A 56,865-nucleotide genomic window follows, 5' to 3' on the forward strand; every position below is an offset into this window, starting at 1 on the left:
ATGACGAATCGCTGCCCGCGCTTGGCGAATCGTCGAAGGACACGCTGCGTACCGCGGTGTGCGTCGAGGCGCGCGACCCGAAACGCGCGGCCGGCCCGGAAGCCGAAGCCGATTCGTTCGGCAGCGGCCGTACGCTGCTGCACGTATTCATGCCGCCGCTGACCGATCTCGACGACTATCTCGACCTGCTCGCCGCAGTCGAAGCGACGGCCGCGGAGCTGAAGATGCAGATCGTGCTCGAAGGCTATCCGCCGCCGCGCGATCCGCGTCTGAAAGTGCTGCAGGTGACACCGGACCCCGGCGTGATCGAAGTCAACATTCATCCGGCCGCGAACTGGGACGAGCTCGTCGATCACACCGAGTACCTTTATCAGTCGGCCGCGCACAGCTATCTGAGCAGCGAGAAGTTCATGCTCGACGGGCGCCACACTGGCACCGGCGGCGGCAATCACTTCGTGCTCGGCGGCGCTACGCCGGCCGACAGCCCGTTCCTGCGCCGGCCCGATCTGCTCGCGAGCCTGATCGCGTACTGGCACAACCATCCGTCGCTGTCGTATCTGTTCTCGGGGCTGTTCATCGGACCGACGAGCCAGGCACCGCGCGTCGACGAAGCGCGCAACGATCAGGTCTACGAACTCGAGATCGCGTTCTCCGAACTGCAACGCCAGGTCGATCTGCTCGGCGGCCGCGACAGCGGCAACCTGCCGCCGTGGATGATCGACCGCGCGCTGCGCAACATCCTGATCGACGTGACCGGCAACACGCACCGCGCCGAGTTCTGCATCGACAAGCTGTATTCGCCCGACGGCCCGACCGGCCGCCTCGGCCTGCTGGAGCTGCGCGGCTTCGAGATGCCGCCGCACGCGCGCATGAGTCTCGTGCAGCAACTGCTGCTGCGCGCACTGGTCGCGCGATTCTGGCGCATGCCGTACACGCAGCGGCTCACCCGCTGGGGCACCGAGTTGCACGATCGCTTCCTGCTCGGCACCTTCGTGAAGATGGATTTCGACGACGTGCTCGCCGAGCTCGGCGAAGCCGGCTTCGCCTTCGATAGCGCGTGGTTCGCGCCGCACTTCGAATTCCGCTTCCCGCTCGTCGGCGAGATGACGCTGAGCGGCATCGACCTGACGATCCGCAATGCGCTCGAACCATGGCACGTGATGGGCGAGGAGGGCGCCAGCGGCGGCACGGTGCGCTATGTCGATTCGTCGGTCGAGCGGCTCGAGGTGCGCGCGCTCGGGTTGAACGGCGATCGTCACGTGCTGAGCGTCAACGGCGTGCCGGTGCCTTTGCAGCCGACCGGCCGCGTCAGCGAGTACGTGGCCGGCGTGCGTTTTCGCGCGTGGTCGCAGCCCTCGGCGCTGCATCCGACGATCGGCGTACACGCGCCGCTCACGTTCGACCTCGTCGACACATGGAGCGGCCGCTCGCTCGGCGGATGCCAGTATCATGTCGCTCATCCGGGCGGGCGCACCTATCAGACCTTCCCGGTCAACGCCTACGAGGCGGAAAGCCGGCGACGCTCGCGTTTCTTCGCGTCGGGTCATACGCCGGGGCCGCTCGCCGTGGGCACGCCGCAGCGCAGCCTCGAGTTTCCGTTCACACTCGATCTGCGCCACAGTTGAAAAACACGCATCACTGACATCACACGACCTTGGCCTTTCAATCGACTTTGCCCTTCGAGGCGTCCGCGCTGCCGGCGGACGCTTCGTCCCTGTTGCGATTGCTGCCGGGTCATGACGGACATTGGGACGAGCTGCGTGACGAGTCGGGCGCGCTGCGCGAGCCGTGGCGGCAGTTCTTCGCACTGCTCGACGAAGACGGCGTGGCGCGGCTCGCGGACCATCACGCGTCGATCGCGCAGCAGATCCGCGACAACGACATCAGCTACAACGTCTACGCGGACAACGGCAAGTCACGGCCATGGGCGCTCGACCTCCTGCCGTTCCTGATCAGCGAGGCCGAGTGGGCGCATCTCGAGCGCGGCGTCGCGCAGCGCGCGCATCTGCTCAACGCGATCGTTGCCGACATCTACGGACCGCGGACGCTGCTCGAAGATGGCCGACTGCCGCCCGCGCTGGTGTTCGGCCATCCGGGCTATCTGCGTTCGGTGAAGGGCTTCACGCCGCCCGGCGGTCAGTATCTGCAGGTCGTCGCGCTCGATCTCGCGCGTACGCCGGGCGGCGAGTGGAGCGTGATCGCGCATCGCACCGAGGCGCCGTCCGGCCTCGGCTACGCGCTCGAAAACCGCCTGATCGTCTCGACGCTCCTCGCGGAGCCGTTCCGCTCGCTGCGCGTGAGCCGGCTCGCGCCGCTCTATTCGCAACTGATCGCGACGCTCGTGCAGGCCGCGCAAGCGACGATGCGCAACGAGGAAAGCGCCGACGCGTCACCGCATATCGCGCTGCTCACGCCTGGGCCGTACAGCGAAACCTATTTCGAGCATGTGTTTCTGGCGCGCTATCTCGGCGTCACGCTGGTCGAAGGCAAGGATCTGACCGTGCGCGGCGACCGGCTCTATCTGAAGACCCTGGCCGGCCTCGAACGCGTGCACGTCGTGCTGCGCCGTCTCGACGACGCATTCTGCGACCCGATCGAACTGCGCGCCGATTCGACGATCGGCGTGCCGGGGCTGTTGCAGGTGATGCGCGCGGGCAATGTGATCGTGTCGAACGTGCCGGGCTCGGGGTTCGCCGAGTCGCCGGCGTTGCACGGTTTCATGCCGGGTATCGCCGAAGCGTTGCTCGGCGAAGAGCTGCTGCTGCCCGGCGTGCCGACCTGGTGGTGCGGCGAACGGGCCGCGCGCGAGCATGCGTTCGCGCATCTCGACGACGCGTTCATCGTGCCGACCTGGCCGCTCACGGGGCGCGACGCGCCGCCCGGCATCGAAGGGGGCAGGCAGCCGCTCGCGACATGGCGCGAGCGCATCGACGCGTTGCCCGACGCGTTCACGATCCAGCAGGAGCAGCGCTTTTCCTGCACGCCGCGCTTCGAGGAGGGCACGATCGGCGGAAGGCCGTCGGTGCTGCGCGTCTATGCGATCGCCGACGTCAACGGCGGCTGGCACGTGATGCCGGGCGGTTTCACGCGCATGGCCGCGGAGCGTCAGACCACGGTATCGATGCAGCACGGCGGCAGCAGCGTCGATACCTGGGTGCTGTCGAGCCAGCCAAGCTCGACCTTCACACTGCTGCCTTCGCCGATGCAGCCCGCCGATCTCACGCGCAAGCATCGTACGGTATCGAGCCGTGCCGCGGAGAACCTGTTCTGGGCGGGCCGTTACGGCGAGCGGGCGGAAAACAACGTGCGTCTGCTGCGGCTGATTCTCGGCTCGCTCGAAGGCAACGACGCCGATTCGATGTTCGCGACGCTGGTCGAACTCGCGACATGGTGCGGCCTCGTGCAGCCTGGCGACCTGGCGTCGCCGCACGGGCTGCCGTCGCCGCAGACGTTCGAGCGCGCGCTCGTCGCGAATCTCAGCGAGAGCGCGGGCAGCGTCAGCATCAGCCAGAACCTCAATTGCCAGGCGCGCGCGAACGGCGAGGTGCGCGGGCGTTTGTCGAATGATCATTGGCGCATGATCCTCGCGGCGCGCAACGACTTTCAGGACGCGTTGCAGGTGTTGTCGCCAGCCGTGGGCGCGGGCAACGGCGGCGCGGGTGCCACGAGCAGCGGCAATGCGTTCGATCGCTACGACCGCATGACGCTCGCAAATGCGCTCGAGCATCTGTCGGTGCAGCTCTCGGCGATCAGCGGTGCGCAAGGCGACCGCATGACGCGTGATGAGGCGTGGCGGCTGCTGTTCGTCGGACGTCATATCGAGCGCGTCGCGACGATGGCCGCGTTCATGCGCGGCGTCGCCGTGAACGGCCAACTCGCGACGCCGGCCGGCTTCGATCTGCTGCTGCAAATGTTCGACAGCACGCTCACGTATCGCTCGCTGTATCCGGGACGTTTCGAAGTGCCGGCGCTGCTCGATCTGCTCGTGATCGAACCGCATAATCCGCGCGGCATTTATGGCGTGTACGAACGCCTGCGCAACAAACTCGACGAGATCGCCATCGCGGCGGGCAGCGTGCGGCATCGGCCGTTCGCGGAGCTGCTGCCGCCCGTCGAATCGCTGCCGACGCTCGAATCGCTGTGCGAGGTCGACGAACAGGGCTCGTATGGCAAGCTGATTGCGCTGTGCGATCAGATCGGCAGCTTCGCCAATGCGGCCGCGCATGAGATCAGCGCGCGCTATTTCAGTCACGCGACCACGGTTGCCTCGCAGGTGTGGGCATGAAGAACGCGTCGACGGTGCTGTCTGTTTCGCATCGCACTGTTTACCATTACTCGACGTATGTCGAAACCGCGCAGCATCTGGCGACGATCCGGCCGCTCGCGTGTCCGTGGCAGCGTGTGATCTCACGCAGCGAGCGGATCGAGCCGCAGCCGTCGTATCAGCATAGCCGCATCGACGCATTCGGCAACGACGTGCTGTACTTCGCGCTCGATACACCGCACGAGCGCCTGCAACTCGTCAGCGAAACCACGGTCGCGCTGACGCCGCGCTGGACCAACCTCGACGCCGAGGCCACCCCGCCCTGGGAGACGGTGGCCGAGGCGCTGCGGTTTCGCTTGGGCGGCGCGTTCCGTGCCGAGGCGGAGTACTGCTTCGCTTCGCCGAATATTGCGCTGCGGCCGTCGCTGCGCGCGTATGCGTTGCCGAGCTTCACGCCCGGCCGGTCGCTCGTCGCGGGCGCGATCGATCTGATGCATCGGATTCACGAGGACTTCGCGTACAAGCCGTCGGCGACGCTGTTCGACACGCCGGCCGAACGCGCGTTTGAGCTGAAGAGCGGCGTGTGTCAGGATTTCGCGCAAGTGATGATCGGCTGTCTGCGCTCGCTTGGCTTGCCCGCCCGCTACGTCAGCGGCTATCTGCGCAACGATCCGCCGCCGGGACACCCGCGCCTGATTGGCGCGGATGCTTCGCACGCTTGGGTATCGGTGCATTGTCCGGCCAGCGGCTGGATCGATCTCGATCCGACCAATGACGTGCTCGCCGATCTGGATCATGTGACGCTCGCGATCGGGCGCGATTATAGCGACGTGTCACTGCTTCGCGGGACGATTCTTGGCGGCGGCGCGCATCGGATGGAAGTCGGGGTGACGGTGCTGGAGTTGTGATTGCGGGCGCGGTTCGGGGCCGGTATTGGACCGAGGTCGGCCAACTATTCGCCCCGCAACTCATTGCCGAGCAGAACGCGAATAAAGCCGAATCGCGTTGACTGTCTGTGGCCCGGAACGCTGATCGACCAGCTACGACTATTGGCCCTCTCGCGCAATTCAGGCTCCGCTAGAAGTCCTGCTGTGACTGTCGAGGAAAGACACGAACGCCGCAACCTGCTGGAGTTCATGATCCAGATCGGCGAGAACTACCACGCGACCAATCGCACCGATCAGGAACTGTTCACCGTGCTTGCGCTCGACGCCAAGCGGCTTCCTAACCGCCAACTGACACCGGCGGACGCGGCAGCGCTTCTCGCTGACCCTGCGCAGGGCGCGAACGGGAAACTGGCGGCTATGGACGCTTCATGGGCAAAGCACTGACCGGCGTCGGTCACTTACGGTAAAAGCGGCTCAATGCCGCTTTTTTTGTTGGACGGTGATATTGGAAAACTGCACCTGAAAATGAGATGGCCAGAGCAATTGTGAATATCTGTCAAAACCGGATTATCTCGAATTAAAGTCATTGACGGTGACCCGTTTAAATGGTTTATTCGATAGATGTTTTTCTGGAAAACAGAAGAGGTCTAGTGGGAAAACTGAAACAGGATGGTGCCGTGGGCAAGGAAGAATGCCTGCTTTGCCGTATCACCTATTTAGTCTACTTAAACTTCACGCCAATATCGTCTGCAATGGGTCTGAATGTCGAATCCGGCGAATTTTTCCCGCGGGATAGGCTTCAGTTGTATTCGATCTGAACCATAACGCGGAGGGTAACTGATGGTGCTCTTACGCGTGCTCAATGGTCTGATGGTCTGAGAGCGCGAATTAACCTATGGGAGGGTCCAATGTATGAAAGGATGCGCTCCGCAGAGGCGATCATTGCAGAAATGAAGGCTCGCTTTGCGGATATGTTCGAGGGATCAGATAACCGGGAATGTCTTGATTGCCGTATTACATTCAAGATATACAAAGAGTGGCCTGATATGCCTCGTGCAATGACGACAAATCCTAAATCCGGGGAGCGGATTCCGATTAATGCGATCAGGGCTCCCCCATCCGGTTACGACATGAGGCAGGCGTTAGGGCAAGGCGAGGGGTGCCTCTGTCGCAATCGACCTGCAGGCCCGTTCGATGAACGGTTCACGATTAGGGATTACAACGGCAACCCTGTACCAGATGTGCGATACCGGATTCTCGCCGAAGGCAAAGAAATCTGTAGCGGCAAGACAAACGCAGCCGGGCAGACTTCTCGCGTTACAACGCAGGGTTTCAAGTTTCTTACGATTGAAGTGGAGCGTTAGCAAAGTGAACGACAACACCGAATGGGTAACACTCGATGACACTGCTTTTACAAACACGACTCCTGGTTCAAATAGGGACGTCACGATCAACACGATCTCTATCTGCCCGAACATGACCAACAAGGAGTTTCGCAGACAGGCTATGCGGGCACGCGATATCGGCGTCGAGTTAATCAAAAAACGCATTGAGGGCCTTGCACGTTGGGACACGAAAGAGCAGGACCGGCTGACGAACTTCTTTGCAAGTGCGGACGTACATGCAAAGAGGGTACTTAGCGAAGGGCTTCCGAGATTGCTTGCAGCGATGCAGCAACTTGAGCCAGAAAGGATTGTGCGATGGGACAGTGAAACAAACAGGCACCTGTCGTGTGCGGTCACGCCGGATTCGGGCGTCAATCACGCCGCAGTCTGCAAACCAGATTCGGAAAAACGGGTTATCGCTATTTACTCGAAGTTTTGTGAAAGTCCATTTGCCCAGTTGTGGGGAATATGCAAGGTCAAGACGATAATCCACGAATGTACGCACTTCACAGACACTTTTAATTCGCAAGACCACATGTATCTCGACAGCGAAGCGGGGGCGATGATCTTCGCGAGAAATAAGCCTCATCAGGCGATTGGCAACGCGGACAGCATCGCTGGCTACATAGCGACATTCGATGGAGTAAATATCGCACCATGAGTAGACAACCGATTTTGCGCGGTGGCCTTCTCGCGGCATTGCTTGCCGTGTGGTTTTGCTTGGGACGCCCGGTTATTGCTTGTACTATCGGAGAGGTAGCGGCTATTGAGTTGCCATTCAACACGGTTGAACTTTCAAAGGAAAATCGGCGCGCAATCGCAGAGGCGGTGGAAGAGGCAAAGAAGTGGCCTGACGTGCAGATTCAGGCGATTGTGATGGCCGGAGCATATATTGGCGAGCACGATCTTGACGTTTTGCAGGAGCGCCGCGGGGCAAACGTGCAAGCGTATTTGAGGAAGCTCGGTATCAGAAGTGAGAATATCTATATCGTGCCGAAAACTCTTACGGATGGGTTCGTGGTGAAGCGGGCTGACGGTGAACTCGCTGTCCGCCAGATCGAAGTTGAGTTGCATCCGATCTGTAAAGGTAGCTGCGCATGGATGTGCAACGATCCAAGAGTGACCCCACGCACCAAGGTTATCAACCCGTAAGCACACGAATAGGGCCCGGCCTCGGCGGGGCCTTTTCATTCCAGCGTGAAACAGAATCACAGATCGCGCGCCGAGGCATGCAGCGGCCGGGCACCACCACGACCGAGCATAGGCGATATCACCGATGAACTCGATGCCGGTCAGCACGAAGCCGTTAGGACCCATCCAGCTCAGTTCAACATCGTGCAGCGGCGGCAGCGGTTGCGCATCTGCCGAGCCGGATTGCTGGAAGCTCGCCACCTTGCTGGTGCGCTTGTATTGCGCGGGCTGTTCGTGATTGATGGTTACGTCGCCGATCACCGGCTCGGCAGCTTCGATATCGCGATAGCAGTTGTTGAACAGGACGTGTGTGCGCGCCGTGCGCCCCGCAATGTCCTCAATCGGTGGCGCGAGTTCGCGAAGCTCGTCGTCGCTATCGTCATGGTTGAACCGTTCCGCCGCCGACTCGGCGCCGCTCCATGTCGACGCGTCGCGGCCATGCAGCCGTACGATCGCGAGTTCGGGCGACGTCGCTTCCCAAACTGAGTGCGCGCGCTTCGTCATGCCTTCCGGCGCATCCAGAATCACGTGAACGATCCCGCGTTCACGCTCCATCGCAAGCGTTGACTCGCGGTGCTTCTCGCTGAACCAGCTCTCGTGCCGAAATTCGAACGCGGTCACAAACGGGTGCATGCGCTCGGCGCAGTGCTCGACGTGCCTCATCGCTTTCGGTACTGCGGTTATCCAGTGCGGAAACTGGAATAGCACCGCGCCGAGTTTGCCCCCCACGTGCAGTGGCTGCAGGGCCGCAAAGAAGCGCGCCCACAGTTCCTCGATAACTGGCGGCGGTACATCCTTGTAATAGAGATTCTTCTTGCCGGTGTTCGGCAATTCGGCCTGCAGATCCTTCAGGAAAAACATGGGCTCGGTCTGGTGGCCGGTGGAGAGCCGGAATTCGCAATCGATTCCCCTTCCCGAACACGCACGACTATGCATCCGTCGGCGTATCGGTCGCAGTACGTGTAACAGTCCCGCAGGGTTCGCACACAGAAATCGCACGTCCCATCACGATGATTCAGGGTCGCGCGACGCCGCATCGAAATCTCTCGTCGACACCCTTTGGGATAGGGGCTCTACGTGATCAAAGGCTCGCCCTTGCTGCTCAAGTGCAGACGTGCGACGATCACGCGGATTGTTTCGCCAACTGCCTGAGGGCCGGGCCCGCATGGTCGAAAAACCGGCGAATCCCTGAACAGAGATAGTTCAAGCCAGGTTCACCGTCCGGGCTCCGCACAAAGCGATTCTTCGGACACTCGCCCCAGCACAGATTCAGATACTTGCACTGTCGACAAAACGCAGGGAGAGCATTTCGTTTTGCATAGCCGAAGTTCTGCTGGTCCGCTGAAAAAGCCATCTCACCCAGGTGTCTCTCGCGGATGTTCCCCAGCGAGTAGGCAGGGTAGACGTAGTGGTCGCATGAGTAGACTTCACCGTCGTGCTCGATCGCCAGTGCCTTACCGCAAAACTGGGCGGTCACGCAGGTTTGCGCGGGCTTGCCCAAGGTCTGTACGACGGCCGTCTCGAACAGGTTCACCAGAACACGGCCCGCATCCTTTCTATACCACTCGTCGAAGGTTCGCGAAAGGAAGTAGCCCCAATCGTCGGGATCGACTGACCACTCGGTCACGACAGAGTCTGGTTGCCCCGGCTTTGCCGCTGCGCTTCCCAGCATCGGCATCGACTCTGCTGGCCAATGCTGTGGTGCGACGCTATGGAAATTGTTCGGTTCGACACAGGGAATAAACTGGATGTAGGTCGAATCGATTTCGTTACGTAAAAACCGGTAGACATCCACGGGCCGCTTCGCATTAAGGCGGTTGACGACGGTGAGCGTATTGAATCTTAGACCATGCTTTTTTAGCAGACCGATCCCATGCATCACATTATCGAAAGTCGGCTGTCCTTTCCGGTCCAACCGGAAAGCATCGTGCAATTCACGCGGCCCGTCGATACTCACGCCGACCAGGAAGTTATTCTCCTTGAGGAACTCGCACCATTCGTCGTTGAGCAAGGTCGCGTTGGTCTGAAGGTCATTCGAGATCCGGCGGTTCGCGGGGGTATGCCGCTTCTGAATCTCCACGATGTCATGAAAGAACGCAATGCCGAGCATGGTCGGCTCACCGCCCTGCCATGAAAATATGATCTCGTCGCCGTTCTGCGCTTCGATGTACTGCCGGATATAGCGCTCCAGCATGGACGGTTCCATTCGACGACCACGATGCTGGTTAAGCAGGTGCTCCTTGTGCAGGTAGTAGCAATACGTGCAATCGATATTGCAGGTCGAGCCAATGGGCTTGGCCATCGCATGAAAGCGTCCTTTCTGCTCGGGTACGGCCGGCTCCGCTTCAGACGATCGCGCCGGGTAGAAGATCACTGGCTGTTCAGCGTTCGCGTCATGGCTGTTCTGCATGGGTTGGCTCCAGAGATCAACTTCGGGCAGTGTGTGCGCATCGTGGCCGCAGGCAGTCAGCGGTAAATACAACGCGAATCGGTAAGGTCGGTCATTGCGACGATCGCTGTCCTCGAAGCGGGGCGTACACCGTCTTCCAATCCCGCTTCATACTGACAACAACCCAGCCGCGCGCAACGGCCTGGTCCCACGCCTTGTCGAGCCGTGCCATTGAAGATTGGCGGTCGTAGGCGAACTCGCGCTCGGGGTCGTCATGATGCACCAGCAGTGCAAGCGTTTCGCCGGGCCCGCTCGCTGTGTATTCGAGCATTTCCCGATCGCCATCGGAATTGCCGACTGCGAGGATCGGACGCTTGCCAATCGCGCGAAAAATGCCGACAGGTTTGCCCGGTCCGTCGTCGACAAAATCAAAGCCTGGTTGACGTATCAGCACGGGTTTGCCGTCATGGACTTCATACTTCAGCTTCTCTTCGGTGCCTACCACCTGTTCAGGCGGCACGCCGTACGCTTCGGTCACCCACACGCGCATGAACTCCGCCGTACCGCCCGAAACGATCCAGATATTAAAGCCGTTCGTCCGCAGTAAATCGAGCAGTTCGAGTTGCGGCCCATAGACGAGTTCGGTATAGGAACGGTTCAGCGTCGGGTGTTTCGCACTGGCCAGCCATGTACGGATGGACTGGTCGTATTCGTCAGTCGTCATGCCGCTATTGGCCACACCGATAATCTTCAGGAGTGCATTCCGGTTCTGCGCGAGCGCAGCCGTGTCGTGCACGACAAGTGCCTTGAATGCAGGATTGTTTTGCCACTCGGGGTGTCGTGACGCGGCGGCCTTCACCTGCTCGATCATGAACGACAACTGGAAAGGCATAGGCTGCTCGCTCCAGAGCGTGCCGTCGTTATCAAAGACCGCGATTCGTGCTTCTGGCGCCACGTAGGTTGCCGAACCTTTGCGCGTCACGTCGGCGATGAACTTCAAAATGGCATCCCGAGCAGCGCCGTCCTGCCACGAAGGCAATGCTTTCGTCGATAGCTCTCTTGAAAGCGCCTGCTGCTGTGCGTGCGCCATCGCAGAATCCGCTGACGGCGCTTCGTGGCTGACACACGCGCTCATCGCCGCGCATGCGCATAAGATCAATCCCGCCAGATGACGCGACGCATGCCGTGACCACGTGCGATGTTCGATGATACGCATTGTTATCCTCAGCCAGCTGAAAGTATCACCTCGCGCATTGCCACCCCTGGACAAGCGGAGCGCGCTCCGATCGTCCGGCACATTCAGCTGATCAGTTTCCAGTTGGCAGCGGGATGTTGAAGCCATTCTCTTTCAGTTCGTCCCGAATGTATTTGAACCGTTCGTACTGTGTGAGAGTGATCGGCCCGGAATACCCTTCGCTTTGCAGCTTGCGCGGCGGATACTTGACGTAGGTCTGCATCAGACCTTTGACCGCGGCATTGAAGGTAGGAAGTGTCCAGGTGTGCTCCGTATAGTTGTTCATGAAGATGTCGTAACGCTCCTGAGGGTCCTGATACAGATCGAATACTTGCGGAACGGTGGCGACGTAGCTCTCCGGTCCCTTCCAGCCGAGATTGGTGTCCACCGCCAGACCGCCCGTATCCTTGCCTCCATCTCCGCGCAGGTTGAACACCGCCTTGAACTGTCCGACCCGCACGGCACCCGGCGTCAGTTCGTTTTCGGTGAAGTAGAACCACGCATTACGCTTGCTCTTGCCTGTGCCAAACAGCACGGGCGACATGTCGTAGCTGTCAAACACGATCGGTTTGCCTTCACGATCATTTTTGGGCAAATCTACGCCCGCCAATGCTGCAAAGGTCGCCATGCAGTCGAGACCACCCAGGATGTCGAAGTTTCTCGTGTGCGGTTTGATCTTTCCGGGCCACCACGCGATGGCAGGAACACGTGCCCCACCTTCGCGGTCGGTCCCCTTGGTGCCGCGGAAGGGGGTGTAGCCCGCATCTGGATAAACGTCCTGCCAGGCGCCGTTGTCCGTCGTGAAGAATACGAGCGTATTTTTGTCTAGTCCTTTCTCGCGAAGCTTGTCCATGATGTGACCGACACGCGCGTCCAGTTCAACCAGCGAGTCGGCGTATTTGGACTTCGACAAAGACTTGCCGATGTAGTCGGGATCGGGCATGTTCGGCTGGTGGACCTTCATGAAGTTCACGTTGATGAAGAAAGGCTGTCCACGTTGGACGGCATCGTCGATATCGTCGAGTGCGGCTTTCTCGATGTATCGATCGACAAACGGAATTCCGACAACTCGTTTGTCTGGCTCATTTTGATACTGGCCGTTCAGCTTGAAGTCTTCGTGAGGCTTTTCACCCGCCTTGCCGGAGAGCATGCCCGTAGTCACCTTGATGAACAGGTCGCGGGTCTGCTGATCCATCTCAGGAAACCATTTGGGGTCGGAATATGTGTACGCATTCAGGTGATACAGGCCTACGTACTTCATGTCGTCGTAGCCCTGTGCATTCGGAAGGGCGTAGTCCGCTTCGCCGAGGTGCCATTTACCCGTGAAATACGTGCTGTAGTGCGCGAGTTTCAGCACGGAAGCCAGCGTCCATTCCGCATGAGGCAGGCCGCCGCCTTGCCCCTGAAACGCTACGGTCGTCATGCCACTACGATTCGGGTTGCGGCCAGTCTGAAGGGCCGCCCGGCCTGGCGTGCAGCTCGGCTGGCCATAGAAGTCGAAAAATGTCATGCCCTCATCAGCCAGTCTATCGAGGTTGGAAGTCGGGATACCGCGCCCCTCACCGCCGCCGTAGGCACCAAGATCACCCCACCCCACGTCGTCGCCTACAATCAGCACGATGTTAGGCCGCGTGGGCTGCTGCGAATCCGTTTGTGCCTGGCCGCTTATCGCAACGCTCAACAACGCGGCGGCCACCAAAGCGAAAGGCGCGCGTTTGACCGGCCTAGCTGGCGCCACGAAGCATGTTTCAGGTTTCATCATGTATCCCGGGTATCAATTGACAGGTATCGACATTCCCTCTGCGCGATAGCATGTTCGACACTGCGCATTTTTTGCCCGGAAGGCAGTGCGGTGCTATAGGTACTTGGGGCAAGCCGATTGCCCCTTCGGGCAATACGAGATTCGTGCCTTTTCTTTCACATAGATGGCCACTACATTGATCTGTGCAGTTGCCGGGCGATACGTCATCGGCGTCCCCGGCCGGGACGGTAACTGAAATTCACCTGTTATGACGACGCTCGTCCGCCGCTGGCGGGCTTCCCATCGATAGCCGCCTGTGGAAGAGAGGATCGGATCGTGAGCACGCTGCCCGGCAAAATCAAGCGCGAAATCATGAAGGCGATGCCGCCGACTCTGTTTTTTCTTTTTTATTCTCCATGTTGTGTCGCTGATTCGCAGCCTGATGGTAAAAGGCACCGGCTTGTCGATTCCCACGACGACGTCCGTGCTGGTCGCCTCGCTAATACTAGGGAAATCGGTTCCCGTCGCCGATATGCTACCGTTTATCAACCGTATCCCCGATAAGCCGCTAATCTGGAATGTGTCGTGGAAGACCTTGATGTATGCGATCGTCGCGCTCATCGTCCACTATCTGGAACGACTATATGAGTACTGGAAGGAAGCCCCCAACCTGATCGTCGCAAATCGTGCGCTGATCGCCGATATAAGCTGGGCGCGTTTCTGGGCAATCCAGATTCTGCTTGTGACACTGATTCTTATGTACTGCGCGATCGGCGAACTGGCGCGAGTGATCGGCCACCAGAGGCTCAAGACCATTTTCTTTGGCCCCCTCCCTGCACCCCCTGAATAGCTGGTCGCTAGTGAGTGATGCCTAATAAAGTACCTACCGCAATCTCGCATCGTGGCTGTGACGCGCCGGGCGAGTGGATTCACCGGGAGCAATGCATGCAGCAACTCATCAGACATCCCCTCATTCTGCTGGTCGCTTCCTTCGCACTGATGGCGCTGGCCGCCCAGTTCGGAAACTCGGTCCTACGTAGGAGAATTACGTTCGACGAAGACTCGCTCGACGACTTCAGGATTGTGCAGTCCGCCACGCTGACGCTGCTAGCGCTGGTCGTCGGTTTCAGTCTGTCCATGGCGGTAGGCCGCTACGACCAGCGAAAGAATTACGAAGAGGAAGAAGCCAACGCCATCGGGACGGAATTTATCCGCGCGGATCTTTTGCCGCAGAGTGCAGCCGCAGCAATCCGCGCGGACCTCGCCCAGTATCTCGACTTGCGAATCGAGTACTACCAGACTCGCGACGCGCAGCGCGTCGCGCAGATCGACGCTGCCACTGCGGATCTGCAACGCCGGTTGTGGTCTTCGGCCAGAAGCGGCGCTGTGACGCAGCCCAGCCCGGTGGTTGCCCTCGCGGTGGCGGGCATGAACGACGTGATCAACACGCAAGGTTACACACAGGCGGCATGGCTCAACCGGATTCCCTTGGCCGCCTGGATCATGATGCTGCTGATTGGCGTGTTCGCCAATGTGCTGGTGGGTTACGGAGTGAAGAATTCGACCGGCAAAAACCGCTTCTTGCTGATCATGCCGCTGACCGTGTCGCTCTCGTTCATGCTGATTGCGGACATCGATAGCCCTCGCAACGGCATCATCCGTGTGATCCCGCAAAACCTGATTAGCAGCGCGCAATCTTTGCACAAGCCGTGATGACGTCGGCCACTTCGTCGGACTATATAGCCTATCGCGCGAATGCTGCACTGCGATGTCAACAGCGTATGTGGATTTATGCGGTCTGCGGATAGATGATCTGCTTTGCATATCAAAGAAACAGTAGTCCTTAGCGGACAATCAACTGATTAAAGCTGTTCGGATGGTAAAAGGCTCTGGCATAGTTAGCATGACGCACAAGTCCTGTCAGAGCCATGAAAGAGGAAAGCGCCCCGACGATCGTTGCGGCAGCCCGCGCGCGGCGAGCCTTCGCGCAGGCTCGCATTATGCGTTGGGTGTTTCTGGTCATGCTCGGTTTCTGCACGTGCGCTAATGCGGAACACACCTGGCGGGTGGTCATTCTGCCAGGCGCGGACCCCACCCAGCCGGCGGCCCAGGAGCAGATTCGCGCGATACGCCATTCGATTGCCGCTGCCGCTCCGGGCGGTGTGGAGTTTTACACAGACTCACTTGACGATTTACGATTCGACAACGCCGAATTGATGCCGAGCTTTCTGGCGCTTCTGAAGAGGAAATACGAACATAAACAGGTCGACGTAGTGATCGGGTTAGCAGACTTTGCACTCGACTTTACGAAGCGCTACCACGACGAGATCTGGCCGGGCGTACCGGTCGTGATCTCCAGTGTCGCGGAAAGCCGGAAAAAAGACATTCCTGCGGCCTTCGCCTACGTGCCGACGGATTTCGATGTCGATGGGACTCTCGCGCTAGCGGAGACTCTTCAACCGGGCGCACGGCGTCTCGTCATAGTGTCCGGCTCGGCGAAACTGGACCTCCGGTTCGCGCAGCGCGCTGCCGATACGGCGCGTGCGCGCATGTCACGCCAGTGGACCGTCGATGTGTGGAGCGGCCTGGCCGTCCCCGAACTGCAGCAGCGCCTTGCCGCGCTCGACCGTAACGCGGCCGTCCTCTATACGACGATGTATCGCGATCGCACCGGTCGGACCTTTTTTCCCTACGAGGTCGTCGAGCCGATGGCAAAGGTCTCTGGCGCCCCGATATATGGCTGGTATCCCACCTATATCGGTCACGGGATGATGGCGGGTTCGGTAGTCAGCTTCGATGCCAACGGCCGTAATACCGGTGCGCTCGCCGCATCGATTCTGCTCGGCAAGGCGCCCCGCCAAGGTGCCGTCTCATCGGCCAGCATGTCTCACTGCATTGCGGACCTCGGGATGATCGAGAGATTCGGGCTACACGCGACCGGACTGCCCGATGGTTGTGAGTTGATCAACGTGCGCCCTTCGCTCTGGCGGGAGTACCGGGTAATCGTGCTCGGCGCGGCTGCAGTTGTTTTGCTGCAGGCGCTGACCATTGCGGCTTTGCTCTGGCAGCGCAAGCGCCGCCGCATCGCCGAGGATGAAGCAACGCTGCGATCCGACGAACTGGCTCGCGCGGCACGGCTCGCTTCAGCGGGTGAACTGAGCGCATCTGTCGCACATGAAATCGGCCAGCCGCTTGGCGCGATTCTCAGCAATGCGGACGCGGCCGGCATGATGCTCGAAGACGAGCCCGAGGAGGACGAACTTCACTCTATCCTTGCGGACATACGTCGGGACGCGCTTCGCGCAAACCAGGTGGTGCAGCGACTTCGGGCGCTCCTGCAAAAGCATACACTCGACCTGGTCCCACTCGACCTCAATTCGGCGTTCGACGAAGGGCTGGCCTTGCTTGGTCTCGAAGCGCGACGCAGACGCATCGCCGTCGAGTCGAATCTAGCGGCGCAAGACGCCTGCGTGCTAGGCGACCGCGTGCAACTTCAGCAGGTACTGGTCAATCTCGTCATTAATGCAATGGACGCGATGGAGGAGACGCCCGTCGCGGAGCGCATTGTCTCCATCTCGACCCGGGTGGCGGGAACAGGCTACGAGCTGATCGTCGCCGACCGTGGGCACGGCATTCCGGCAGATGCCACAGAACGGCTCTTTGACTCGCTGTTCACGACCAAACCGCAGGGCATGGGACTTGGACTTTCGATTGTGCGCACTATCGTCTCAACGCACGGTGGACGGGTCTGGGGCGCGCCTCGAGACGGCGGCGGTAGTGTTTTCACCGTGTGGCTGCCGTCCGTCGCGGGACACACGCTCTCGCCGGTTCGGGCAGAGTTCGATACATCCACTGAAAAGGCCGCCTTGAAGGCTCGGCCGATGCCGCAAGGGGGACAACCGTGATTGATCACGCCGCAACGGTCATCCATGTCGTTGACGATGATCCCGCCATGCGCACCGCTTTGACGCGACTGCTGACTCAGGCAGGATATACAGTAAAGGGCTATCCGAGCGCCGGGGAATTTCTCGTCGCAGACTTTGACCCGTCGCGAGGCTGCCTGCTGCTGGACCTGGAGCTGCCCGGCCCGGGCGGCCTCGACTTGCAGCACGCGCTGCAACGGCTGGGCAGGCAGATGCCCATCGTCTTCATCAGCGCGCACCGTGATATTCCCAGAACGGTGATGGCGATCAAGGCAGGTGCATGCGACTTCCTCGTCAAGCCAATCGAGGCGCAGACTCTCTTCGCCGCGATAGACAATGCGCTCGCGGCCGCAGTCGTTGTTCCTTCTCCGGCCGAGCCAGGCAAACTGGCCGACGCACACCATCTGAACGCGCGCGAGCTTGTGGTACTGCGCGGCATTGTCGCTGGTCGCCTTAACAAGCAGATCGCCGCGGAACTGGCTGTGAGCGAACGAACCATCAAATCGTGCCGGGCCGACCTCATGCGCAAGCTGCACGCCAATTCGTTCGCCGATCTGGTGATACTGGCTGAGCCAATTGTTCGCGCACACGCCTCGACCTGAACCCGGCTTGCCCCAAAGGGCAACCGGATTGCCCCATGCCCTGATAGCGCCGGACCTTGGCTCACACGAAACTTGAGGCACGAGACCTTGGCGGGCAATGAACCATACCAGACAGTTGATCGTGATCGTCGAAGACGACGCCGGCATGGGTCGGGCATTGCAGCGCCTGTTGCGCGTTTCGGGCTTCGACATCCTGTTGTTCGGCTGCGCCGAAGCATACTCCCACGCGAACTGCATGCGCGTACCATACTGCCTTGTGCTGGACGTTCAACTGCCCGGTATTTCAGGGCCCCGATTCTACGAGCAGCTCGGTTATCGTCGTCCTCCAGCCGTGTTCATCACCTCGCACGACAATCCGGAAACGCGCAGCGCCGTCGCGTGCGCTGGCGGCCAGGAATTGCTGATCAAGCCGTTTGTAGCCAAAGATCTTCTCGACGCGATTTCGCGGGTGGCACCAGGCGGCGGTCCGGCTCCGTGACATCGCACTCCGGATATGCCGGCTGACCAGCTTTGAGAAATTTGCGCGACGTGACGTTCGATGTGGTATCGCGTCGGGCCGTAGCAAACTTGCAAGCGGACATTCAGGGCTGCCGGGCGATCGTCTCAAATTGGCCGGCCGGCGACATCCGCGTCAGTCTAGCGAATTCGCGCCGGCAATCCGGCCATCACGTTCCTTCGCCGTGGCTCTGCGGTCCAGATAAGCCCTGCGATTGCTGCTCCCACCGGGTGATTACATCAAGGCGGCGAAAACCATAACGCTGTTCGAGTGCGTGCTTCTGTTTTCTTCCGACCACCTGCGCGAGCCCTAGTCGCGCACTCAGGCGGTTCGGTCCATTGTGTAGCTCGTCCGGGTACATCTATTCGGCCACCAGCCCTGGGACGATCGTCGGCGGCGGGCGCACATCGGACGACACTGGGCGTAACGGTGTTGACTTTGCGATGGGGTTCAGTTCGTTGCCGGTATTCAAGTCAGTTCAGCCATAATGTAGAAAACGTCGCCGGAGTTCACCCGCTCATGAAGTCTCGTTGCTTGGCAGCAGTTCTCGTCGTTCTCGCTACCGGCTGCACATCGACTCCGGCGAACAATCAGCCGGCGGTCGATACGAACGCCTACATCCTGCATGTTCCAGACGCCGCACCGTCCGCTGACTCCACGTCAAGACCACCGAGACTCACTGTCGGCACCAGCTATTCCGACACGCAACTTATTCTGCCCTGGTTCCTCAATGACCTGATCGACTTCGTCAACTATCGCTAGTCTGGTGCGCGGGGGCACTCGGGTGCGTTCCTTCCTCTGCGAATCTACGGTTGAGCGTGCGTACAGATGTGTGCAATGCCTGCGCAAGATCCTGTATGGTTACCGGCTGCGCAATATTCTGTTCAAGATAGTCGCGCGTTTTAGCCACGATGGAACCGTGATGAAATGCGCTGAATGTCCAGTCTTCCAGCTCGTGAAAGACGGACTGCGAAGGGATATCGCTGTCCATCGGCTGACAAACTCGAACACGAGCGTGGCAGTGCCGGCGTTCGATCTTGGCTTTTCCGACGCCACCGGTTTCTGCCGCGCATTTAAACATTGGACCGGCAGTAGTCCTTTTGACTATCGCAAGAGCACCCGTCAGGGTGAGTGATGAGAAAGAGTCATGTCTGACTATGTTTTAAACGATTTTGAATGCCCGTGTCGAACGGCTGGAACTGGGGCCGAACTACGCCAATCATCGGGCGCGTGTGCCGGACGACGGTGCATCAGTTGGCCAACGAGGGTAAGGCTTACGAGTACGACGAGACGGTGGCCCATTTGGCACTGTCATCGGACTACCCCGAGTCGATCCCGACGTTGCCCATTGACTGGCAGTTGCCGTGTGATGCTTTCAAGCAAGGCGCCGGCCCGCAGTAAGGCTATGTGCAATGATTCCATCAACCTACGACTCCCGCCCGCGTCCTCACGTGGGCCGGCGGGCGTTTCTTCCTGTGCTTTTCGGTGTGGTTCGGAACGCGGAATTTTCCTCGGTAGGCCCGCGATCCTGTGGTTAGCGTGGCTAGAAACAGCGGGCGGGCGTGACGGCAGTGCTGGCGTGACAGCGCGTATGCCTCAAATCGGCCAGGTGAACTATCATGATAGAAGCTGTATTCATCAGCGCAGGAGCACATCATGACCTCCAATCCATCCGCTGAGCCGACCGGCACCTCTCTCGACCCCGCGAAAACTTCCGCCGGCAAGACTCGCCAGCCCGATCCGAAGGGCCTGAAAAATCCGGCCCCAGACGACCTTCCTAACGCCGACGCGGCAGAGCCCGAGCCTCACGAGCACCTCCCGTCCAGAAGCGACGACAACTGATTCAACACCGCGTGTGCCGACGTCGTCCGCATGACAATCCACGCGGCGGGTTCGCGAGTGGTTCGCGCATGCTTTCGCGCCGACGCCGTGAAGTCGGGGAGCGCTCGCGGTTCACGCAAATGGCTCGATGCATTTCGTCCAACAAAGTCACGGCCCAGTTTGAACCGCACAGGAGCAAATCATGCAGAACGTGCTGGTAGGTTATGACGGGTCGGCGTCCGCGCAATATGCCGTTGCTTTCGCGGTCGATCTCGCGAAGCGTTTCGACGCGCGCTTGCATGTGCTCGTCGTCGCGCGCACGCCGGACTGGGGTGCGATAGAAGTTGAGCGAAAAAATCTGATCGATCTGGAAGTGCGCCATGCCACCGCGATCCTCGACGACATCAAGGCGAAGCTCGCCGCTTCGATCGGGGCCGTGGAGTTCGATCTCGTGGTCGGCCCGCCGGCAAAGGAGATCGTGCTGTACGCGGAGCGGCATGCTATCGACCATCTCGTGGTGGGGCATCGCGGACATACGCCGTTCGATCGCTGGCTGATCGGTTCGGTCGCCCGCCAGGTGCTCGCCTACGCGCCGTGCGCGGTCACCATCGTGCGCGATCCGGCGACGATGAAAAAATCGCGGCATGAGAGCGAAGCACCATCGGCATAAAATCCGCACCTGGCCAATCACGCACACGGCTTGCGCGATTGCGACCACGTAGCGCCGATGGCGTCTTCCGGCCAGCGCTCATCGAGCGCTCACCCGATCTCTCTCCGGTCATTGCCAGCCCGTCAGGGCAACACTGGAGAATCATGAAATTGCAAAAGATCGAAGCTGGGAAACTGCTGCAGATGATGGGCTCAGGACAAACGCGACGCCGTGGCTCGAAGGCTGAACGAGCGTCCAAGGAAGACGTTGGATTACGAAACGCCGGCTGAACGGTTCCATCGAACTATTGCATCGACCGGTTGAATCCGCCCTTCGTCAACTGTCGCCAGGCATCGAGCGCGTCGCGCGGCTCTTGACATGATCGATGAACGCACGCAGCTTCGGCATGATCTGGCGGCGGCTCGGATAGTAGAGAAACACGCCAGGGACCATCGGCGCGTACGCCTTCAGAACGTCCACCAGCTTTCCCGTTCGCAACCCCTCGGCGGCCATCGGCTCGGGTAGCTGGGCAAGGCCAACGCCTTCGATCGCCGCGCCCAGCACGCTCGGAAAATCGCTGGCGATGAAAGGACCGGAGACGGCGATCTCGATCGGCTGGCCGTTATCGTTGAACGACCACAATGCGAGCGCGCCGCTGGAGCGCCGCCAGCGAATGCATGCATGCTCGCGCAGATCGTCCATTTGCTCGGGGCGGCCGCGCGCCGCGAAATAGGCAGGACTTCCCACGACGACAAAACGGAACGGTGCCGTGAGCGGCACCGCGACCATGTCGGCGGCGACGAACTGACCGAGCCGGATGCCGGCGTCGAAGCCTTCCGTCGCGAGATCGATCAGCTCCTTGCTGGCCGCTATTTCCACCTCGACCTCGGGATTGGCCTTGCAGAATGACGCGATTAGCGGCTCCAGCAGGATCGGCACGACTGCACGCGGCACGGAAAGACGCAACAGGCCGGACGGTCGCTCGCCGAGTCCGCGCGCCACCTCGCTGGCGGCGACGAGTTCCTCGAAGGCGGGCTTGGCCCGAGCGAGAAAGCGCTCGCCGGCTTCGGTCAAGCCGACGCTGCGCGTGGTGCGGATGAAGAGCGTCGCACCGAGGCGGACTTCGAGCACACGCACCGCCTGACTGACGGCCGACGGCGTCACGCCCAGTTGCGCGGCGGCCCCGCGAAAACTGCGATGCTCGGCAACGCTGAGGAAGACTTCGACGCCGTCGAGCGCGCCCTGCCTGACTGTGAAGTTCTGCTTCATAGCCTGTCAACATTGTGAGGAATAGTCACCCGCGCGAGACGATGGTACACCTAACACCTGCGCATCCAACACTTGACAAGGAGGCACCATGTCATCGCGGCTTCTGTTCCAGTTGCACCTCGTTTTGGGCTATCTCGCCTGGCTGCTGTGCTTCGGCACCTACGTGTGGCCGAAGCTCAAGTCGATGGCTCCATTCGACGCGCAACGCGCGATCGCCACGTTGCACAGCTTCCGCTTCTTCGGGCTCGCCTTTCTGTTGCCTGGTGTCGTCAGTCCGCAACTGTCCGCGAGCTTCGCCGTGTTCGCCGCCTATGGGGATTTCGCCACGGGGGTGCTGGCGATGCTGGCTTTGCTGACGGCCCGGATACGTCCGCTTTTCTGGTCGTTCGTCGTCGCTTTCAATCTTGTTGGTATGGCCGACCTGATCATCGACTACTACCACGCAACCGCGGCCGATCTGCCCGCGCATGCAGGCGAGCTGGGCGCCTTGTACGCGATTCCGATCATCTATGTGCCGACGCTGGCGATCACGCATGTTGCCGCCTTCTATCTGATGTTGCGCCCTCGGCTGAAGCGGCGTCACGCCCGTCCTTCCGTCGGCCGTGACATCTCCCAGGCGTAGCCTGCTGCACTGGGCGCAGTTCGGCCACGTAACGAGGAATCCGATCAGCATCGAGCGACGTTTTTACGCCTTCCACCTGCGTTATGCTGTCGGTCGTCGAGTCGATGCTCGCGGCCTGAACGAAGCAGGTGCGCAAACCCGGCCTGATGCGGCCGGGTGGTACCCTTCACTGGCACTTCCGGCTTTCGTGCATGCGACCTGATTCTCGCGTCCCTTGGCCCGACGACGCGAGCAAACGCCCGGAACGACCACTGAACTCAGCGAGGTGCCGACGTGAAATACTGCATGCTATTTCTGCCGCTCGTTCTCGCCGCCTGCGCACAGGCACCGGAAGTGACAGCGCCGGCGCCATCGGCAACCACGGCGGCCGCCAACCCGGCGTCGCCGACCGGCACCGATCTGTTGACCCGATACCACTGGCAGCTGAACAACGCGATCGATCGCAATGGCACGCACATCGATGCCCTGTTCGTGCGCCCAGACAGGCCAGTGCAGCTCGACTTCAGTCCGTACCGGATCACCGTCGTCAATAGCTGCAACAGCATGGGAGCGGGTTACACCGTCAGGAAAGGGTATTTGCAGATCGGCCCCATGGTCAGCACGATGATGGCCTGCCACGATGCCGCACTTGCCGCACTCGACGATGCGATCTCGCAGCGTGTGCGCGGCAGCGTCAACGTGACCCTGCTCGCACGGGACAACGCGCCGAGCCTGCAACTGGTCACCGATAGCGGCGACACGCTGAGCTTTACCGGTGTGCCCACGGCCGAGATGCGCTACGGCGGCCCCGGTCAAATAGCGTTCCTTGAAGTGGCGGCGCAGTCCGTGCCGTGCAACCATCCGTTGATGCCGAACGCGCAATGTCTGCTCGTGCGCGATCGCTTCTTCGACGAGCAGGGCCTGGCGACCGGCACGCCTGGTCCGTGGCACCCGTTGAATCAGGATATCGAAGGCTACACGCACACGCCGGGCATCCGTAACGTCGTGCGCGTGAAGCGTTTCACAGTCAGGAACCCGCCTGCCGATGGGCCGTCGGTCGCTTATGTGCTGGACCTGGTCGTCGAATCGGAGAAGGTCGGGCAGTAATGCTTCTTCAAACGTGCCGCCAGGCACATTGGCGGCACGGCTCCCCACCAGCGTGACTTCACCCCTTCTGAATCAGCCGCCCCAGCGGCGCGAGCGGTCCCACCGGCAGGTATTCATACTTCATCAGCCCGTCAGCCACGAGCGGCAACGCGTTGAGTATTGCCTTGGCCTCGTCGACCGACCCGACGTTCATCAGGAAAATCGGTCCGGCCTTGTCGCGGAACCAGAACTGCTCGACCTTGCCGTCGAGATAAAGCTGGAGCGTGGCCGGCACCTCGTGGGGCATGTGCTGCTGGAGCTTGTCCGGGGTGAGGGTCGGTTGTGCGGTTGCGATGGCGAAAACTTTCATCAGTGACCTCCTGGGTCGACGTTGGTTGCGATGTACAACGGGGCTCACTGTAGCCCTCGGCCGGGAAAAGCTGTATCGTCGCAAATGACAACTTTAGGGTCATTTACGCCATGCGCATCGCCGTGCTCGCCTTGCAGGGGCTGTTCGACACCGGTCTCACCGTCATGCTCGACGCGTTCTCGCTCGCCAACCGGTTCGCGGCCGCGAAGTTGGGCGGGCGGCCGCACTTCGAACTGTCGGTCGTCGGCGTGCGCAAGAAGGTTCGCTCAGGGCAGGGGCTGACCATCCCCGTGCAAGCGATCACCGCGGACCTGAAGCCGGACTGGGTGATCATTCCCGCGCTCAGTACCGGTACGCCGGAGCAGCTGGTACCCGCGCTCGAGCGGCCGGACGTGCGCGACGCCAGGGCGCAGATGCTGGCATGGCATGCACAGGGCACGTTGATCGCCGCGTCGTGCATCGGCACGTTCCTCGTCGCGGAAACCGGACTCCTCGATCATCGCGAAGCGACCACGACCTGGTGGCTGGGTCCATTGTTCCGGCAACGCTATCCGGCCGTGTTGCTCGACGAGTCGCGCATGCTGGTGCCATCGGACGTCGGTGTGACTGCGGGCGCGGCGATGGGGCATCTCGATCTCGCGCTGTGGTTGATCCGCCGCGCGAGCCCCGAGCTGGCTACGCTCGTGTCGCGCTACCTGCTCGCCGACCTGCGCTCATCGCAGGCGCCGTACATCATCCCGAACCATCTGGCTCAGGCCGATCCGCTGATTCAGCGTTTCGAGCGATGGGCGCGCGATCATCTGAAGGAAGGGTTCTCGCTGCAGCATGCTGCGGCCGCACTGGCGACGAGCGCGCGTACGCTGCAGCGTCGTTGCCAGGACGTGCTCGGCAAATCGCCATTGGCTTACTTTCAGGATCTGCGTGTCGAGTATGCGCAGTCGCTGCTGCATGGCAGCGGCCTCGGCATCGACGCGATTGCGGCCGAGGTCGGCTATGTCGACGGTGCCACGTTGCGCACGCTGTTGCGCCAACGGCTCGGCAAAGGCGTGCGCGATCTTCGTGCGGATCTGCGTTGAAGGCTATAGCGAGCGCGGCAGCGAAGCCGATTGCAAAGTCGACTCTTACGCGCTTTCCGGATCGCAACCGACGCCTGGCTGCAATGCATGCGTGGCCCGCCGGCGGCTCGCGGCACGCCGCTTGCTATGCACCGCATTGCCGTATACCTTCGCGCCTCACATCCCCCAGCGCAGACACGGCGTGCGAGATGAAGCCGACTCGTGCGACCGCGTCTCTAAACCAAGATGGAGACAGTCATGCCCATGCAGCGCGCCGTTCCGTCATCCTTCTCTTTTGTTCCGGTCATTTCCGTCGCGTCATTGCTCGCGGTTCTATCGTTGAGCGGCTGTGGGGGCAGTGACAACATTCAGTCGACCGCCGCCGCGCCGCTTGGCTGCGCGCAGTTGACCGGCAAGAACGTGCCGGCGTCAGCAATCGGTTTGCCGACCACTGGCGCGACTGTGACTGCGGCGACCGTGATGCCCGCGTCCGGCTCGGGCGCGCAAGCGACCGGCGAGTATTGCCTCGTCAGCGGCGCGATCAGTCCCGTCGATCCCGCGGCGCCGCAAATCAAATTCCAGATCGCGATGCCGACCAACTGGAACAGCAAGATCATGATGTTCGGCGGCGGCGGCTACGACGGCACGATTCCCGCGCCGACAGGCAACGTGCCGGCCGGCCCGACCGCGCAACTGACTCCGCTTGGCCGCGGCTACGCGGTGTTCGCGAGTGACTCGGGACACGAGGCCAATGCGCTCGGCAGCGAGGACGCGTCGTTCGGCGTGAACGACGAAGCGATGCAGAACTTCAACGGCGACGCACTGAAGAAAACCCGCGACGCGGCCGTCTATCTGATCGACGCGCGCTACGCGGTGAAGGCGCCGAAGCGGGCGTATTTCGCGGGCGGCTCGTCGGGCGGACGCGAGGCGCTGGCGGTGGTGCAACGCTGGCCGCAGGATTGGGACGGCTCGATCGTGCTGTATCCGGCATGGGCGGCCGCGAGCCTCGATCTGCAGTTCGGCCGCATCACGCGCGCACTGGCGGCGCCGGGTGCCTATCTCGACCAGGCGAAGCGCAAGGTGCTGCTCGACACGGTGCTCGCGAGTTGCGACGCGCTCGACGGCGTTGCCGACGGTCTGATCAGCAACGTCGCCGCGTGCAACGCGACCTTCAATCCCGCGACGGCGACGCTGAACGGCACGCCGCTGCGTTGCGCGGGCGGCGCCGATACCGGCGACACCTGTCTGTCCGACGCGCAGATCGCGGCGCTGAACGTGTACAACACGCCGATCACGTTCGGCTACACCCTCGCGAGCGGCGAGACGCAGTATCCGGGCTTCAACGTGTACGGCGCCGATCTCGGCATCGCGAATCCTTCGGCGTTGCAGCCGACAGTGACCACGCTCGCGCTCGGCAGGTCACAGCCCGCATCGCCGATGCCCACGACCGCGCCGTATCTGAGCGTGTTCTGGGACCAGTGGATCCGCTACTTCGTCACGCGCGACCCGAACTACAACTCGCTCGCCGTCGATCCGCAGAATCCGGGCAGTCTGCAGGCGCGCATCAGTCAGCTGACGGGCCTGCAGGACGTCAACAAGACGGATCTGTCGGCCTTCAATGCGAAGGGCGGCAAGATCCTGATGGCGCACGGCATGGCCGACGCGCTGGTCAGCACGCGTTCGACCGAGCAGTACTATCAGCGTCTGCAAGCGACGATGGGCGTGTCCACCGTGGCGAACTTCGTGCGCTTCTACGAGATTCCCGGCTATGGCCATGCGCTCAGCACCGTGTTCAACGCCTCGTGGGATTCGCTGACGACGCTCGAAAACTGGGTCGAAAACGGCGTGGTGCCGCCCGCGCAGATCGTCGCCGATACGGCCGGCGTGCCCGGACGCACACGGCCGCTGTGCCAATATCCGACCTTTCCCCGCTATAACGGCTCGGGCGACGTGAACGTCGCGGCGAATTTCACCTGCGCAAGCCAGTAGGCGCTGTTCAACTGACGTTGAAATGCACGCGGATGTTTTGCGTGCTTTCGACGGGCCGGCCATCGCGCAGCGCGGGAAAAAAGCGCCAGCGCCGCAACGTGTCGAGCAGCAGCTGATTGAGACGGGGGTTCGGCGTCGCGTGAATGAGCTCGACATCGACCGAGCCGTCGGCGTGGATCGTGAAGCGGGCTGTCGCGATCGTCTGATAGGCCTGCTCGCGCAAGTCGTCGGGCAGCGTCGGTAGCGGTTGCGAGATGGAGCGGGCGGCGGTGTTGGAGCTTGCCGAGGCGGCTGGAGCGGCGTCGTGCTGTGCGGACGATTGCTGCGATCCCGCGGCGGCCGTTTGTTCCGGCTGATCATCTTGCGACGGGCGTTGTGCCTGACTAGCAACCGGTGCCGACGGCGCTGCGGCAGCGGGCGTCGTCAGCGTCTGCGGCCTGGTTGGCACAGGCGGCACCGCGCGATGCGCTGAGGTACGCGATTGCGTCTGCGCGTGCCGTGGCGCCTGTTCCGCTGGAACCGCAACCGGAGTTTGCGACGGACGGGATTCAGGCGGCGCAGGCTCGTCGAGCACGACCACGCGCATATCCAGTGGAGCAGGCGGTGGAGCTGGCTGACTCGACTTCAGCAACCCGGACGAGAGCGCCGCCAGCACCAGAAGCCAGATACCCAGCGAGATCAGACAAGCGACGGCGGTACCCAGCGGTCCCACAACGTGCCCCCCGAACAGCTTGCGGCAAGCTTTAATCACGATGCACGGCGATCAGAAAGTGTTCGGCGCCCGCACGTCGTGCCGCGAGCATGGCCTGCACGACCGCGCCGTGACCCGCGTGATCGTCGGCCGCGATGACGACGTTGCCGTCCGCGCGCAGCAGGCGCTTCACTTCAGGCTCGATCTGATCCGCGCGAACGACGTGGCGATTGACCGAGACCTCGTCGTTGCCGTTCACCGATATCGTCAGCGGCTCGCTCGTGCTGATCGGCTGCGCGCGTCCCGAAGGCAGATTGATCCGCACCGCGTCGAGACGTTGCATCGCCAGCGAGGCGAGCATGAAGGTCGCGAGCAGAAAAAACATCACGTCGATCATCGGAATGATTTCGATGCGGCCGCGCCGCGAGGCGCGCGAGCGTTTGAGTTTCATCAGCGCTCGCCTCGCGCCTCTTGTTGCAGGCGCAGCGCGCTGAGTCGCGCGTTGGCGAATAGTTCGAGTTCATCCATCAGACGCTCGAGCCGCCGTGAAAAATAGTTGAACGCGAACAGTGCGAAGACCGCGACGATGAGTCCGATCGCGGTCGCCACCAGCGACTGCGCCACCCCGCCCGTGACGCCGCCCGGATCTACGAGGCCATTGCCGCCGAACAGCTGGAATGACTTCATCATCCCGACGATCGTGCCGAGCAAGCCGAGCAGCGGCGCCGCCGTGACGATCGTCTCCAGTAGCCACAGACCGCGGCCCATGTCGCGCTCGATCTGTGACGCGATCGATTGCGCCGACGCCTCGCGCAGCCACAGCGGCGAGTCTGATTCCGACAGCCACGGTGCGGCCATGCGCCGAAACGCGTGGTGCGGGGCGAGGCGGTCGAGACGGTTGTCATCGGCTGACGACGTGGTTTGCAAAACACGCGCCGGTGCGCTTGCGAAGCGGGCAAACACATACGCCCGCTCGATGATGATGGTCAATGCGAGCACGCCGAGCACGCTGAGCGGATACATGATCCATCCGCCGGTGCGCATCGCCGCGATAAAGCCTGTCCATTCCTGCATGATGATTCTCCCTGCCGTCGATCAGAAGTACTTGGTCACGCCCGCATAAACCGCGAAATGCGGACCGTACTGCGGCGCGCCGACGCCGATGCCCGAGCCGTCACGCAACTCGTACACGCGGTTGAATGCGTTGATCACCACCAGACGCGCGTCGAACTTGCCGATCATCGGCTCGTTGAAGTGCTGGATTACGCCGAGGTTGAACTGCGCATAGACGGGCAGGCGATCGGTGTTCGCAAAGCCGCTGCGCAGGCCGGAGCCGACGATTCCGTCGAACGTGAAGGTGGTTTGGTGGAAGTCGTATGCCGCGCCGAACGATGCGGTCACGCGCTGGTCGTGATCGAGGTACACCCAGTTGTTCGAGATGTACGCCAGTTCGTCCGCACCGAAATTGAACTGCGCGGAGTTGATGTTCTTGCCTTGCGCGCGGCTATACGCGAGGTTCAGATACGCGGAGAGATTGTCCTGTTTGTAGTTGGCGGTGAATTCGACGCCATACGTTCTGCCGTACTGGTAGTTGAACGGCGTGTAGATCAGCGCGGAGCCGAACTGTCCTTCGTCGAGCAGGTCGGTCGATTTCTTGTAGTACGCGTCGAGTCCGAGCGTGACCGCAGGGCCGAGTTTCTGCGTGATGCCGAGATCGAAATAGTGGCTGCGTTCCGGCTGTACGGGATCGTTCTGTGTTACCGAACTCTGATTCGTCGTGCCGTCGAACTTCGATATCGTCGAGCCGGACACGAGTTCGAACGGCGGCGGCGTGAAGTAGCGCGCGTAGCCGGCGTGCAGCGTCGTGGACGACGTGAGCGTGTAGACGAGGCCGACGCGTGGGCTCAACTGGCTCGCGCTCGTGTACTCGTCCATGCGGTCGTAGCGCAAGCCATAGTTCAGCGTGAGCCGGTCGGTCAGCTTCCATTCGTCCTGCGCGTACAGGCTGTACAGATAGCCGGTCTTGCTGCTGCTGTCCTGGATGTTGAAGGGCACGTCGGAGAGCTGGTTGCCGTCCGCGTCGGCGGGGAACACAGACACGTTATTGTCGAATATCGCGTGTTCCTGCTGGAAGAAGACGCCCGCGCGAACCGTGTGACTGTCGTTGATGCGCCAGGTCGTATCGACCTGCACGCCGTTGGCTGTGTTGCTATGGAAGTCCTCCGATGCTACCCCGTTGAACATGAGGTCGCCGATCGGATCGGGGTTGAACTTCGTGCGCGTATAGCGCGTAAAGAAGGCGACTTGGTAATCGAGCGCGCCGCCGTTGGTGCCTTGAAGCGCGAGCGCCGCGAAATTGTTCAGCTCCGATTGCGTTTCGTTCAGTTGCGACGAATCGAACGTGCTGTGGCCGTTGAGCGCGAAGTTCGGCGTGAGCCCCGGCGTGTTCGGAATCTCGAACTGGTTGCTGGTCGCGCCGAACAACAGACTCACACGAGTGAGCGGATTGAGCAGATACGACAGATAGCCGAATGCATTGCCCTGGCGCGTGTGATCGTGAATCGCACTGGCGCTCGCCGTCGGATTCTCGATGCCGAGATTGTTCATGCCGAGCGAGCCGCTCAGGTAGTAGCTGAACGGTCCCTCGCTGCCGAACACGTCGGCGCTCGTTTTGACGGTCTGATGGCTGCCGCCGAATACGTCGATCGAGCCGCCGCTGCCCATGTCGCCCGATTTGGTGCGGATGTCGACGATACCGGCCGTGCGGTAGCCGTACTGCGCGGGCAGGGCGCCAGTGAGCAGGTTCATTTGATCGATGATGCGCGTGTCGAGCGACTGGCCGAAGCCGCTGATCGGCTCCGGAATGATGATGCCGTTGATCCGGTATTGCAAATTGGCGTGCTCGCCGCGCACGTGCAGCTGGCCGTACGAGTCGTTGGCGACGCCGGGCGCTTGCAGCAGCACCTGATTGAGCGGCGTATTCGCGCCCGCCGGCATCGTGTCGATGTCCGCCTGCGTGAAGCGATAGACGCTGCTGCCCGTTTCGGGCAGCAAGCCGTTGCGGGCAGCGTTCAGACGTTGTGCGTTGACCTGCACGTCGAGTGTATCGCTCTTTTGCAGTTGTACGCTGACGCTTGCCGGGGCGCCGGACTGGGCGGTCGCGATGCTGCTGCCGCTTGCAAAACCGGCCGCGGTGACGACGACCGCATACGTGCCGGGCGCCACGCCGTCGATCGAGAAGTGGCCCGACGTGTCCGTGTTCGACGCGCCGATGGAGGCGCCGCTCGCGTCCTGTACCTCCACTTTCGCGTGAGCGACGGGATGGCCCGCGGGATCGGAGACCGTGCCCGTCAACATGGCGTTGCCTGGCGCACCCCATGCGTTCGAGATGGCGGTACAGAACACGATCGCCGCCTGTGCGGTCAGTGTGCGGTTTTTCATTGTTGTTGCTCGCGCTAAGGACGATGCGTTGATAAATAGAAGCGTTCGGCAAAAGCTCGCCCACCTCGCCCCTGGCCGGCAGGGGAAGGACAGGCGAACTGGAGGTTGACGACGCGCGATAGCAGGCCCGTCGATCAGGCCTACTTTTCGATGAGAACGGTAATGGCGATGACGGTCATAAGTGGTCGTTGAGCATGGACTGTCCGCTCATAGGTCGGACGGATTTTGTTGGGCGTCGCAGTGGGCCGGTGTGAAAAACGGCAGGGCTGGAGCGCCAATTTTTGGTCATGTTATAACATAACAATTACAGCTGGCAAGTCGCAAGATGAAGGCCGCCGTAGCGCAACGGGTGAGCCATTTGCCCGTTGCCATTCGAAAAACTTGACACAGTGCATATGCACACATAAACTTCGCACCATGAACCGTCCTCTCTCCTACGACGAATGCAACTGCTTCGCGCTGCGCCAGGCGGCGCGGCACGTCACGCAGATGTACGAGCGCCATCTCGGCAGCGTCGGGCTGACCGCTGCGCAGTTCACGATCCTCGCGAAGCTCGCGCGCACACCGAACCTGCCTATGGCGGAGCTCGCGGACGCGATGGTGATGGAGCGCACCACGCTGGTCCGCGCGATGAAGCCCCTGCAGCGCGACGGCCTCGTGCTGGCCGAGGCGGCGGACCACGACAACCGCACGTTGCTGTTCAGCCTGACGGAAAAAGGCGAGACGACGTTCGATCAGGCCTCCGTCGCATGGCGCGCCGCACAGGACGAATTCGAAAAGAAGTTCGGCCGCGCCCGCGCAAAGACGCTGCGTACCGAGCTGTTCAGCATCACCGGTTAGATCGCGCGTAGGAACCCGCTTCGGCGGGTTTTATGACGCCGCTTAATGTGCATATGCACTAACGAGCAAAGGAAGTGCAGCGAATGGAAGCGCTTTTCGACGACGACTGCTTTGCGATCCGCCAGGCCGCGCGTCACGTATCGCAGATCTACGACCGGCACCTGTCGAATGTCGGACTGACCATCACGCAGTTTTCGCTGCTGGGGCGCCTGAAGCGCACCGGTCCGATGACGATGAAGCAGATTGCCGAGGCCATGCGCATGCAGCGCACCACGCTGGTCCGGACGATTCAACCGCTGCGACGCGACGGGCTGGTGTCGAGCGAGGCGATGGGCGCGGATGCGCGCGCGCTGCTGATCTCGCTGACCGCTGCGGGCGAAGAGCGGCAAGACGCAGGCCGCGCTCATTGGTATGCCGCACAGGCCGAGTTCGAGCACCGCTTCGGCGAGGACCGCGCGGCTGCACTGCGCACCGAGCTGTTTGCGATCACCCGGGATACGCTTTGACATAAACGCTGAAGATAGCGGAGGCCGGCGCACTGCGCCGTTTTTTTCAATCTGAAGAGTGCATACGCACATATCGACACCATGTCCACAACTCCTTCGACCGTCGCGCCGCCAAGCGCGGTACAACCCGCCAGACAGGTGCGGCGTATCCCGTGGATGCTGCTCGCGATCCTCTCCGTTCTCGTCGTGTTGGCGCTTGCCACTTCGTACTGGTTTTTCGTCGGCCGCTTCGTCGAGAGCACCGACGATGCGTACGTCGGCGGCGACGTCACGGTGATGGCGCCGAAGGTCAACGGCTTCGTCACCGACGTGCTCGTGCACGACAACGAGTTCGTGCACGCCAACCAGGTGCTCGTGCGTCTCGATGCCCGCGACTACGACGCGCGCCTCGCCCAGGCCAGCGCTGAAGTGGAGAGCGCGCAGGCCGCCGTCACCGAACTCGAAGCGAAGAAATCACTGCAACTCGCGGCGATCAACGAGCAGGCCGCCGAGGTCCGCGCGTCGGGCGCCGAGCTCACACGCAGCGCCGCCGACCAGACGCGCTACCGCGAGCTCGTGAAAGACGACGCGGTGTCGAACCAGGTCGTCGAGAAGGCCGACGCCGATCTGACCAAAGCGCGCGCCGCGGTCGATCGCAGCAGCGCGGCGCTGCTCGCGGCGCAACGCCAGATCGCGGTGCTCGACGCTCAGATCGGCGACGCGAAAGCGCGCATCGCGACCGCGCAGGCCGCGCAGCGCGTCGCCGCGTTGAACGTCGAGTACACGACGATCCGCTCGCCGATCGATGGCTATGTCGGCAATCGCACGGCTCGCGTTGGGCTGCTCGCCAACACGGGCGTGTCGCTGCTGACCGTCGTGCCGGCGAGCGGTTTATGGATCGACGCGAACTTCAAGGAAGATCAGCTGCGCAAAATGCATTCGGGCGACAGCGTCGACGTCGAACTCGATGCGTCGAGCACGACGCTGCACGGCGTGGTCGACAGTCTTGCACCGGCGACCGGTGCGACCTTCAGCGTCTTGCCCGCGGAAAACGCGACCGGCAACTTCACGAAGATCGTGCAGCGCGTGCCGGTGCGCGTGCGCCTCGACGTGCCGAAGGACATGCAGGGCGTGCTGCGTCCGGGCCTGTCCGCGACCGTGAAAGTGCACCTCGATGCGGGCCATCCGGCCGCGCAGGGATGAACCGATCATGACTCACGCTTTTGACAACCCCGCCGACCAGCCGACCCGCACCAAGGTCTTCGCATTCGCGCTGATGTGCGTCGGCTTTTTCATGGCGACGCTCGATATCCAGATCGTCGCATCGTCGCTGCGCGATATCGGCGGCGGACTGTCCGCCAGTCAGGATGAACTCTCCTGGGTGCAGACCTCGTATCTGATCGCGGAGATCATCGTGATTCCGATGTCGGGGTGGCTCACGCGCGTGTTCTCGACGCGCTGGGTCTTCACCTTCTCCGCGTTCGGCTTCACGGTCACCAGCATGCTGTGCGGTCTCGCGTGGGACATCAACTCGATGATCCTGTTTCGCGGTCTGCAAGGCGCGCTCGGTGCCGCAATGATCCCGACCGTGTTCACGACCGCGTTCGTACTGTTTCCCGGCAAGCAGCGTTTGATCGCGTCGACGACGATCGGCGCGCTTGCGTCGCTTGCGCCGACGATCGGCCCGGTGATCGGCGGCTGGATCACGTCGCAATGGTCGTGGCACTGGCTGTTCTATCTGAACCTGGTACCGGGCGTCGCCGTCACGCTGTTGGTGCCGAAGTACGTGCATATCGACAAGGTCGATCTGTCCTTGCTGAAAAAGGGCGACTACTTCGGCATCTTGCTGATGTCAGGTTTTCTCGGTTGCCTCGAATACGTGCTCGAAGAGGGACCGCGCAAAAACTGGTTCGGCGACGACGTGATCGTGCTGTGCGCGTGGGTCGCGGCCATCTGCGGGTTTCTGTTCCTCGTGCATGCGTTCACCGCGAAGGAACCAATCGTCGATCTGCGCGCACTGGCGTTGCGCAATTTCGGTATCGGCAGTCTGCTGTCGTTCATTACCGGGATCGGCATCTTCTGCACCGTGTTTCTGACGCCGGTGTTTCTTGCGCGCGTGCGCGGCTTCGATTCGTTGCAGATTGGTCTCGCGTTGCTGTCCGTTGGCTGTTTTCAGCTGCTCGCGCTGGCCGCCTACTCGACGCTCGCGCGCTTCGTCGATATGCGCATGCTGATGGTGTTCGGACTCGCGCTGTTTGGGATCGGCTGCTATCTGTACGTGCCGTTGACGAACCAATGGGGCTGGCAGCAGTTGCTGATTCCGCAAGCGTTGCGCGGAATTGGCCAGCAATTCTGTATTCCGCCGATCGTGACGATGGCGCTGGGTGCGTTGCCGCCGTCGCGGCTGCGCTCCGCGAGCGGGCTGTTCAATCTGATGCGCAATCTCGGCGGTGCGATCGGCATCGCGGTCAGCAGCACGATGTTGAACGACCGTCTGAACCTGCACTACGAACGGCTCGACGAACATCTGAATGCGGGCCGTCCGGTCGTCGAATCGATCTTGCAGAAGCAGGCCGAGTATCTGTCGGCCGTTGGTGGTGATGTCTTGAACGCCGCGAGTGCGGGGCTCGCCGAATTGCACGCGGCATTGATGCGCGAAGCGCTGGTGCTCGCATTCTCGGACGCCTTTTTGGCGGTTGCGCTGTGCTTCGTGGTCGGCTTGCTGAGCGTGCTGTTTTCGCGCCCGTTCGGCAACAGCGCGCCCCCGCCCGATGCCCATTAGGAGACCAACATGAAACGAATCGTGATGAAGTTACTGGCGAGCGCGGCGTTCCTGACGCTCGCGGCCTGCGCGGTGCAACCCGCGACGCACGCGGATTTGCCGCATACGGTGCAGACGCTCGCGCCGGCCGCGTGGAGCGTCGACGCGCCGCAAGACAGCGTGAACACCGATGCCTGGTGGGCGCAATTCGGCGACCCGGTGATGCATCAGCTGATCGAATCGGTGTTGACCGGCAACCTCGACGTGCAGGCCGCGGCCGAACGCGTGAAGCAGTCGCAGGACCTGGTGACGCAGAATCGCGCGGCGCTGCTGCCGGAGCTGAATGCGAACGCGGGCGCATCGACCGAGCGGCAGAACACGCCGCCGCCGCTCGGCTATGTGCGCCAGGCCGGCTTCGGCCTCGCCGCGAGCTGGACGCCGGACGTGTTCGGCGGCGAACGTCTCGCGGTGCTCGCCTCGCAGGCGCAGGTGTCGGGTAGCGTTGCGGCGCTGAACCAGTTGCGGCTCGCGCTCGCCGCGAACACGGCGGCGGCGTATATCGATCTACGCTGGGCGCAGGCGCAATTGCAGATCCTCGACGACAACGAGCAGATTCGCAGCCGCGCGCTGAAGCTCACGCAGGAGCGTCTGCATTACGGCCTGTCGACGCAGCTCGACGTCGCCCGCGCGCAGAATCAGTTGCAGGACTTGCAGGCGCAGATTCCGCGTATGCAATCGGCGGTGCAGCATCAACTGAGTCTGATCGCCGTGTATTCGGGGCGTACGCCGGAAAGCCTCGATACGCTGCTGCTTTCCAACGCGCGCGAGATTCCGGTGCCTGCGCAAAGCGCGCCGCAGGTGTTGCCGTCCGACGCGTTGCTGCATCGACCCGACGTGCGCACCGCCTATGCGCTCGTCGAACAGCGTGCGGCGGAAGTGGGGGTATCGAAGGCGCAGCGCTATCCGCAGTTCAAGATCAACCTGACGAATGGGCTGCTCGCATCGTCGTACCTTGGCTTGCCGACGCTGACCGACAATCTGTTCAGCGCTGCGTTGAATGCGACGAGCCCGATCTTCAACGCCGGGCGCATCACCGCGAACATCGACGCGAGCGAGAGCCGCATGCGCGAATCGCAGCTCGGTTTGCAACAGACGATGTTGCAGGCGCTGAAGGAAGTCGAGGACAATCGCAGCGATCTCGTCAGCGGCGCGGTGCAGGTGCAGCGCCTGGCCGGTGCGCTCGATGCGTCGAATCACGCGCTGCGTTTGTCGACCGAGCTGTATAAGGGCGGTGCGTCGAGCTTCCTCGATGTGCTCGACGCGCAGGAAGCATATCTGCGCGACTCGGAGTCGCTCAACCAGGCCCGTCGCGAGCACGCGCTTTCGGCGATCGCGCTGTACCGGTCGCTGGGGGGCGGGTGGGAGCAGGGGGAAACGGTGGCGGCGCAGTGAAGGCAGCGACATGAAAGCGTATGGAGGGTTGAAGTCCGATCAAGCGTTTCGCAATCGTCACGAGTTGGTGCGCCCTTTCCGCATTGAGTCTTCCGGAATTCGCGCGGCGGCTCGGCTGGGTCGGGTTGCCTCGCACGCACCATCTGGCCGACACCACCCGCCTGCTGGCAACGCTCCCCGGAACCGATCCTCCAATCTTTGCTACATTCCTGCACAAGCACCGAATACGCGGCACCATGAAGATGCGTCCGCCAGCGACGCGCATGATCGGCAAATCGAAATCTTTCAAGAGGCTCAAGATGCGAATTCTGGTAGTAGGAGCGGGCGCGGTAGGCGGTTATTTCGGCGGACGTCTGGCCGCGGCCGGGCAGGACGTGACCTTCCTCGTACGCGCCGGTCGCGCGGAAAAGCTACGGAGCGACGGCCTCGTCATCAACAGCCCGCGCGGCAATCTCCAGTTGCCCGACGTGAAGACGATACTGGCCGGTGTCGCCGCCGAGCCGTTCGACCTCGTGCTGCTGAGCTGCAAGGCCTACAGTCTCGACGACGCGATCGATTCGTTCACGCCGTTCGTCGGCGAAGACACGCTGATCCTACCGATGCTCAACGGCATGCGCCATATCGACGTGCTGACCGCGAGCTTCGGCAAGGAGCGCGTGCTCGGCGGTCAGTGCGTGATCGCCGCGACGCTCGATGCCGAGCAGCACATCGTGCATCTGAACGACATGCACGCGATCACGTTCGGCGAACTCGTGGGCGGCACCTCGGAGCGCACCGAGGCGCTTGCCGATGCAATGTCCGGCGCGAACTTCGACGTCGCAATCAGCGACAACATCCTGCTGCGCATGTGGGAAAAATGGGTGTTCCTCGCCACATTGGCCGCGAGTACGTGCTTGATGCGCGGTTCGGTCGGCGATATCCTGGCTGCGCCGGACGGCAAGCGCGTGATTGAGAATCTGCTCGGCGAATGCCGCGCGGCGGCCGAGCACAACGGCTTCACGATGGCCGCGGACTTCGAGGTACGCGCCACCCAGGTGCTGCTGACGCCGTCGCCGCTGACCGCGTCGATGCTGCGCGACGTCGAAAACCGCTCGCACACCGAGGCGGATCATATCCTCGGCGACCTGATCTCGCGCGGCGGCGACGCGCAAAAGGGCGAACACGGCGTGTCGCTGCTGCGCATCGCCTATAGTCATCTGAAGACGTACGAAGCTCGCCAGACCCGCACTTCCTGACGGCTCGCCGCGGCCGACGCGAACGCGGATCGGGCGGATGGCGCGACGCACGCGAGCGCCGCCGCAACCTGACGATCGGAGGTCAAGCATGCCGGTTCCAACTGGATCGGTGCCCGCGCTCAGCGCCGCTTCCGCGACCGTGTTCTCGATCGGCATCGTGTTTCTCGGCTACTGGGGTATGTATGAGCCGACTGCCTGGCGCAAGGCCGACGTCGTGGTCTTTGTGCTCGCGCTGGCCGGCTTCGCCTGCCTGGGCCTCGTGCCATGGATGGCGACGAGTCCCGTCGAGCCGGAGAACAGCGACTCACGCGTGCGTATCGCGCGGCATCTGTTTCTCGCGGGCGTGACCGCGATCTGGCTCGCGGTGGCGGTATCCGTGATCTTCTGAAGCTCCGCGAAGACGCGCCGCCGCTTACTCCGGCATCTTCCTGAACGAGACCGCAATGCGGTTCCAGCCGTTGATCGCAACAATCAGCAGCGTCAGGTCGCTGATTTCCTGCTCGCTGAAATGCGGCTTCACCGCGTCCCATACCGTATCCGCACGCGCGTTTGCGCGACCAGCGTCACCGCCTCCGTCCATTCGAGCGCCGCGCGTTCGCGCGTCGGGCGTCCGTGGCGGTAAGCTTACGTTCGCCATTGGTCGGTCGAATAACCATTTCGCCGCTATTTGAGGTAACCACCCGAATGGACATTCACATCGCGGTCGAAGGCCATCACGATCTGTCCGGACAGATTTATCGGCAGTTGCGCGCGGGCATTCTCGAAGGGCGCCTTGCCGGCGGCACGCGTCTGCCGTCCACGCGCGATCTCGCGACGCAGCTCGGTGTGTCGCGAAAGACCACGCTCGACGTATTCGAGCGGCTGCTGTCAGAAGGTTATCTGAGCGCCCGCGCCGGTTCGGGCACCTTCGTCGCCGACGGACTCGAACGGTTGCCGGCCGAGCGTTCCGCCCACGCGCGCGCGGCTGCTCGTTCGCGCGAGCGGGCCGCCGCGCAAGCGAAGGCCGCCGCGCGCGCGCAGCCGCTGTGGGAGCAGATGCCCGACAGTCTGCCGTTGCCGCGGCCGTCGGTGCCGTCGCCGCTCGACTTTATCGGCGGCGCGACCGACAAGACGCTGTTTCCCTTCGACGTCTGGCGCCGCTGCGTGAATCATGCGCTACGCGGCCAGGCGCGCAGCCCCGGCACCTATCGCGACGCCGCGGGGGAGCAGCAGCTGCGGCTCGCGATCTCGCGCTACCTCGCTTTCAACCGTGCGGTGTCGAGCAACTGGGAAGACGTGATCGTCACGCAGGGCGCGCAGCACGCGCTCGATCTGATGGCGCGCATCACGCTGCGGCCCGGTGAAATCGCGGCCATCGAAGACCCCGGCTACCCGCCCGCTCATGCATGCTTCAAGGTGACCGGCGCGCGCGTGGTGCCGGTACCGGTCGATCGCGAAGGCCTGATCGTCGGCAAGCTGCCGGACAAGGCACGGCTCGTCTACGTGACGCCTTCGCATCAGTTTCCGCTCGGTATGCCGATGAGCCTCGAGCGTCGCGTCGAACTGCTCGAATGGGCGCAAAAGCGCGGCGCGGTCATCATCGAGGACGACTACGACTGCGAGTACCGTTTCGAAGGCCGGCCGATGGAGCCGCTGAAGAGCCTCGATCGCGCCGGCCTCGTCGCCTACGTCGGCACGTTTTCGAAGACGATCTTCCCCGAGCTGCGCATCGGCTACCTGGTGCCGCCCGCGTCGTTGCACGGCCCGCTGCTGAAGGCGCGGCAGATCGCCGATTGTCACGGCTGCACGCTGACGCAAACGGCGCTCGCGTCGTTCATGCTCAATGGCGACTTCGCGCGCCATCTGCGGCGCATGCACAAGGCTTACGCGGCCCGCCGCGCGATGCTGCTCGAGCATCTGCAAGGCGGTCTCGCGCGCTGGTTCGAGCCGATCGTGCCGACCGCCGGCATCCATCTGGCGGCGCGGCTCAAGGGGCCGTTGGCGTCGCTCGGCGAAGAGGTGCTCGTTGCCGCCGCGCGTGAAGCGTCGATCGGCCTCTATGGACTCGCGCCATTTCACCATCGCGTGACACCACAGCCTGGGTTGATCTTCGGCTATGGCAGCATCGCGGCCGAACATATCGACACGGCGCTGACGACGCTCGCCGACATCCTGCAGCGCATCGCACGCTGAAACGGAGCTCGCCGCAAGCGAGGCGCAGGCATCGTCGAAACGTTGGGGGTGCGTTGCTTGACGCGTCAAACGAAGAAAATGCCCTGTTTCAAGGGGCGAAAACATCGGCTCGCCCCGACGCAACCGCCTCGAAACCACGGCCGAAACGAACTGTAACGAGCGTTACTCCTGAATGTCAAAGCGCTCGCCACGCGCGTTTTAGCCGCTAAAACAGGGACTAAAACGTGTTGCACCGTCGGCGCCGCGCAAAAAACTTCGTCGCAATACATAAAAGAGTCGCGCAAATCGCTTTAGCGCTTGTAGAATCCGGCGTTGAAGCGTGCACATACGGTGTGCGCTTCGAGCAATTCACTGACCACAACAGGTAGGAGAAACATGCCGACTTCCGCAAAAAAGGTGGCCAAGAAGGCTGCTGCCCCGGTACCGACCAAGAAGGTTGCTGCAAAGAAAGTTCCTGCGAAGAAAGCCGTCGCAGCCAAGAAGGTCGCCGTGAAGGCGTCTGGCGCACCGTCGCCGATCAAGGACACCTTCACGAAGGCCTCGTTGGCAGCTCACATCGCTGAACGCGCTGCAGTGGAACCGAAGACCGCCAAGGCCGTGTTGGCCGCGCTCGAAGACACGATCCTCGGCACGGTGCACAAGAAGGGCGCTGGCGAATTCACGCTGTCGGGTCTGCTGAAGATCGTCGTGCAGGCTGTGCCGGCGAAGAAGAAGCGCTTCGGCAAGGACCCGTTCACGGGTGAAGAGCGCTGGTTCCCGGCCAAGCCGGCCAGCGTGCGCATCAAGACACGCGCGCTGAAGAAGCTGAAGGACGCAGCGGCAGCCTGAACGCGTTGCTCGCACGACTCAGGCGTCGGCATGGCGCTGTTGTGTTTAACCATGCCTGACGTTTGAGTGCGTGAAAAAGCGCCTGCATGCAGGTGATCGAAGTCCCCGTGGATGAAGATTCACGGGGACTTTTTTTATGCGCTCGCTTCGTAGTGCGCGTCGAGTCCATTGGCGAAACGGCAAGCGCGCCTCTCATAGTGTGCTCCCTGATGGCGCACACGCACCTGACTGGCGCATCATGTGCCACGACAGTACGATCAAGGCAATCCGACGCCCTGCGGATGCGCCATTAGCGGGCACGTCAACGCGCTCTATCCCGACACATTCAATGGCATAACGCTTGCTTGATCGAAGGTCGAATACCGAATGCGCAGCGCATTCGCCTTCTATTTGACAACAAGACTGGGGCTGACATGCGATGCTTTGACGAGATGCGCCATCACGCCGATGGCGTACGGCCGCATTACGCGCGCTTTGAGCGATGGTTGGACAGTCAGGGCGATGAAGCGATCGCACGCAAGCGCGCGGAAGCGGACCTGCTGTTCCGGCGCGTCGGCATCACGTTCGCGGTAAACGGTGACCTGTCAGGCACCGAGCGGCTGATTCCCTTCGATCTGATTCCGCGCATCATCCCGCGCGGCGAATGGCAGACGCTCGAAGCGGGTTTGCGACAGCGCGTGCAGGCTCTCAATCTGTTTATCCACGACGTCTATCACGATCGCAACATCGTGCGCGCGGGCATCGTGCCGGCCGACCAGGTCTATACCAACGCACAGTATCGTCCCGAGATGCAGGGCGTCGACGTGCCGCTCGGTGTTTACGCGCATATCGCGGGCGTCGACGTGGTGCGCGCCGGCGATGAAGGCGAATTCTACGTACTCGAAGACAATCTGCGTGTGCCGTCGGGCGTGTCGTACATGCTCGAAAACCGCAAGATGATGATGCGGCTCTTCCCCGAGCTGTTCGTGCAGAACCGCATCGCGCCGGTCGCGCATTATCCCGACCTGCTGCTCGATACGCTGCGCTCGGTCGCGCCCGCGGGCGTCGACGATCCGGTCGTCGTCGTGCTGACGCCGGGCATGTACAACTCCGCGTATTTCGAGCATACGTTCCTCGCGCAGCAGATGGGCGTCGAGCTCGTCGAAGGCAAGGATCTGTTCGTCGACGACAACTACGTGTTCATGCGCACCACGCAAGGACCGAAGCGCGTCGACGTGATCTACCGGCGCGTCGACGACGATTTTCTCGATCCGCTTGCGTTTCGCCCCGACTCCGCGCTCGGCGTACCGGGTCTGCTCACCGCCTATCGCGCCGGCCGCGTCGCGCTCGCGAACGCGATGGGCACCGGCATCGCCGACGACAAATCGATCTACCCGTACGTGCCGGACATGATCGCGTTTTATCTTGGCGAAAAGCCGATTCTGAACAACGTACCGACCTATCAGTGCCGTAAGCCCGAGGATCTCGCCTATACGCTCGCGCATCTGCCGGAGCTGGTGGTCAAGGAAGTGCACGGCGCGGGCGGCTACGGGATGCTGGTCGGCCCCGCCTCGACGAAGGCCGAAGTCGAGGCCTTCCGCGAGCGGCTGATCGCGCGTCCGGCCGGTTATATCGCACAGCCCACGCTGGCGCTGTCCGCGTGTCCGACTTTCGTCGAATCGGGCATCGCGCCGCGCCATATCGACCTGCGGCCGTTCGTGCTGTCGGGCAAGACCACCACGATGGTGGCGGGCGGCCTCACGCGGGTCGCGTTGCAGGAGGGCTCGCTCGTCGTCAATTCATCGCAGGGAGGCGGGACCAAGGACACCTGGATGGTCGACTGACGCGGTTGCCGCCGCGCTTTTCGCCTCGCTTCTCGCCTCGCTCGCAACAGAGCAGAGCAGGGCGTGACACTCGCAACCTGATGCGCGCTGGCGCTCAACGGATAACCAGCGCGGACCTTCGTCGCTGACGAAGGCCTCGCGCGTTCAGATCACAGACATGGAACGTCGTCATGCTTAGCCGAACCGCCGATCACCTCTTCTGGATGGCCCGCTATATGGAGCGTGCGGAGAACACCGCCCGCATGCTCGACATCAACCTGAAGGCGCAACTGCTGCCGCAGACGGCCGAACAGGAGGCTCGCGCGCAGCGCTCGGTGCTGCGCATCTCCGAGCTCGAAAGCGCCTTCGCGCAGCGCTACGACGAACCGACGCGCGAGCACATGCTCGACTTCATGATCGCCGACGCAAGTAATTCGTCGAGCATTCATTCGTGCCTGCAGGCCGCGCGTGAAAACGCCCGCGCGGTGCGCGGCACGCTGACGACCGAGTGGTGGGAAACCATCAACGACACGTGGCTCGAATTCAACGAGCGGCTCGCGAGCGGGCAGGCCGCGAGCAATCCGGGCTCGTTGTTCGAGTGGGTCAAGTTCCGCTCGCATCTGTCGCGCGGCGTGACGATCGGCACCGCGCTGCAGGACGACGCGTTCTTCTTCACGCAGCTAGGCACGTATCTGGAGCGCGCCGACAACACCGCACGGATTCTCGATGTGCGTTTCGCGAACGTCGAGCCGAATTCACGCGACGCGGCGCGCCAGCTCGAGGACTTCTATTACTGGACCTCGATCCTGAGTTCGGTGTCGGCGCTCGAGATCTACCGCAGGGTATATCGCGACGTCGTGACGCCCGCGCGCGTCGTCGAGCTGATGATCCTCAATCAGCAGATGCCGCGCTCGCTGCTCGCCTCGCTCGACGGCGTGTGCAGCAATCTCGCGATGCTGCGCACATCGGGCTCGAACCAGTGCGAGCGCTTCGCCGGCAAGCTGCGCGCCGAGCTGTTGTATGCCGACATCCGGCAGATTTTCGAAAGCGGTCTGCACGCCTATCTGACGCAGTTCCTCGCTCGCGTGTTCGATCTGGGCAATCTGGTCGCGCGTACTTATCTGATGCTGCCAGTGGCCTGACGGAGTTTTCTCATGTACCTGACGATCCGCCACGACACCTCCTACCGCTACGAAGCGACGGTTCACTATTCGATCCAGCAGTTGCGCCTGACGCCCGCGAGCGGCGCCGGACAGACCGTGCGGCGCTGGAACATCGACGCGCCGGGCAAGCTCGACGCGACGCTCGACGCCTACGGCAACGTGCTGCACACGCTCGTCATGAACAAGCCGCACGACGAGATTCATCTGCGCGTGTCGGGCGAGGTGGACACGATGCCGCTCGTCGACGGCGTGCTGGGTGATCCGCCCGGCCCGATTCCGCTCGAGCATTTCACCTGCGCGACGCGTCTGACCGAAGCCGACGGCGCGATCCGCGAACTGGCGGAGTCGGTGGCGAATCTGGCGAGCCCGGCAAGCCTGCTCGCGCTGTCCGAGCAGATCGTGCAGCGCGTGCAGTACCGGCCCGGCGTAACCGAGGTTACGAGCACGGCCGCCGAGGCGCTCGCGCTCGGCAACGGCGTGTGCCAGGACCATGCGCATCTGATGCTCGCGTGCTGCCGCGCGCGCGGCGTGCCGGCGCGCTATGTGAGCGGATATATCGAACCCGGCGACGTGCCGCATGGCGCGAGTCACGCGTGGGTCGACGTATGGCTCGAAGGCAAAGGGTGGATTTCGATCGACGTCACGCATGCCGGGTTTGCCAGCGAGATCTACTGCCGGCTCGCGGTCGCCCGTGACTATGAGGCCGCGGCACCGGTGCGCGGCCGACGCATCGGCGGACTCGAAGAGGAGCTTCACGTGGCGGTGGCGGTCAGCGCGCAGATGTCGCAGTAGCCGCATTGCAACGCCAACGCGCGCGACCGCATTTAACATTCCTGCCACGTGTTCGGAATCAGCTGCCAAAGGCTGCAAAAAGGCTGCAAAAAAGGCCGTAAACACGGATAAAAGGCGCCTGTGCGCCGCATTACAATAGCTCCGTTCCTTTGCCTTCCGCGGATTCCTTATGACTTACTGCGTAGCGATGGCCGTCAACGACGGCCTCGTATTTTTGTCCGACACGCGTACCAATGCGGGCGTCGATCACATCAGTACCGCGCGCAAGATGTCGGTGTTCGAGCAACCCGGCGAACGCATGCTGGTGCTGCTCGGCGCCGGCAATCTGTCGATCACGCAAGCGGTGCTGCACGAGCTGTCCGAGCCCGCCGATGCCGGCGAGCCCACGCTGTGGAGCGTGCCGACCATGGCGGACGCCGCGCGCGTGGTCGGCAGCGCGGTGCGTCGCGTGCATGAGCGCGAGGCCGAGGCGATGCAGAAGTTCGGTGTCGACTTCAATTGCAGCTTCATTCTCGGCGGCCAGATCGCGGGCAACCGGATGCGCCTTTTCATGATCTACGCGGCGGGCAATTTCATCGAGGCGTCGGCCGTGAATCCGTATTTCCAGATCGGCGAGGCGAAGTATGGCAAGCCGATCATCGATCGGGTGCTGACGCCGTCCACACCGCTCGACGAGGCAGCGAAGTCCGCGCTGATCTCGATGGACTCGACGCTGCGCTCGAACCTGTCAGTGGGCTTGCCGCTCGATCTGCTCGTGTACGAGAAGGATGCGCTGCGGGTCACGCGGTTCGTGTCGATCGATCGCGACAACGCGTACTTCGACATGCTTCACCGCACGTGGGGCGAGCGTCTGCGCCAGGTGTTCGCCGAGATTCCCGATCCGGACTGGCAGCAGTCGCTGGATGCGCCGTCGCTGCAGTCGGAGCGGGCGCTGGTGCTATATCGCGCGCCGGTCGGCGCCGATGGCGTCGAGCATGAGCACGATGTGTCGCCCGCGCAGATTCTCGCGCAGGCCGACAAGGGCAAGGCGCAGCGGCGCTAGCTGCGTTGGGTTCGGAGCGCGCGTCAGGCTCGCTTGGGCCCGCACCAAAACCTCAGGACGAAAAAAAACCAGCCATCGGCATCGCCTCTGGCTGGTTTCTGGTCTCTGGCTACGCAGCCCGTCGGCTGCGTAGCAGGTCCGATTCGAAGTCCGATTAGAACTTGTGACGGATACCAACGCTGACCATGACCTGGTTGTTGGTGCTCGACTGGTTGCCATACGAACCGATCGAAGCCGTGGACGAAACGAGTGCGCCCGTAGCCGGATCACGCTGTTGGCCGCTTGCATGCTGCCATGCGGCGACCGTGTACAGGTCGGTGCGCTTCGACAGCGAGTAGTCGCCGCCCAGCGAAACCTGGTTGTACGTTGCCACCGCGTCGCCCGTACCGCGGGTGTACGCGTAGCCGATACCCAGCAGGGCTGCCGGCGTGATCTGGTAGCCGACGTACACGCGGCCGACGTTGAAGATCTGCGTCGACGTGAACGCCGATTGTGCGTCCGGCTTGTAGCGCGCGTTGCTGTACGACAGGTTAGCCGTCAACGGGCCCGTCACGTACTGAGCAGCTGCCGAAGCGATACTGATCGACTTCGCCGTGGTGTAAGCCTGGTTGATGCCTGCGTTGTTCGGGAAGTTCGTGTCGAACGTAGCGCCGGGGACCGTCGTGCTGTTCCAGCCCGTGCGGACAGGAAGGTTGGTGCTTGCGTTGTCAGTCCTCAGGTAGCCACCCGCGACGCTGAACGGACCCGTTGCGTACGTTGCTGCGCCGCCCCACGTTTGACCCGAACCCGTCGCGCCTGCGACGCCGCCCAGAGCGTACATGCCTTCGACCTGGAAGCCCGACCACACCGGCGACACATACTTCAGCGAGTTGTTCACGCGGAAGCTGTTGTCGTTGTTGTCGACGTCACCCGGCGTAGCGAACGTGCTGCCGAAGTAGTTGTCGCCCGTCAGCGGCTGGATCATGTCGACCAGCGGGTCGTATTGACGACCAGCTGTGAAGGTGCCCCAAGAGTCGCCCGTCAAACCGACGTAAGCCTGACGACCGAACATCAGGCCGCCTTGACCGAGCTTGCCGTTGTTGATGTCAAAGCCGTTTTCCAACTGGAAAATTGCCTTCAGGCCGCCGCCGAGGTCTTCCGTGCCCTTCAGGCCGAAACGGTTACCTTGCAGGTTGCCGCCAAACATTTGTACGAGGCTACCGCCGTTGGGCGTAGCGTTGTTCACGTACTGGACCGATTCATCCAGCACGCCATACAGGGTCACGCTGCTTTGCGCGTGAGCGATACCGGCGACGCCGAGGAGCGCCAGTGAGAGGGTAGACAGTGCGATTCGTTTCATCCATTTCTCCACGCAGATGATTGTTCGTTGTTGCGGAAAGCAGAATAGCTCAGCGGCTCGGCGGGGTAGAAACGGAAAAAAAAGAGTGTCGCCAAAAACTGACAATCGATGCAAACCCTTGTATTTAAAGCTCTCAGCGATTGTTTCCATTTGCGCAACATTTATTGGTCTGATGTGCATTATTGTTGATTTGTTGATAGTGACTGGGTGAACGAACGCACTATCAGCATCGATTTGCATGCTAAATGTAATCTAGTCGTCTACACGTCCACTCGCCTTTGTAGTGAAATCATAAAAGAGACGGCTGACGAAAGGACTAGACAGGCTGGACAGACGGGGCGCGTTGTGTGTCCAGGCGCAATCGACTGGATTGACGGCGCAACACGTGCATCTATAAGGGTATGGACGGTAGCGTGGTGAGAAGCGCCCGCTTCAGCGCCGGTCGGCGCCACGGCGCGCCATGGCCGCGGCCGTGAGCCCCGCGGCGGCCGCGAGCAGCACCGAGGTCCACGGGTTGCGTCGCACGTAGCGGTCGGCGGCAGTCGCCTGGCGGCGCGCTTCGACGAGGGCGGACGCCGCGAAACGGGTGGCTTGCGCTTCGGCGTCGAGCACCTTGCGCGTAACGTCCACTGCGGTTTCATGCGCGGAGCGCCTTTGCGCCGCCGCGTTGATTCCCGCGGGCAGCGGCGTAGCCGTTTGGCTGGCAACACCCACAGCAGCGGGAGCAGACGGCGCGGCATTTGCCGCGACGGTCGATGCCGCCAGTACCGACGCGAGCTTCGCGCGGCTGCCCGGCGGCGACTCGCCCTGCATGCCCCAGCCACCACGCGGATCGTGCAGCCGGCCGCGCGCCGCCGAGAACTCCGCGCCGAGCAGCAGCACCAGCGCCGAGAAGTACAGCCACATCAGCAGCACCGCGAGCGAGCCGGCCGCGCCGAACGCGCTGGCCATTCCCGCATGCGCGAGATACAGCGCGAACAGCTTCTTGCCAGCCGTGAACAACACGGCCGCGACGATGCCGCCCACCACCGCATCGCGCCACAGCACGCGAGCGTCGGGCAGAAACTTGAGCAGTCCGGCGAACGCGAAGATCAGCACGAACAGCCCGACGCCGAGCTGCAGCAGATTGCCGATTACGACATACGGCGAGTCGCCCCACAGCCAGTTGCCGATAAAGACGATCACCGTATCGAGCACCAGCGACACGATCAGCAGGAACGCGACGCCGAGCACGAGCCCGAACGAAATCAGTCGCACCCGCACCAGCGCGAGCCAGCTGGAAGTGCGCGGCCCGCTGTACGGCCACACTATATTGAGCGCGCTGTTCAGCGACGAGAACGTCGCCGACGCGCCGATCGCCAGCAGCGAGAACGAGATGATCGTCGCGATGCCGCCTTTGGCGCCCGCGTGATGCGCGTTCTCGACGATCGTCTGCACGCCGGCCGCGGCCTGGTCGCCGATCAGCCCGTTGATGTGGCCGAACAGCTCGCCGCGCGCGGCCGCCGGGCCGAAGAACCAGCCGGCCACCGCGAGCACCATCACGAGCGTCGGCGCGAGCGAAAACGCCGCATAGAACGCGATGCTCGCCGCCAACGCAGGACAGCGGTTCTCCGCGAACTGCCGCAGTGCACCCATCGCCCAATTGGCCTGATGACGCGCGGCCTGCTGGAGGTTCTCGCGAGAGAGCGTGTCGATGTCCATGATCGTGTCTGAATCGTGAGGGCGCCTTCAGGGTGTTTGCTTCATTGCCTTTCGCAAACCTCGTGCCCGTCACTATACAAGTTAAGCGGCGCGCTGCATGGCCTGCGTTCATGGCCTGTTTTGCGGCCCGTTTCGCGGCCGCCCGCGCGTACCGCTAGAATGCAGCGGGTTAATGTCACCTTTCCGCTCATCATGCATTCGCACGAACTCGTACAGCAACTGGACGTCATCGAGCGCGACCAGTGGAGCGCGCATCTGCCCGCGCACGTCATCGAACAATTGCCGGCGCGCGGGATCACGGTGTTCGCCGTCACCGACGACGCCTCCGACACCGCCGCATTCAGCGCTCGCTACGGCTTCGGTCTCGAAGACTGCGCGAACACGATCGTGATCCGCTACAGGAAAGAGGGTGGCGAGCACTATGCGGCGCTCGTGTCGCTCGGCTCGCGGCGGCTCGACATCAACGGCGCGGTGAAGGCCGCGCTCGGCGCACAGCGGCTGTCATTCGCGAAGCGCGAGGCGGCGGTCGAGCATAGCCAGATGGAGTTCGGCGCGATTACCGCGTTCGGTCTGCCGGCCGACTGGCGCGTCCTCGTCGACGCCGCCGTGATGGAGCGTGCGCAGATCGTGATGGGCGCCGGCGTGCGCGCGGCCAAGCTGCTGACGTCGCCCGACATGCTGCGGCAATGGCCGCGCTGCGAGGTGGCGGCGCTGACGCTGCCTGCGGACGGAAACCCGCAACCTTGAAGCCGCACTGAAGTTTTCCTCCGTCGCGCCGTTAATCCCGACAACGACATGAAACGTTTGCGGCGTCCGTTCGCGCGGACAGCCGCCGACCACGACAAGGGATACGGAAGATGGAACGGTTTCGCCTGAAAGTGCGGCTGTGGCTCGCGCTCGCGGTGATGTGCATGGGCATTCTGGCGATCGGCCTGTGGGGGGCGTTCAAGACACGAGACACGATGATCGCCGATCGCGAGGGCGAGCTGAAAAACGTGGTCAGCATCGCGTACAGCGTGCTCGATCGCTACAACGCGCTCGTCGCGGCCGGCACGATGCCGCTCGCCGATGCGCAGCGCGCCGCGATGGACGACCTGCGCGCAATGCGCTACGACGGTGCCGGCGGCTATCTCGTGCTCGAAGACAGCCAGGCGCACGTGCTGATGCATGCCACGCGCGCCGATCTCGTCGGCAAGGACATGACCAACGTCACCGATCCGGACGGCCGCCACGTGTTCAAGGAAGGTTCCGAGCAAACGCAGCGCGAAGGCGAGGCCTTCGTTCATCTGCAGTTCCCGAAGCCCGGCACCGACAGGCTTGCGCCGAAGATCAACTACATGCGGCTTTACAAGCCGTGGGACTGGACCATCGTCACCGGCGTCTTCACGGACGACATCGACGGCGTGTTCTACCGCACCCTCGTGCAATACGTGATCGCGGCGGTGGTGCTTTGCGCGCTCGTGTCACTGGTGATCGGCGTGATTCTGCGCAGCATTCTGCGGCAGCTTGGCGGCGAACCGGCGTACGCGCTGCAGATCGCGTCGCGTATCGCGGACGGCGACCTCGACGTGGTCGTCGACGCGAAGGCCGGCGACAGCACGAGCCTGCTCGCCGCGATGAAACGGATGCAGCAGCGTCTCGCGCAGGCGATCGAGCAGATTCGCGCCGGCGCGACGCTGATTTCGTCGGTGTCGAACGAGATCGCCGCGGGTAATTCGGACCTGTCGCGCCGCACCGAGCAGCAGGCGGCCGCGCTCGGCGAGACCGCGTCGAGCATGGAGCAGATCACCGCGACCGTGCGTCAGAACGCCGACAACGCGAAGCAGGCGAGCCAGCTCTCGCACAACGCGTCGGAGACCGCGGCGCGCGGCGGCGCGGTGGTCGGTCAGGTGATCGACACGATGCGCGGGATTTCACAATCGTCGCACCGGATCGGCGACATCATCGGCGTGATCGAAGGGATTGCGTTCCAAACCAATATTCTCGCGTTGAACGCGGCCGTCGAGGCGGCGCGCGCGGGCGAGGAGGGCCGCGGTTTCGCGGTGGTCGCGGGCGAAGTGCGCACGCTCGCGCAACGCAGCGCGGCGGCCGCGAAGGAGATCAAGGCGCTGATCGAGGAATCGGCCGCGCAGATCGCGGGCGGTTCGGAGCACGTCGGACGCGCGGGTGACACGATGCAGGAAGTCGTGCAGGCGGTACGTCGTGTCAACGACATCATGGGCGAGATCAGCGCGGCGTCGGCCGAGCAGACCTCGGGCATCGAGCAGGTCAACATCGCGGTCGCGAGCATGGATCAGACGACGCAGCAGAATGCGGCGCTCGTCGAGGAGGCGAGCGCGGCGGCCGATGTGCTGAAGACGCAGACCGGGCAGTTGTCGGCGGCGATCGCGGTGTTCCGGTTGCCCGAGCAGCGCTAAGGCACCAGGCCGCGTTGTCGACGCGCGCGAGAATTCACCGCATGCGGGCTCGCAACACGGTGCGTGTCTCACGCCAAGCCGATCCCCGCGCGGCTCAACAATTGGCGGTTGCGCTCCGACAGATTCTTCATGCGCAATTGCTTGCCCGCCTTGCGATAGCGCTCGGCCAGACCCTGCAACGCGGCGAGCGCCGAATGATCGGCGAGCAGCAGGTGACTGCAATCGACGGTCACGCTCGCCGGGTCGCGCGCCGGATCGAACAGCTCGTGAAAGCGCGTCGTCGACGCGAAAAACAGCGTGCCGCGCGGCACATACGTTTTATGGCCCGCTCGATCCTCGGCATGCGTGTAAATTTCGCGCGCGTGCTGCCACGCGAAGTTGAGCGCGGCGATCACGATGCCGCACATCACCGCGATCGCGAGATCGGCAAACACCGTGATGACCGTGACCGCGACGATCACGAGCGCGTCGTTGCGCGGCACCTTGCCGAGCACGCGCAGCGATCCCCACGCGAAGGTTTGCTGCGCGACCACGAACATCACGCCCACCAGCGCCGCGAGCGGAATTCGCTCGATCAGCGGCGACAGGAACAGGATGTACAGCAGGATCATCACGCCGCTGACGATTCCCGACAGCCGCGAGCGTCCCCCCGAATTCAGGTTGATCATGGTCTGGCCGATCATCGCGCAACCGCCCATGCCGCCGAACAGCCCCGATGCGAGGTTCGCCGCGCCGAGCGCGACGCATTCGCGATTCGGCTGACCGCGCGTTTCGGTGATTTCGTCGGTCAGGTTGAACGTCAGCAGCGTTTCGAGCAGACCGACGATCGCGATCAGCACGGCGTACGGCAGGATGATGCGAAGCGTCTCGAGATCGAGCGGCACGTCGGGCAGATGCAGCGTCGGCAGATTGCCGGCGACATGCGCCATGTCGCCGAGCGTGCGCGTCGGCAGATGCAGCAGCTGCGTGAAAAGGCCGATGCCGAGAATGGCCACGAGCGCCGGTGGCACGGCTCGCGTAAGTCGCGGCAGCAGATAGACGATCGCCATCGTCAGCGCGACGAGCGCGCACATCGTCGCGAGCGCGCTGCCGTGCAGCCAGGCTTCGCCGTGCGGCGTGAGCGTTTTGAAGTGAGCGAGCTGCGCGGTCGCGATGACGATCGCGAGTCCGTTGACGAAGCCGAGCATGACCGGATGCGGGACCATGCGGATTAGTTTGCCGAGCCGCAATATGCCGAACAGGATCATCAGGAGGCCGCTCAGGATCACGGTCGCAAGCAGATACTGCGCGCCGTGCTCGACGACGAGCGCGACGATCACGACGGCCATCGAGCCCGCCGCGCCCGAAATCATGCCGGGACGTCCGCCAAATAGCGCGGTGACGGTGCAGATAAAGAATGCGCCGTACAGACCCATCAACGGATTCAGATGGGCGACGAGCGCAAAGGCGATGCATTCGGGCACCAGCGCGAACGACGAGGTCAAGCCTGCGAGCACGTTGCTGCGAATGCCGGACAGCCAGGCGGGCCGACCGGAAGCGGGACTAGCGGTGTTCATGTTCTACGAGGTGGCGCGCGAGCGCAATGCTGAGGCTTGTATGGGCTGCGCTGGACTGGCGTGGCAACGCGCGGCTGCGCGAAGGATTGCGTCCGCTGGGCGCGGACGGTTGACGAAAGGGGCGAATTCTACCGTAGCGCGATGAACGGCGCTGGCGAAGCGGGCGGGAACGCTATGGCCCGAACGCGCGGTGCGCTCGCGCCACAAATCCGGAAGAGGGAAAGCTCCGCTCGGATACTCAGATAATCAGCCGCGACACCTTCGTGCCCTCGAGCGACACGCCGGCCATCAAGCCGCCGTTGGTTAGCACGAAAGCCTGCACCGGGCTCGTCGCGGTCGACGAATCGACCGCGCCGTTCGCGCCGACTTTCAGCACGGCGACGGTCGCGTTCGCGCCGACTGCCCAGCCCTGGCTGTGCATGAATTCGTCGAGCGCTTCCTGCGTCATGAACAGAAACACGAGCGCCTTCGACTGCGCGCCGATCTGCAACCCGAACGAGCCCGCGACCGTGCTGTAGTAGCCGACCGTGCGGCCGCCGATGCGCATCGCCCCTTCACCATACTGTCCGCCGACCCAGAAGCCGGCCGAGATCACCGATGGAAACACCAGCACGCCGCGCGCTTTCGCAACGAGCTCACGCGCCCCGTCGACGTTTTCGTAGAGACGCGCGAGCGTCGAGTCGACGCCGGCGTTGATCGTGTCGCGCTTGCCGGCGTTGGCAGACGGCGATGCGTTCGAGGACGGCGAAGTCGTCGTGCAACCGGTGAGGCTCAGGCCTGCGACGGCCAATGCAGCGCTGCCGGTCATGATGAATTGTCGTCTGCGCATGACGGTTTTCCTTTGCGTTTCTCACGCGTGTTGTACGTTTTGGAAGAGTGCGGCGAGTCGCCTGCTTTGCTTTGTTCTCATATGCACGCTGGAGGTTCCGTGCGCGCGGTCATCGCAGCCAGGCGGCGGCGTGCCGCGACGTTCGCATCGCGGACGCCCACCGCTCAAATAGCAGGTGGCGTGCCCAATGGCCGCGCCGCCTTGCGCGAGAGCGGCGCGGCCATTGCAGTTCGGGTTTTTGCGCCGCTTTCCGTCACGCGTCGTCGCTACGCCGTTGGGCGAATGTTCTGGTTATGACGGAACAGGTTGCGCGGATCGTAGCGGTCCTTCACGGCGACGAGCCGCTCATAGTTGGGCCCATAGGCATCCGCGATACGGCCGCCTTCCTCCTGAGTCATGAAGTTGACGTACACGCTGCCTAGCGCAAAGGGGCGCGCCGCGTCGAAAAAGTCGCGCGCCCATTTGACACAGCGCTCGTCGTCGCGCGCATCGTCCCAGCGGCCGTGCACGTTCATCGCGTATTGCGTCTCGCGACTTGGGTAAGCGGTCGCGTCGACCGCCACGCGCTGCGTTTGCGCGCCGATCAAGCCGAAGAAAATTTCGCATTGCGCGGACGGCAGTGTGTCGATCGCGCGGATCAGCGCGTCGATCAGTCCATCGTCGATGGTGGCGAGGTTGTGCGACTTCCAGTAGTTGCGCGCGCCCGGCGTGAGCAGCGGATCGAAGGCCTGTTGCCAAACTTCATAAGGCATCGGACCGAGATGTTCGCCGAGCGGCTTGCCGAAGCCGCGCACGGCTTCCACCGCGGCTGGGCCTTTTTCGACCGGCCCGTTGTAGCACATCGCGAACACCAGCACGGGTTGGCCGTGCACGTCGGGCGGCAGGAACGGCAGCGGTGGCGCGAGCCGCGCGACGGCCCAGACGGCCAACTCGTCGGGCATCGCGGGCACGGCATCGCGGTATTTGATCAGCGCTTCCTTCGCGTCGGCGAGCGGCAACACGACGAGGCCGCCGTACACGAGCGGGCCGACCTCATGCAGCGCGAACTCGAATAGCGTAACGACGCCGAAATTGCCGCCGCCGCCGCGAATCGCCCAGAACAGATCGTCGTGCGAAGTGGCGCTCAGGCGGCGCAATTCACCGTCCGCGGTGACGATGTCGGCCGCGACGAGGTTGTCGACCGTCATGCCGTAGCGGCGGCTCAACCAGCCGAAGCCGCCGCCGAGCGTCAGACCCGCGACGCCGGTCGTCGAGTTGATGCCGAGCGGCGTCGCGAGTCCGAATGCCTGCGCTTCGTGATCGAGATCGTGCAGCGTCGCGCCCGGTTCGACATAGGCGCGCCGCGCTTGCGGGTCGATGCGCACCGATTTCATCGTGGACAGATCGAGCACGAGGCCGTCGTCGCACACAGCGCTACCGCCGATGTTGTGGCCGCCGCCGCGAATCGCGAGCGGCAGGCCGTTGTCACGCGCGAAGGCGACGCCGCGGCGCACGTCGGCAACACCCGCGCAGCGCAGGATCATCGCGGGAGAACGGTCGATCATTGCGTTCCAGATGCTGCGCGCCGTGTCGAAGCCCGGCGTGTCGGGCAGCAGAAGCTGACCGCGAAGTCCGGATTTGAATTCGTCGACCGCGCTGCTGGAGATAGTAACCATGTTGTACCTCGTCGAAGAGGGGGAGGCGCTCGCAGAACGCTGCTCCGCAGACCAACCAAAAATGCGGGCGGTGAATGAAAGCGGATTGAGAGGTTCGGCTGCGTGCAGTAAACGGGGCGCCGCGTCGAAGTCAAACAAAGGTTTACCCGCGTTCGTGGGCGATTCCGCGCGGTGGCTCGCGGGGACAGGCTTTTGCGGGCAGGGCAACGACGATACGCGGCGGTACTGCCGAAGATGGTGGGAATGCTCCGGGAAAAGCGTGCGCGCTGATGTGTTGGTTATCCGACGCGCTGGTGGTTGTGCCACGACACTTTGCATATGGGCGTGGCTCGTGATCGCGTGCGACCGAGGCACACGTTCGACGACTGTGCGAGGTAGCGCACATGGCGACAGCGATTTTCGCGACGCACGCGCATTGCCCGACGACGCGTAATGTTTCGCACGCGCGTTTCGGTGATTTTCATTGCGTTGTCTATTGGGTTGCTCTCATTGGGTTTTTCTATTTCTATTTTTATGTGCGAATGGCCACATGAATAAAACCAATGATGTGTAAATGGACAGTATTTGTCCGATAAAACCAAAGGCTAATTTTCGTTTTTCTGATCAGATTGCATTGAGCGCGAGATTTTTTAACTTCCTGTCTGAAGAATGTGGAGTAGCGGATTTGGCGGGCGGATCGTCGTTTAACGCCGCCTGACGGGCCGTATCGGCAATATCGCATTGCGTGGTCTAGCGCACGGTCGAGCGATTGCGCTGCGAATAACTTCAACGTCCATCAAGCCTCGCTGTGCTGCTCTCACGATCACGTGCGCGCACAGCCAGCCGATTCTCTCGAAGCACGCCAAATCGGACCGGGGATTTTCCGTGAGAGAAGTGTTTAGTGCGAATGCATTTTTAATTCGCATAAAGCGAAGCTGCGCAAAGGCTTTGACTTTTCGTTTTGTTGACGAGCGGAGATTCACTCGTTAATTGGACCGGTCTTTTTGGTGAAATAATTCGGAGAGTGAAATGAAGAAGCAAAGCGGGGACGCGTGGATATTGGGAACGCGACGGGCGGCTTTGGCGGTCGCGGTCAGTCTTTATGCGGCGATGGCGGGTGCGCAGACGAATTCGGGGAGCACCGCCGCGCCGGCAACGAATCCCGCAGTGATGGTGCTCGCCGAGGCTAGCGTGCACGGCGGATGTCCGTCGGGCGGCGGGCCGGGCTGCACGTCGCAGGGATTCGGGCAGCTCGGGGCGGGCGCCTTCGGCGTCGCGGCGGCGGGGCTCGGCCCGACATCGCCCACCGGCTCGCCGGCGGGCAACGGGACGTCCTCGACAGGCACGGGCGCGGGAAGCGGTGGCGGGAATAGCTCGGCTAATTCCGGCCCGGGCGGGGTGGGCTCGGGAAATACCGGCGGCAACAACGGCAATGGCGGTGCCGGCGACAACGGTAACGGCGGCGCGGGTAGCGGTGGTGGCGGGAATGGCTCGGGGAATGGCGGCACGGGCGGCGATGGCGGCGGTAACGGAGGCGGTGATAACGGCGGGGACGGTGGTGGGGATGGTGGTCATGGTCATGGGCATGGTCATGGTCATGGTCATGGCCACGGCGGTGATGGTGACGGCGATGGCGGCCATGGTCATGGCCACGGCGGTGATGGTGACGGCGATGGCGGCCATGGTCATGGCCACGGCGGTGATGGTGACGGCGATGGCGGCCATGGTCATGG

The 56,865-nt window shown here is 62.6% G+C and carries 52 protein-coding genes and 2 pseudogenes (1 of these 54 running past the window's edge); 37 read left to right on the forward strand and 17 right to left on the reverse strand.

All coding sequences use genetic code 11. The features are described 5' to 3' along the window. The 6 genes from HDG34_RS26235 to HDG34_RS26260 form a co-directional block, all read left to right on the forward strand. Positions 1 to 1,625 carry the final stretch of a DUF2126 domain-containing protein gene (locus HDG34_RS26235; protein ID WP_184063455.1) on the forward strand. It extends 1,861 nt beyond the left edge of the window, so only the last 1,625 of its 3,486 coding nucleotides appear in the window; its start codon lies off the left edge, out of view; it ends in the stop codon at positions 1,623 to 1,625. A gap of 29 nt (positions 1,626 to 1,654) precedes the next feature. Further along, positions 1,655 to 4,285, forward strand: coding sequence for a circularly permuted type 2 ATP-grasp protein (locus HDG34_RS26240; RefSeq protein ID WP_184063458.1), 2,631 nt, complete (start codon positions 1,655 to 1,657; stop codon positions 4,283 to 4,285). After that, positions 4,282 to 5,172 carry a transglutaminase family protein gene (locus tag HDG34_RS26245; protein ID WP_184063461.1) on the forward strand — a complete coding sequence of 297 codons (891 nt, stop codon included), beginning with the start codon at positions 4,282 to 4,284 and terminating at the stop codon, positions 5,170 to 5,172. Before HDG34_RS26240 ends, HDG34_RS26245 begins: the two co-directional genes overlap by 4 nt. A 183-nt stretch (positions 5,173 to 5,355) precedes the next feature. Beyond that, positions 5,356 to 5,595, forward strand: a complete 240-nt coding sequence (locus tag HDG34_RS26250; protein WP_184063464.1) for a hypothetical protein — start codon at positions 5,356 to 5,358, stop codon at positions 5,593 to 5,595. Positions 5,596 to 6,059: 464 nt separating this feature from the next. Next, positions 6,060 to 6,515, forward strand: a complete 456-nt coding sequence (locus HDG34_RS26255; RefSeq protein WP_184063467.1) for a hypothetical protein — start codon at positions 6,060 to 6,062, stop codon at positions 6,513 to 6,515. Positions 6,516 to 6,519: 4 nt separating this feature from the next. After that, a complete protein-coding gene (locus HDG34_RS26260; RefSeq protein WP_184063470.1) occupies positions 6,520 to 7,197 on the forward strand; it encodes a M35 family metallo-endopeptidase in 678 nt (225 codons plus the stop codon). Positions 7,198 to 8,003: 806 nt separating this feature from the next. Here HDG34_RS26260 and HDG34_RS26270 read toward each other — a convergent pair. The 5 genes and pseudogenes from HDG34_RS26270 to HDG34_RS39895 form a co-directional block, all read right to left on the reverse strand. Then, positions 8,004 to 8,621, reverse strand: a pseudogene (locus tag HDG34_RS26270) (DUF72 domain-containing protein); the annotation flags it as partial. A 229-nt stretch (positions 8,622 to 8,850) separates the two neighbouring features. Beyond that, entirely contained in the window at positions 8,851 to 10,137 is a 1,287-nt protein-coding gene (locus HDG34_RS26275; protein WP_221309262.1) for an anaerobic sulfatase maturase, read from the reverse strand. Between the two features lie 91 nt (positions 10,138 to 10,228). Continuing rightward, a complete protein-coding gene (locus tag HDG34_RS26280; RefSeq protein WP_184063473.1) occupies positions 10,229 to 11,332 on the reverse strand; it encodes an HAD family phosphatase in 1,104 nt (367 codons plus the stop codon). A gap of 91 nt (positions 11,333 to 11,423) precedes the next feature. Beyond that, positions 11,424 to 13,109, reverse strand: coding sequence for an arylsulfatase (locus tag HDG34_RS26285; RefSeq protein WP_184063572.1), 1,686 nt, complete (start codon positions 13,107 to 13,109; stop codon positions 11,424 to 11,426). A gap of 96 nt (positions 13,110 to 13,205) precedes the next feature. Further along, a complete protein-coding gene (locus HDG34_RS39895) occupies positions 13,206 to 13,565 on the reverse strand; it encodes a hypothetical protein (protein WP_311734744.1) in 360 nt (119 codons plus the stop codon). On the opposite strand from HDG34_RS39895, the gene HDG34_RS26290 reads away from it, so the two are divergent. The 11 genes from HDG34_RS26290 (at position 13,552) to HDG34_RS39485 (ending at position 20,872) form a co-directional block, all read left to right on the forward strand. After that, positions 13,552 to 13,941: a hypothetical protein gene (locus HDG34_RS26290; RefSeq protein WP_311734745.1), complete on the forward strand. Its 390-nt coding sequence runs from the start codon at positions 13,552 to 13,554 to the stop codon at positions 13,939 to 13,941. The two genes, HDG34_RS39895 and HDG34_RS26290, sit on opposite strands and share 14 nt — an antisense overlap. 95 nt (positions 13,942 to 14,036) lie before the next feature. Continuing rightward, positions 14,037 to 14,804 carry a hypothetical protein gene (locus HDG34_RS26295; RefSeq protein ID WP_184063476.1) on the forward strand — a complete coding sequence of 256 codons (768 nt, stop codon included), beginning with the start codon at positions 14,037 to 14,039 and terminating at the stop codon, positions 14,802 to 14,804. A 215-nt stretch (positions 14,805 to 15,019) separates the two neighbouring features. Next, positions 15,020 to 16,996 carry an ATP-binding protein gene (locus HDG34_RS26300; RefSeq protein ID WP_184063479.1) on the forward strand — a complete coding sequence of 659 codons (1,977 nt, stop codon included), beginning with the start codon at positions 15,020 to 15,022 and terminating at the stop codon, positions 16,994 to 16,996. Then, on the forward strand, positions 16,993 to 17,616 hold the full coding sequence (locus HDG34_RS39900; RefSeq protein ID WP_184063482.1) for a response regulator transcription factor: 624 nt from the start codon (positions 16,993 to 16,995) through the stop codon (positions 17,614 to 17,616). The genes HDG34_RS26300 and HDG34_RS39900 overlap by 4 nt, the downstream gene beginning before the upstream one ends. A 121-nt stretch (positions 17,617 to 17,737) precedes the next feature. Continuing rightward, on the forward strand, positions 17,738 to 18,094 hold the full coding sequence (locus HDG34_RS26310; protein WP_311734753.1) for a response regulator: 357 nt from the start codon (positions 17,738 to 17,740) through the stop codon (positions 18,092 to 18,094). A gap of 552 nt (positions 18,095 to 18,646) precedes the next feature. Then, positions 18,647 to 18,874 carry a hypothetical protein gene (locus HDG34_RS26315; protein WP_260321343.1) on the forward strand — a complete coding sequence of 76 codons (228 nt, stop codon included), beginning with the start codon at positions 18,647 to 18,649 and terminating at the stop codon, positions 18,872 to 18,874. A 22-nt stretch (positions 18,875 to 18,896) separates the two neighbouring features. After that, positions 18,897 to 19,247: an AraC family transcriptional regulator gene (locus HDG34_RS39905; RefSeq protein ID WP_311734746.1), complete on the forward strand. Its 351-nt coding sequence runs from the start codon at positions 18,897 to 18,899 to the stop codon at positions 19,245 to 19,247. A gap of 41 nt (positions 19,248 to 19,288) precedes the next feature. Then, complete coding sequence (locus HDG34_RS26325; RefSeq protein WP_184063490.1) at positions 19,289 to 19,513, forward strand: hypothetical protein; 225 nt, start codon at positions 19,289 to 19,291, stop codon at positions 19,511 to 19,513. 255 nt (positions 19,514 to 19,768) lie between these two features. Continuing rightward, on the forward strand, positions 19,769 to 19,954 hold the full coding sequence (locus tag HDG34_RS26330) for a hypothetical protein (protein WP_090807171.1): 186 nt from the start codon (positions 19,769 to 19,771) through the stop codon (positions 19,952 to 19,954). A gap of 181 nt (positions 19,955 to 20,135) precedes the next feature. Further along, on the forward strand, positions 20,136 to 20,603 hold the full coding sequence (locus HDG34_RS26335) for a universal stress protein (RefSeq protein WP_184063493.1): 468 nt from the start codon (positions 20,136 to 20,138) through the stop codon (positions 20,601 to 20,603). 143 nt (positions 20,604 to 20,746) lie between these two features. Further along, positions 20,747 to 20,872, forward strand: a complete 126-nt coding sequence (locus tag HDG34_RS39485) for a hypothetical protein (protein WP_260321344.1) — start codon at positions 20,747 to 20,749, stop codon at positions 20,870 to 20,872. A 46-nt stretch (positions 20,873 to 20,918) separates the two neighbouring features. On the opposite strand, the gene HDG34_RS26340 is transcribed toward HDG34_RS39485, so the two are convergent. Then, positions 20,919 to 21,851: a LysR family transcriptional regulator gene (locus HDG34_RS26340; RefSeq protein WP_184063497.1), complete on the reverse strand. Its 933-nt coding sequence runs from the start codon at positions 21,849 to 21,851 to the stop codon at positions 20,919 to 20,921. An 88-nt stretch (positions 21,852 to 21,939) separates the two neighbouring features. Between HDG34_RS26340 and HDG34_RS26345 the strand changes: the two genes are divergently transcribed. Together HDG34_RS26345 and HDG34_RS26350 are read left to right on the forward strand one after the other, a co-directional pair. Further along, the gene (locus HDG34_RS26345) at positions 21,940 to 22,473 is read left to right on the forward strand and encodes a hypothetical protein (RefSeq protein ID WP_090807165.1); all 534 of its coding nucleotides are present in this window, start codon (positions 21,940 to 21,942) and stop codon (positions 22,471 to 22,473) included. A 273-nt stretch (positions 22,474 to 22,746) separates the two neighbouring features. After that, positions 22,747 to 23,559, forward strand: coding sequence for a DUF4377 domain-containing protein (locus tag HDG34_RS26350; RefSeq protein WP_311734747.1), 813 nt, complete (start codon positions 22,747 to 22,749; stop codon positions 23,557 to 23,559). Positions 23,560 to 23,617: 58 nt separating this feature from the next. Here the strand turns inward: HDG34_RS26350 and HDG34_RS26355 are convergent, their stop codons facing one another. Continuing rightward, positions 23,618 to 23,908 carry a hypothetical protein gene (locus HDG34_RS26355; RefSeq protein WP_184025141.1) on the reverse strand — a complete coding sequence of 97 codons (291 nt, stop codon included), beginning with the start codon at positions 23,906 to 23,908 and terminating at the stop codon, positions 23,618 to 23,620. Between the two features lie 110 nt (positions 23,909 to 24,018). On the opposite strand from HDG34_RS26355, the gene HDG34_RS26360 reads away from it, so the two are divergent. Next, entirely contained in the window at positions 24,019 to 24,984 is a 966-nt protein-coding gene (locus HDG34_RS26360) for a GlxA family transcriptional regulator (protein WP_184063500.1), read from the forward strand. Positions 24,985 to 25,227: 243 nt separating this feature from the next. Then, entirely contained in the window at positions 25,228 to 26,952 is a 1,725-nt protein-coding gene (locus HDG34_RS26365; RefSeq protein ID WP_184063578.1) for a tannase/feruloyl esterase family alpha/beta hydrolase, read from the forward strand. A gap of 7 nt (positions 26,953 to 26,959) precedes the next feature. On the opposite strand, the gene HDG34_RS26370 is transcribed toward HDG34_RS26365, so the two are convergent. The 4 genes from HDG34_RS26370 to HDG34_RS26385 are packed head-to-tail and all read right to left on the reverse strand — an operon-like array spanning position 26,960 to position 31,084. Further along, the gene (locus tag HDG34_RS26370) at positions 26,960 to 27,703 is read right to left on the reverse strand and encodes a TonB family protein (RefSeq protein ID WP_311734748.1); all 744 of its coding nucleotides are present in this window, start codon (positions 27,701 to 27,703) and stop codon (positions 26,960 to 26,962) included. Continuing rightward, complete coding sequence (locus tag HDG34_RS26375) at positions 27,696 to 28,094, reverse strand: biopolymer transporter ExbD (RefSeq protein WP_184007118.1); 399 nt, start codon at positions 28,092 to 28,094, stop codon at positions 27,696 to 27,698. The genes HDG34_RS26370 and HDG34_RS26375 overlap by 8 nt, the downstream gene beginning before the upstream one ends. Continuing rightward, positions 28,094 to 28,717, reverse strand: coding sequence for a MotA/TolQ/ExbB proton channel family protein (locus HDG34_RS26380; protein ID WP_184063503.1), 624 nt, complete (start codon positions 28,715 to 28,717; stop codon positions 28,094 to 28,096). The genes HDG34_RS26375 and HDG34_RS26380 overlap by 1 nt, the downstream gene beginning before the upstream one ends. Positions 28,718 to 28,738: 21 nt before the next feature. Further along, the gene (locus HDG34_RS26385; protein WP_184063506.1) at positions 28,739 to 31,084 is read right to left on the reverse strand and encodes a TonB-dependent receptor; all 2,346 of its coding nucleotides are present in this window, start codon (positions 31,082 to 31,084) and stop codon (positions 28,739 to 28,741) included. Between the two features lie 417 nt (positions 31,085 to 31,501). On the opposite strand from HDG34_RS26385, the gene HDG34_RS26390 reads away from it, so the two are divergent. The 7 genes from HDG34_RS26390 to HDG34_RS26420 all read left to right on the forward strand — a co-directional run bounded on the left by HDG34_RS26390 (position 31,502) and on the right by HDG34_RS26420 (position 38,245). Continuing rightward, on the forward strand, positions 31,502 to 31,924 hold the full coding sequence (locus tag HDG34_RS26390; RefSeq protein ID WP_090807156.1) for a MarR family winged helix-turn-helix transcriptional regulator: 423 nt from the start codon (positions 31,502 to 31,504) through the stop codon (positions 31,922 to 31,924). A gap of 83 nt (positions 31,925 to 32,007) precedes the next feature. Then, positions 32,008 to 32,430, forward strand: a complete 423-nt coding sequence (locus HDG34_RS26395; RefSeq protein ID WP_184063509.1) for a MarR family winged helix-turn-helix transcriptional regulator — start codon at positions 32,008 to 32,010, stop codon at positions 32,428 to 32,430. 81 nt (positions 32,431 to 32,511) lie between these two features. Next, the gene (locus HDG34_RS26400) at positions 32,512 to 33,612 is read left to right on the forward strand and encodes an HlyD family secretion protein (RefSeq protein ID WP_184063512.1); all 1,101 of its coding nucleotides are present in this window, start codon (positions 32,512 to 32,514) and stop codon (positions 33,610 to 33,612) included. Between the two features lie 7 nt (positions 33,613 to 33,619). Continuing rightward, on the forward strand, positions 33,620 to 35,191 hold the full coding sequence (locus tag HDG34_RS26405) for a DHA2 family efflux MFS transporter permease subunit (protein ID WP_090810214.1): 1,572 nt from the start codon (positions 33,620 to 33,622) through the stop codon (positions 35,189 to 35,191). 9 nt (positions 35,192 to 35,200) lie between these two features. Beyond that, positions 35,201 to 36,622: an efflux transporter outer membrane subunit gene (locus HDG34_RS26410; RefSeq protein ID WP_184063515.1), complete on the forward strand. Its 1,422-nt coding sequence runs from the start codon at positions 35,201 to 35,203 to the stop codon at positions 36,620 to 36,622. A 299-nt stretch (positions 36,623 to 36,921) separates the two neighbouring features. Continuing rightward, positions 36,922 to 37,857, forward strand: a complete 936-nt coding sequence (panE, locus tag HDG34_RS26415; protein WP_184063518.1) for a 2-dehydropantoate 2-reductase — start codon at positions 36,922 to 36,924, stop codon at positions 37,855 to 37,857. A gap of 88 nt (positions 37,858 to 37,945) precedes the next feature. Next, positions 37,946 to 38,245, forward strand: a complete 300-nt coding sequence (locus HDG34_RS26420) for a hypothetical protein (RefSeq protein WP_184063521.1) — start codon at positions 37,946 to 37,948, stop codon at positions 38,243 to 38,245. Between the two features lie 24 nt (positions 38,246 to 38,269). Here the strand turns inward: HDG34_RS26420 and HDG34_RS26425 are convergent. Beyond that, positions 38,270 to 38,457, reverse strand: a pseudogene (locus tag HDG34_RS26425) (carboxymuconolactone decarboxylase family protein); the annotation flags it as partial. Positions 38,458 to 38,541: 84 nt separating this feature from the next. On the opposite strand from HDG34_RS26425, the gene HDG34_RS26430 reads away from it, so the two are divergent. The 6 genes from HDG34_RS26430 (at position 38,542) to HDG34_RS26455 (ending at position 45,656) form a co-directional block, all read left to right on the forward strand. Then, on the forward strand, positions 38,542 to 40,029 hold the full coding sequence (locus tag HDG34_RS26430; protein WP_090807146.1) for a PLP-dependent aminotransferase family protein: 1,488 nt from the start codon (positions 38,542 to 38,544) through the stop codon (positions 40,027 to 40,029). Between the two features lie 375 nt (positions 40,030 to 40,404). Beyond that, positions 40,405 to 40,857 (forward strand): HU family DNA-binding protein, encoded by a 453-nt coding sequence (locus HDG34_RS26435; RefSeq protein WP_090807144.1) that lies wholly within the window; start codon positions 40,405 to 40,407, stop codon positions 40,855 to 40,857. A gap of 413 nt (positions 40,858 to 41,270) precedes the next feature. Further along, a complete protein-coding gene (locus HDG34_RS26440) occupies positions 41,271 to 42,680 on the forward strand; it encodes a circularly permuted type 2 ATP-grasp protein (protein ID WP_184063524.1) in 1,410 nt (469 codons plus the stop codon). Positions 42,681 to 42,850: 170 nt separating this feature from the next. After that, positions 42,851 to 43,801, forward strand: coding sequence for an alpha-E domain-containing protein (locus HDG34_RS26445; protein WP_090807140.1), 951 nt, complete (start codon positions 42,851 to 42,853; stop codon positions 43,799 to 43,801). A gap of 12 nt (positions 43,802 to 43,813) precedes the next feature. Then, positions 43,814 to 44,614: a transglutaminase family protein gene (locus tag HDG34_RS26450; RefSeq protein WP_184063527.1), complete on the forward strand. Its 801-nt coding sequence runs from the start codon at positions 43,814 to 43,816 to the stop codon at positions 44,612 to 44,614. Between the two features lie 169 nt (positions 44,615 to 44,783). Next, a complete protein-coding gene (locus HDG34_RS26455; protein ID WP_184063530.1) occupies positions 44,784 to 45,656 on the forward strand; it encodes a proteasome-type protease in 873 nt (290 codons plus the stop codon). Between the two features lie 154 nt (positions 45,657 to 45,810). Here the strand turns inward: HDG34_RS26455 and HDG34_RS26460 are convergent, their stop codons facing one another. Next, positions 45,811 to 46,995, reverse strand: coding sequence for a porin (locus HDG34_RS26460; RefSeq protein ID WP_184063533.1), 1,185 nt, complete (start codon positions 46,993 to 46,995; stop codon positions 45,811 to 45,813). Between the two features lie 432 nt (positions 46,996 to 47,427). Next, the gene (locus HDG34_RS26465; protein WP_090807133.1) at positions 47,428 to 48,696 is read right to left on the reverse strand and encodes a YihY/virulence factor BrkB family protein; all 1,269 of its coding nucleotides are present in this window, start codon (positions 48,694 to 48,696) and stop codon (positions 47,428 to 47,430) included. 192 nt (positions 48,697 to 48,888) lie between these two features. On the opposite strand from HDG34_RS26465, the gene HDG34_RS26470 reads away from it, so the two are divergent. Beyond that, positions 48,889 to 49,443, forward strand: a complete 555-nt coding sequence (locus HDG34_RS26470; RefSeq protein WP_184063536.1) for a YbaK/EbsC family protein — start codon at positions 48,889 to 48,891, stop codon at positions 49,441 to 49,443. A 110-nt stretch (positions 49,444 to 49,553) separates the two neighbouring features. Beyond that, complete coding sequence (locus HDG34_RS26475) at positions 49,554 to 51,113, forward strand: methyl-accepting chemotaxis protein (RefSeq protein WP_184063539.1); 1,560 nt, start codon at positions 49,554 to 49,556, stop codon at positions 51,111 to 51,113. Between the two features lie 68 nt (positions 51,114 to 51,181). Here HDG34_RS26475 and HDG34_RS26480 read toward each other — a convergent pair whose 3' ends face one another. From HDG34_RS26480 to HDG34_RS26490, 3 genes are all read right to left on the reverse strand, one after another. Beyond that, the gene (locus HDG34_RS26480) at positions 51,182 to 52,669 is read right to left on the reverse strand and encodes a SulP family inorganic anion transporter (protein WP_184063542.1); all 1,488 of its coding nucleotides are present in this window, start codon (positions 52,667 to 52,669) and stop codon (positions 51,182 to 51,184) included. Between the two features lie 238 nt (positions 52,670 to 52,907). Further along, positions 52,908 to 53,498, reverse strand: a complete 591-nt coding sequence (locus tag HDG34_RS26485; protein ID WP_184007138.1) for a YSC84-related protein — start codon at positions 53,496 to 53,498, stop codon at positions 52,908 to 52,910. 266 nt (positions 53,499 to 53,764) lie between these two features. Next, positions 53,765 to 55,153 (reverse strand): FAD-binding oxidoreductase, encoded by a 1,389-nt coding sequence (locus HDG34_RS26490; protein ID WP_184063544.1) that lies wholly within the window; start codon positions 55,151 to 55,153, stop codon positions 53,765 to 53,767. A 1,477-nt stretch (positions 55,154 to 56,630) separates the two neighbouring features. Between HDG34_RS26490 and HDG34_RS26495 the strand changes: the two genes are divergently transcribed. Next, the coding region (locus HDG34_RS26495) for a hypothetical protein (protein WP_184063547.1) at positions 56,631 to 56,865 on the forward strand (235 nt) is incomplete at its 3' end.

The organism is Paraburkholderia sp. HC6.4b (genome assembly GCF_014200875.1).
Classification (GTDB): domain Bacteria; phylum Pseudomonadota; class Gammaproteobacteria; order Burkholderiales; family Burkholderiaceae; genus Paraburkholderia; species Paraburkholderia tuberum.

What these genes read in the sequence shown, in the direction of transcription:
- HDG34_RS26400 (WP_184063512.1), top strand. Translation starts at nt 32,512, where the DNA reads ATGTCCACAACTCCTTCGACCGTCGCGCCGCCAAGCGCGGTACAACCC.
- HDG34_RS26360 (WP_184063500.1), top strand. Translation starts at nt 24,019, where the DNA reads ATGCGCATCGCCGTGCTCGCCTTGCAGGGGCTGTTCGACACCGGTCTC.
- HDG34_RS26285 (WP_184063572.1), bottom strand. Translation starts at nt 13,109, where the DNA reads ATGAAACCTGAAACATGCTTCGTGGCGCCAGCTAGGCCGGTCAAACGC.
- HDG34_RS26365 (WP_184063578.1), top strand. Translation starts at nt 25,228, where the DNA reads ATGCAGCGCGCCGTTCCGTCATCCTTCTCTTTTGTTCCGGTCATTTCC.
- HDG34_RS26300 (WP_184063479.1), top strand. Translation starts at nt 15,020, where the DNA reads ATGAAAGAGGAAAGCGCCCCGACGATCGTTGCGGCAGCCCGCGCGCGG.
- HDG34_RS26385 (WP_184063506.1), bottom strand. Translation starts at nt 31,084, where the DNA reads ATGAAAAACCGCACACTGACCGCACAGGCGGCGATCGTGTTCTGTACC.
- HDG34_RS26450 (WP_184063527.1), top strand. Translation starts at nt 43,814, where the DNA reads ATGTACCTGACGATCCGCCACGACACCTCCTACCGCTACGAAGCGACG.
- HDG34_RS26395 (WP_184063509.1), top strand. Translation starts at nt 32,008, where the DNA reads ATGGAAGCGCTTTTCGACGACGACTGCTTTGCGATCCGCCAGGCCGCG.
- HDG34_RS26410 (WP_184063515.1), top strand. Translation starts at nt 35,201, where the DNA reads ATGAAACGAATCGTGATGAAGTTACTGGCGAGCGCGGCGTTCCTGACG.
- HDG34_RS26355 (WP_184025141.1), bottom strand. Translation starts at nt 23,908, where the DNA reads ATGAAAGTTTTCGCCATCGCAACCGCACAACCGACCCTCACCCCGGAC.
- HDG34_RS26335 (WP_184063493.1), top strand. Translation starts at nt 20,136, where the DNA reads ATGCAGAACGTGCTGGTAGGTTATGACGGGTCGGCGTCCGCGCAATAT.
- HDG34_RS26345 (WP_090807165.1), top strand. Translation starts at nt 21,940, where the DNA reads ATGTCATCGCGGCTTCTGTTCCAGTTGCACCTCGTTTTGGGCTATCTC.
- HDG34_RS26465 (WP_090807133.1), bottom strand. Translation starts at nt 48,696, where the DNA reads ATGGACATCGACACGCTCTCTCGCGAGAACCTCCAGCAGGCCGCGCGT.
- HDG34_RS26340 (WP_184063497.1), bottom strand. Translation starts at nt 21,851, where the DNA reads ATGAAGCAGAACTTCACAGTCAGGCAGGGCGCGCTCGACGGCGTCGAA.
- HDG34_RS26275 (WP_221309262.1), bottom strand. Translation starts at nt 10,137, where the DNA reads ATGCAGAACAGCCATGACGCGAACGCTGAACAGCCAGTGATCTTCTAC.
- HDG34_RS26435 (WP_090807144.1), top strand. Translation starts at nt 40,405, where the DNA reads ATGCCGACTTCCGCAAAAAAGGTGGCCAAGAAGGCTGCTGCCCCGGTA.
- HDG34_RS26470 (WP_184063536.1), top strand. Translation starts at nt 48,889, where the DNA reads ATGCATTCGCACGAACTCGTACAGCAACTGGACGTCATCGAGCGCGAC.
- HDG34_RS26330 (WP_090807171.1), top strand. Translation starts at nt 19,769, where the DNA reads ATGACCTCCAATCCATCCGCTGAGCCGACCGGCACCTCTCTCGACCCC.
- HDG34_RS26455 (WP_184063530.1), top strand. Translation starts at nt 44,784, where the DNA reads ATGACTTACTGCGTAGCGATGGCCGTCAACGACGGCCTCGTATTTTTG.
- HDG34_RS26405 (WP_090810214.1), top strand. Translation starts at nt 33,620, where the DNA reads ATGACTCACGCTTTTGACAACCCCGCCGACCAGCCGACCCGCACCAAG.
- HDG34_RS26490 (WP_184063544.1), bottom strand. Translation starts at nt 55,153, where the DNA reads ATGGTTACTATCTCCAGCAGCGCGGTCGACGAATTCAAATCCGGACTT.
- HDG34_RS26420 (WP_184063521.1), top strand. Translation starts at nt 37,946, where the DNA reads ATGCCGGTTCCAACTGGATCGGTGCCCGCGCTCAGCGCCGCTTCCGCG.
- HDG34_RS26390 (WP_090807156.1), top strand. Translation starts at nt 31,502, where the DNA reads ATGAACCGTCCTCTCTCCTACGACGAATGCAACTGCTTCGCGCTGCGC.
- HDG34_RS26255 (WP_184063467.1), top strand. Translation starts at nt 6,060, where the DNA reads ATGTATGAAAGGATGCGCTCCGCAGAGGCGATCATTGCAGAAATGAAG.
- HDG34_RS26440 (WP_184063524.1), top strand. Translation starts at nt 41,271, where the DNA reads ATGCGATGCTTTGACGAGATGCGCCATCACGCCGATGGCGTACGGCCG.
- HDG34_RS26280 (WP_184063473.1), bottom strand. Translation starts at nt 11,332, where the DNA reads ATGCGTATCATCGAACATCGCACGTGGTCACGGCATGCGTCGCGTCAT.
- panE (WP_184063518.1), top strand. Translation starts at nt 36,922, where the DNA reads ATGCGAATTCTGGTAGTAGGAGCGGGCGCGGTAGGCGGTTATTTCGGC.
- HDG34_RS26445 (WP_090807140.1), top strand. Translation starts at nt 42,851, where the DNA reads ATGCTTAGCCGAACCGCCGATCACCTCTTCTGGATGGCCCGCTATATG.
- HDG34_RS26245 (WP_184063461.1), top strand. Translation starts at nt 4,282, where the DNA reads ATGAAGAACGCGTCGACGGTGCTGTCTGTTTCGCATCGCACTGTTTAC.
- HDG34_RS26295 (WP_184063476.1), top strand. Translation starts at nt 14,037, where the DNA reads ATGCAGCAACTCATCAGACATCCCCTCATTCTGCTGGTCGCTTCCTTC.
- HDG34_RS26460 (WP_184063533.1), bottom strand. Translation starts at nt 46,995, where the DNA reads ATGAAACGAATCGCACTGTCTACCCTCTCACTGGCGCTCCTCGGCGTC.
- HDG34_RS26475 (WP_184063539.1), top strand. Translation starts at nt 49,554, where the DNA reads ATGGAACGGTTTCGCCTGAAAGTGCGGCTGTGGCTCGCGCTCGCGGTG.
- HDG34_RS26430 (WP_090807146.1), top strand. Translation starts at nt 38,542, where the DNA reads ATGGACATTCACATCGCGGTCGAAGGCCATCACGATCTGTCCGGACAG.
- HDG34_RS26485 (WP_184007138.1), bottom strand. Translation starts at nt 53,498, where the DNA reads ATGCGCAGACGACAATTCATCATGACCGGCAGCGCTGCATTGGCCGTC.
- HDG34_RS26325 (WP_184063490.1), top strand. Translation starts at nt 19,289, where the DNA reads ATGCCCGTGTCGAACGGCTGGAACTGGGGCCGAACTACGCCAATCATC.
- HDG34_RS26480 (WP_184063542.1), bottom strand. Translation starts at nt 52,669, where the DNA reads ATGAACACCGCTAGTCCCGCTTCCGGTCGGCCCGCCTGGCTGTCCGGC.
- HDG34_RS26375 (WP_184007118.1), bottom strand. Translation starts at nt 28,094, where the DNA reads ATGAAACTCAAACGCTCGCGCGCCTCGCGGCGCGGCCGCATCGAAATC.
- HDG34_RS26380 (WP_184063503.1), bottom strand. Translation starts at nt 28,717, where the DNA reads ATGCAGGAATGGACAGGCTTTATCGCGGCGATGCGCACCGGCGGATGG.
- HDG34_RS39485 (WP_260321344.1), top strand. Translation starts at nt 20,747, where the DNA reads ATGAAATTGCAAAAGATCGAAGCTGGGAAACTGCTGCAGATGATGGGC.